The following is a 57,499-nucleotide window of genomic DNA, read 5'->3' as shown; positions in this document are numbered from 1 at the left end:
GGCGCCGAAGACCACCGCCACTGGCGCGGAGGGCGCGTCCGCGACGGTACGGATCCTGGGGTTGGCCGAGGCGGTCATCCAGGTCGCGGGCAGCAGGGCCAGCACGCAGCCGAGGACGACGGCCTGCACGGCCCGGCGCTGTCCGCGCCGGGTCCGGGGAACGCGGATGCGGGTGCGGATGGTGCGGAGGGGGTGAGTGGTGTGGGTGTGGATGCGTATCTTGGCCAGCGCCTGTCCTGTGCGCATTTGTCCGTCCCCGCCCCTGTGCGTCCGTCGATCGCCGATCACTTCTGTCCTGCTTACGACGCGTAGCGGCCCGTCCTGGTTGCGGTGGAGCGGTCCGGGGAAGGGCTGGCGGGTGTTGTCGCGGGGGCGGCCGGTCCGGCTCATCCGTTCGCCCCCGTTACTGTGGATGATCCCCTTCGCAACACAGAGCGCAACACAGAGCGCAACACAGAGCAGGTGTCATCCAGCGTGCCCAGCCCCACTCCCACTCCCATAGCCACGCCCGGCCCCCTCCCCAAGGCCGAGCTGCATCTGCACATCGAGGGCACCCTGGAGCCCGAGCTGGCCTTCGCGCTCGCCGGGCGCAATGGCGTCGAGCTGCCGTACGCCTCCGAGGACGAGCTGCGCGCCGCGTACTCCTTCAGCGACCTCCAGTCGTTCCTGAACCTCTACTACGCGCTGATGGCGGTGCTCCGCACCCAGGACGACTTCGCGGAACTCGCCGACGCCTATCTCGCCCGCGCGCGGCAGCAGGGCGTCCGGCACGCGGAGATCTTCTTCGACCCGCAGGCGCACACCGCGCGCGGCGTCCCCATCGGCACGGTGATCGGCGGGCTGTCCCGCGCGCTGGACGCCGCCGAGGAGACGTACGGCATCACCACCCGCCTGATCATGTGCTTCCTGCGGGACGAGAGCGCCGAGTCCGCCGTGGAGACCTTCGAGGCCGCGCGCCCGTACCTGGACCGGATCACGGCCGTCGGGCTGGACTCGGCCGAGGTCGGGCACCCGCCGTCGAAGTTCCGCGAGGTGTACGCGCTGGCGCGGGAGGCCGGGCTGAAGTGCGTCGCGCACGCGGGGGAGGAAGGCCCGCCCTCGTACGTGTGGGAGGCGCTGGACATCCTCGGCGTGGACCGGATCGATCACGGCGTGCGCTGCCTGGAGGACGAGGCGCTGGTGGCGCGGCTGGTCGCGGAGCAGATGCCGCTGACTCTGTGCCCGCTGTCGAACGTACGGCTGCGCGTCTACGACCGGCTCCAGGACCACCCGCTGCCGTCGATGCTCGACGCCGGGCTGCTCGTCACGGTCAACTCCGACGACCCGGCCTACTTCGGCGGTTACGTCGACGACAACTTCACAGCTGTACGGGACGCGCTCGGGCTGGACGACGCGGCCCTGCGGACCCTGGCCCGCAACTCCTTCCGCGCCGCGTTCCTGGACGAGGCGACGCGCGAGGTGTATCTGAAGGAAGTCGACGCGCACTGACGCGCAGGACGCGCACTGAGGTGATCAGCCGCGTTCCAGCCGCACCGCGCACACCTTGAATTCCGGCATCCGCGACGTCGGGTCCAGCGCCGGGTTGGTGAGGGTGTTGGCGCGGCCCTCGCCGGCCCAGTGGAACGGCATGAAGACCGTGTCCGCCCGGATCGCACGGCTGATCCGGGCCGGCGCGACGGCCCGGCCGCGCCGCGAGACCACCGCGACCCGGTCCCCCTCCGCCACCCCGATCCGCTCCGCGAGCTGCGGGTGCAGCTGGACGAAGGGGCCCGGCGCGGCCTCGTTCAGCTCGTCGACCCTGCGGGTCTGGGCGCCGGACTGGTACTGGGCCAGCACCCGGCCCGTCGTCAGCAGCACCGGGTACCGCTCATCCGTCTCCTCGGCGGCGGGCCGGTGGGTTACGGCGGTGAAGCGGGCCCGGCCGTCGGCGGTCGCGAAACGGTCGAGGAAGAGCCGGGGAGTGCCGGGGTGAGGGGGAGCGGGGTCGGGCGTGCGGGGGTGGACATCCGGTTCGGATCGCGCCCCCTCCGGGACTTCCCGCGCCCCCGGCGCGCCCCGAACCTCCCGCGCCCCCGGCGCACCCCCCACCTCCGGGCACGGCCAGAAGACGCCGTCCTCCGCCACGATCCGCCCGTAACTGATCCCCGAGTAATCCGCAGGGCCGCCCGCCGAAGCCCGTCGCAGCTCCTCGAAGACCTCCTCCGGGTCCGTCGGGAACCCCTTCTCGCAGCCGAGCCGCGTCGCCAGGCCGTGCAGCACCTCCAGATCCGTGCGGACCCCGGGCGGCGGGTCGATCGCCTTGCGGCGCAGGATCACCCGGCCCTCCAGGTTCGTCGTCGTGCCGGTCTCCTCGGCCCACTGGGTCACGGGCAGTACGACATCGGCCAGCGCGGCGGTCTCCGAGAGGACCACGTCCGCGACCGCCAGGAAGTCCAGCGACCGCAGCTTGTCCTCGATGCGCCCCGCGTTCGGCGCCGAGACGACCGGGTTGGAACCCATCACCAGCAGGGCGCGCAGGTCACCGCCGAGCGCGTCCAGCAACTCGTACGCGCTGCGCCCCGGCCCGGGAAGTTCGTCGGGGTCGACGCCCCACACGCCCGCGACATGCGCCCGCGCCGCCGGGTCGGTCAGCTTGCGGTAGCCGGGGAGCTGGTCGGCCTTCTGGCCGTGCTCGCGGCCCCCCTGGCCGTTGCCCTGTCCGGTGAGGCAGCCGTAGCCGGACAGCGGTCGGCCCGCCCGGCCGGTGGCCAGGCACAGGTTGATCCAGGCGCTGACCGTGTCCGTGCCCTTGGACTGCTGCTCGGGGCCGCGCGCGGTGAGCACCATGGAGCTCTCCGCGTCGCAGAACATGCGCACGGCGTCGCGCAGCTGCGGCACCGGGACGCCGGTGATCCGCTCCACCAGCTCCGGCCAGTGCGCCATCGCGGCCGACCGCGCCGCCGACCAGCCGCTCGTACGGGCCGCGATGAAGTCCTCGTCCACCCGCCCCTCGGCCACCACCAGGTGCAGCAGGCCCAGCGCGAGCGCGAGATCGGTGCCGGGCCGGGGCGCGAGGTGCAGATCGGCCTGCTCGGCGGTGCGGGTGCGGCGCGGGTCGATGACGATCAGCGTGCCGCCGTTCTCCCGGAGTTCGGTGAGGTAGCGCAGCGCGGGCGGCATCGTCTCCGCGAGGTTCGAGCCGACGAGGATCACACAGCCCGTACGCCCCACGTCGGCGAGCGGGAACGGCAGCCCGCGGTCCAGCCCGAAGGCCCGCTGATGCGCCGCCGCCGCCGATGACATGCAGAAGCGGCCGTTGTAGTCGATCTGCGAGGTGCGCAGCGCGACCCGGGCGAACTTCCCCAGCGCGTACGCCTTCTCGTTGGTCAGCCCGCCGCCGCCGAACACCGCGACCGCGTCCCGGCCGTGCGCCCGGCCCGTCCCCGCCAGCCCCTCGGCGACGCGGTCGAGGGCCTCCTCCCAGGTGGCCGTCTCCAGCCGGCCGGAGCCAGGGCGTCGGACCAGCGGCTCGGTCAGGCGCACCCGGGAGGAGAGTACGGCGGGCGCGGTGCGGCCCTTGCCGCAGAGCGCGCCCCGGTTGACGGGGAACGCGGGCCGCTCCACGACCTCGACCCCGTACGGGCCGCCAGGCCGCAGCCCCATGCCGCACTGGAGCGCGCAGTAGGGGCAGTGCGTCTCGACGGTGGCGGGATCGGTGGCCGCCGCCGCGTCCGATGCGGTGGCAGGGGCGGTGGCAGGGGTGGGAGCGGTCGCCGGAGTGTGCATGCCGTCCAGCGTGCGTCGGCCGTGTTACGGCCCGCCGGTTACCCGGTTACGCCTGCCGCTCGGGCACCTCAGCGCGGGAGGTAGGGGGCGGTGAGGTGAGGTGGGGAGGTGAGATGAGATGTGACCAAGCGCCATTCGAGCCGCGTCAGTCTGCCAGTGGAGCTTCGCTCTGTCAGTGCCGCCGCAGTGCCCTGTCAGCGCTCCGGCAGCGCCCAGCCGGCGCTCCGGGAGTGCCCCGCCGCACTCTCACAGCGGCCGATCGCGCCCGTGAACCGGCGGAAACCAGTTGTCACGTCTGCGCAACGGGACCGCAACCCGGACCGGAGAGACTCACTCCATGACGGCGTCGATACCTCAGCCGGCTCAGCCACCTCAGCCGGTGAACCCAGGTAAGGCAAGCAGGCCGGGAACGGCTCCCCTCGACAGTGCGGCGCAGCTCATGACCGAGATCACGGCACAACTCAGCGACCGGCTCAGCCACCTCACGCTGCGCGGCGCACCGCGTACGCCGCAGGCCCAGCGCGTGCCCCAGCCGGCGCGCACCGCGTCACAGGGGCGTACCGCGCAATCAGCGCGCCCCCAGCACCAGCCGTCGCGCGCCGTGTCCGCCGCGCACACCCCGCGCGTCGCCGGCTCCCGAGCCCCCACCCCGCGCGCCTCCACCTCCCGCGCCTCCCGCGCCGCGCAACCCCCGACCCCGCCCCCCACCCTCGTCGCGGTGGCGCACGGCAGCCGCGACCCCGAGGCGCTGCGCACCGTGCGCGCCCTGCTGGACCGGGTCCGCGCGCTCCGCCCGGACCTGCCCGTACGGCTCGGCCACATCGAGCTGAACGAACCGCTGCTGCCCGATACCCTCGCGGCGCTGCGCGGTGAAGCCGTACTGGTCCCGCTGCTGCTCGGCCGCGGCTGTCACGTCAAGCGCGACCTCCCGGCGGCCCTCGCCGCCGCCTCGCATCTGCGGGCCCGTATCGCCGCCCCGCTCGGCCCGCACCCGCTGCTCGCCGAGGCCCTGCACGCCCGCCTCACGGAAGCGGGCCTGAGCGCGGGCATCGGCGCGGACATGGGCGCGGACACGAGCACGCGCGCCCTCGGACGCGCCGCGCACGCCGGGCAGGGCGCAGCGCACGCCGTCGTGCTCGCCGCCGCAGGCTCCCGCGACCCCGACTCGGCCGCCGATACGGAACGTACGGCCGCGCTGCTCAGCGCCAGGCTGGGCGGGCTGCCGGTGCTGCCCGGCTACGCCGCGGCGGGCGGGCCGAGCGTCGTCGCCGCGGTGGCCGCGCTCGAAGCCCGCGGCTGCGAGCGCCGGCTGATCGCGCTGGCCTCCTACTTCGCAGCCCCGGGCCGCTTCGCGGGCCAGAGCGCGGCGGCGGCGCCGGGGATCGCAGCGGCCCCGCTGGGCGCGCACCCCGCGATGGCCCGGCTGCTGCTCCACCGGTACGAGCAGGCGCTCGGCGGCACCGCCCCGGCCGCACTGTCGCACCGGGCGGTTACCGTCGGTGTATGAACGGCACCGCACACACCTCCGAGCCGCCCGTCTCCGGCGTGGCCGATTACGACGTGAGCGCCACCGAGCGCCGGGCGCCCGAGCCCGACAAACGACCGGGCCGCACCGCTTTCCAACGTGATCGCGCGAGGGTGCTGCACTCCGCCGCGCTGCGCAGGCTGGCAGGCAAGACGCAGGTGGTGACGCCGGGCACGACCGGGCATGCCTGGGACGCCAGCCCGCGCACCCGCCTGACGCACTCGCTCGAATGCGCCCAGGTCGGCCGGGAGCTGGGCGCGGCGCGCGGCTGCGACCCGGACCTGGTGGAGGTCGCCTGCCTCGCGCACGACCTGGGCCACCCGCCGTTCGGGCACAACGGCGAGCAGGTGCTCAACGAGGTCGCCGAGCCCTGCGGCGGGTTCGAGGGCAACGCGCAGTCGTTGCGGCTGCTCGCCCGGCTGGAGCCGAAGTCGTTCGTGACGGACGCGGCGACCGGGGATCAGGTCAGTTTCGGCCTCAATCTGACGCGCGCCGCGCTCGACGCCGCCACCAAATACCCCTGGGCGCGCGGCGGCCACCCCACCGACCCCAAGTCGCCGAAGTTCGGCGTCTACGAGGACGACCTGCCCGTCTTCGACTGGCTGCGGCAAGGCGTCCCCGGCGTCCCGGCGGGCCGGCGCTGCTTCGAGGCGCAGGTCATGGACTGGGCCGACGACGTCGCCTACTCCGTCCACGACGTCGAGGACGGGCTGCACGCCGGCCACCTCGACCCCAATCTGCTGCTCGCCGAACCCGAGCGGCGTGAGATCTTCGCCGTCGCCAGCGACCGCTACGCGCAGGGGGCCGAGGACGACGAGCTGGACGCGGCCCTCGAACGCCTCCTCGACCAGGAGTGGTGGCCGCACGGCTACGACGGCTCGGCCGTCGCCCAGGCCCGGCTGAAGAACGCGACGAGCCAGCTGATCGGCCGCTTCTGCCTGGCCGCCGAGTCGGCGACCCGTGCCGCGTTCGGCGGTGGCCCGCTGACCCGGTACGGGGCCGAACTGGTCGTCCCGTACGAGACTCGGCTGGAATGCGCTGTCCTCAAGTCGGTCGCGGACCGCTATGTGATGCAGCGGGCCGAGCAGGGGCGGGTCAGGGCTGATCAGCGCATCGTGTTGCAGGAGTTGTCGGAGGCGCTGATCGCGCGCGCTCCCGAGGGCCTCGACCCGCAGTTCCGGTCGCTGTTCACGACGGCGTCGGACGAGTCGGGGCGGCTGCGCGCGATCGTCGACCAGATCGCTGCCCTCACGGACGCCTCGGCCCGCTCCCTGCACCAGCGCCTGACCGCCGCGCGGTGTTGACCGCGGTGACCGCGGTGACCGCGCGTGCCGTCGGCGCCCGCGGTCACCGCCCCCGGCTCGGTCCCCGGTAGCGCCCCCAGCGGGGTCACAGGCAGCGGCCGACGCCCGTCGGCACGCGCCCGCGCTGACCCGGACGAGGGACGACCCTCTTCCCGCATCACGCTCCGTGCGGGACGCTCCCTGTGGAGATCCGACCGGGGGACATGCCGGAGGGACAGTCGGACACCGCTGCGAACGCAGCCGCAAGCACCGCCGGGTGACCGCACACGCGATCGCACACGCGACCGGGGAACGGCCGGCCGGACGCCCGTCACCGACATCACGGCCAGTCAGCGGAGGGCGCACGGCCGGTAAAGCGGCACAGCAGTGGGCACAGCACAGGAAACAGCAACAGCGAACAGCGAACAGCGAACAGCAAGGAAGCGGCACGACGGGGGAGCACGCCGGAACACGGCACAGCAGGCCGCGACCGCAACACCGCACGACAGAGCGACACGGCAACACCGCAGCACGGCAGCGGCGCGACACCGCGACACCGCACGACAGAGCCGAGCATGTCAGGCGCAGCAGAAGGAGGCATCAAGTGGTCGACGCACACCAAACGTTCGTCATTGTCGGAGGAGGGCTCGCCGGCGCGAAAGCCGCGGAGACCCTTCGATCGGAGGGATTCACCGGCCGCGTCATCCTGATCAGCGACGAACGCGAGCATCCCTACGAGCGCCCCCCGCTCTCCAAGGGCTATCTCAACGGCAAGGACGAGCGCGACAGCGTCTTCGTCCACGAACCCGGCTGGTACGCGCAGGCCGACATCGAACTCCACCTCGGCCAGCCCGCCGTCCAGCTCGACCGCGCCGCCAAAGCGGTCAGCCTCGGCGACGGCACCCGCATCCACTACGACAAACTGCTGCTCGCCACCGGCGCCGAGCCCCGCCGGCTGGACATCCCCGGCACCGACCTCGCGGGCGTCCACCACCTGCGGCGGCTCGCCCACGCCGAGCGGCTGCGCGGCGTCCTGGCCTCCCTCGGCCGCGACAACGGCCACCTGGTCATCGCCGGAGCGGGCTGGATCGGCCTGGAAGTCGCCGCCGCAGCGCGTTCGTACGGCGCGGAGGTGACCGTCGTCGAACCCGAGCCGACGCCGCTGCACCGGGTGCTCGGCCCAGAGCTGGGCGGCCTCTTCGCCGACCTGCACCGCGAGCACGGCGTCCGCTTCCACTTCGGCGCCGGGTTCGAGGAGATCATCGGCCAGAACGGCATGGTGCTGGCCGTGCGCACCGACGACGGCGAGGAGCACCCGGCCCACGACGTACTGGCCGCCATCGGCGCCGCGCCGCGCACCGCCCTCGCCGAGGCCGCCGGCCTCGACCTGGCGGACCGTACGGACGGCACCCCCGGCGGCGGCATCGCCGTGGACGCCTCGCTGCGCACCAACGACCCGGACATCTACGCGGCCGGGGACGTGGCCGCCGCCGAGCACCCGCTGCTGGGCGGCGCCCGGCTGCGGGTCGAGCACTGGGCGAACGCGCTCAACGGCGGCCCGGCCGCGGCCCGCGCCATGCTGGGCAAGGAGGTGTCGTACGACCGCATCCCGTACTTCTTCTCCGACCAGTACGACGTGGGGCTCGAATACTCCGGCTACGCGCCCCCAGGCTCGTACGACCAGGTGGTCTGCCGGGGTGACGTCGGCAAGCGCGAGTTCATCGCCTTCTGGCTCAGCGAGGGACGGCTGCTCGCGGGCATGAACGTCAACGTCTGGGACGTCACCGAGCAGATCCAGCAGCTGATCCGCTCGCGCGTCGTGCTCGACCCGCACGACCTCGCCGATCCGGCCGTGCCGCTCCAGTCGCTGCTGGCGTAGCGTCGGCCGTATGGCGATTCCCACAGCAGTCGTGCCGGTGTCGGAGATCTTCGACCTGCGCTGGGAGGTGCTGCGCGCGGGTCTGCCGCGCGAGAGCGCCGTCTTCACGGAGGACTCCGACCTGGACACGTTCCATGTCGCCGCGTACGACGAGCGGGGGACGGTGGCGGCCTGCGTCACCTTCTTCCCCGACCCCTTCCCGGGACCGTTCGCTGTCCCCTTCCCCGGTCCCCCGCCGGGCGCCGGCGTCGTTCCAGGGCCAGGGCCCGGCCACCGCTTCCGCGGCCTGGCCAGCGCCCCGGAGGCGCGCGGGCTCGGCTTCGGGCACACCGTCCTCGAAGCGGGGCTGGAGGAGCTGGCCAAACGCGGCGTCGGGCTCGTCTGGTGCAACGGCAGGGTCTCCGCCGCGGCCTTCTACGCGCGCGAGGGCTTCACCGTGGTCGGAGACGAATTCGTGCTGGAGTCCGGGCCGCATTTGCGATTCGTGAAGGTTCTCGCGAGTGAGTGAGATCCCGGTGAGTGAGATCCCTGGCGAGTGAGATCCCCGAGGAGTGAGATCCCCCACCGCGAGCCCTCGCGGCGGCCCCGCGCCGGCCCCGCAACGGCCCCTCGCCCCGGAAACCGGCCGTTCGCTCGCCCGGTCGCCGGTCGGCGGCGGGAGATCCGGCCGAGGTTGTCCGACCCTGGCCGTAGACTTCCCGCGTGGCAGGCAGGATCAATGATGACGATGTGAAGACGGTCCGGGACGCGGTCCCGATCGACGCTGTCGTGTCCGAATATCTCCAGCTCCGCAACGGCGGCGGCGGCAACTTCAAGGGCCTCTGCCCCTTCCATGACGAGAAGAGCCCGTCCTTCCAGGTCAGCCCCAGCAAGGGCCTCTTCTACTGCTTCGGCTGCCAGGAGGGCGGCGACACGGTCGACTTCGTGATGAAGATCGACCACCTCTCTTTCTCCGAGACGATCGAGCGGCTCGCCTCCCAGGCCGGCATCACCCTCCGCTACGAGGAGGGCGGCTACAACCCCGGCCGCCAGCAGGGTGAGCGCACCCGCCTCGTCGAGGCCCACAAAGCCGCCGCGCAGTTCTACGTGGAACAGCTGGACAGCGCCGAGGCCGAGATCGGCAGGAAGTTCCTGGCCGAGCGCGGCTTCGACCAGGCCGCCGCAGCGCACTTCGGCGTCGGCTACTCCCCGGCCGGCTGGGATCACCTGATCCGCTTCCTGCGGGGCAAGGGGTTCAGCGACAAGGAGCTGCTGCTCTCCGGCGTCGCCCAGGAGGGCCGTCGCGGCCCCATCGACCGGTTCCGCGGCAGGCTGATGTGGCCGATCCGCGACATCACCGGCGATGTCATCGGCTTCGGCGCCCGCAAGCTCCGCGACGACGACAACGGCCCCAAGTACCTCAACACCCCCGAGACCCCGCTCTACAAGAAGTCGCAGGTCCTGTACGGCATCGACCTCGCCAAGAAGGACATCGCGAAGGCCAGCCGCGCCGTCGTCGTCGAGGGCTACACCGACGTCATGGCCTGCCACCTCGCCGGGGTCACCACCGCCATCGCCACCTGCGGCACCGCCTTCGCCCTCGACCACATCAAGATCCTGCGCCGGCTGCTGATGGACAACTCCAGCTCGCAGGTCGTCTTCACCTTCGACGGCGACGCGGCCGGGCAGCGCGCCGCGCTCCGCGCCTTCGAGGACGACCAGAAGTTCGCGGCCCGCACTACCATCGCCATCAGCCCCAGCGGCATGGACCCCTGCGACCTGCGGCTGGCCGAGGGCGACGAGGCGGTGCGCAATCTGGTGGAGCGCTCCTCGCCGCTCTTCGAGTTCGCGATCCGCAGCGTCATCGCCAAGCACAACCTCGACACCGCCGAGGGCCGGGCGGCCGCCCTGGAAGAGGCCGCTCCGATCGTCGCCGGGATCAAGGACAACACGATCCAGCGCGACTACGCGGTGCAGGTCGCGGGCATGCTCGGCATCCTCGACGTGGAGTTCGCCGTCAAGCGGGTCGACCAGCTCGCCCGCCGGCACCGGGAGAACGGCAAGCGCGGCGGCTCCTCCGCGGGCCGCATGAATCCGGGGCAGGGCCAGGGACCGCGGCAGACGCCGGTGCAGCCGCTCGGCCCGCCGCCCCCGAGCGGCCCCCGGCTCGACCTGCGCAGCCCGGCCCACCGCGTCGAGCGCGAGCTGCTCAAGCTCGCCCTCCAGCACCCGCATCTGGTCTCCCCTGCCTTCGATGCCTACGGCGAGGACGAGTTCACCGCCCCGCCGTACGCAGCCGTGCGCCGCGCGATCGAGGAGGCGGGCGGGGCGACCGAGGCCCCCGACGACTACATCGCCCAGGTCCGGGACTCCGCGCCCAACGACAGCGTCCGCAGCCTGGTCACCGAGCTGACGGTCGAGCCGATCCACCGCCGGACCGTCGACGAGGTGTACGCGGGCGTGCAGTTGGTCTCCGTGCGCTTGCGGGCGGTCGAGCGCCGGGTCGCCGAGGTACAGGCGAGCATGCTCAGGATCGGCTCGCAGCCGGAAGCGGGTGAGATCGCTGCCGTGCAGAGCGAACTGTGGGCGCTCCAGCAGTACGGACGCTCGCTCCTCGAAGGCGGCGCGGGGGCGCTCTGACAGCAGCGCGCCCCCAGGATCGTTCCGGCAGCCCCCGGAACTGTGGGCGCTCCAGCAGTACGGGATGTTCGCTCCTCGAAGGCGGCGCGGGGGCGCTCTGGCCGCGCCCCGCGCCCTTGGCCCCGCTCCGGCCGCCCGGCGGTTTTTCGGTGCGGCTGCCCGTACACGGTCGTGCGCCGCCCGCTCGGCACCCGTCCACCCGCTGTCCCGCCGGCGGACCGGCCGCTGTCCGCAGCCGCCTGTCCGGCACCGCCTGACGCCCGTACGGAACCCCGCCCCCGGTCTGCCGCCTGCCCCGCGACCGCCGCGCCGCCCATCCCGCGCATTCACCCCAGCCGCCGCACCTGCACCGCCCTGCCGCAGCGCGGCCCCCGCGCGGTCACCGAAGCGGGCCCTGGCATATGCGTCAGGTAGTCGTCCGGTCACGGACAGGCCCAGAAAGTGCCCGCACGCCCCTCGTGGCGGGCGTGTGTCGTACCCCACACTGGTTTCCGGTGCCTGAGTCCTCGGAGCGCGGCGGGTCTGGTCGGTTGGGGCCGGATTCCCCCGTCGGTCCGCTCCACAAAGTACGGAACGGACGGCGGCTCGGCCGCAACCGCTCCGCTGCCGCGCGTCGTCCCCGAACCGGCAGCGATCACCCTGGAGGTCGCCCCCGTGCAGACCCGGACCCTGACCGGAACGGCCCTCACGATGCCGCCCCAGACCCGCTCCACGCGCCATCCGGAGCCCGGGGCCACGACGGCTGATCCGCCCGCCGCCGAGGCATCCACCGATGTCGCGACCAGCGGCCCCGCCCCGGCGGGGCCCTCGAAGGCGAAGCGTGCGAAACCCGCGAAGCGTGCGAAGAAACCGGCGGGGGAGGAGCCCTCGGGAGACCTCCCGGATGCGGACGAGCCTCCCGAGGGCGCCGCCACGGACCGATCGGGCCGCTCCGAGCAGCCCGGGGGACCGACCCTCGCGGACCGACCTGACGCTTCCGGCCGTGCTGACGCTTCCGACCGACCGGTTGCTTCCGACGGCTCCGCCCGCCCCGGCCCCTCGGACGCGCCCGACCAGGCCGACCGGGACGACCAGGACGAGCGAGCCGACCGGGCCGAGCGCTCGGCCCGGGCCGCCGCCCGCGCCGACAACAGCGGGCCGTCCTCCGACCTGTTCCGCCAGTACCTGCGCGAGATCGGCCGTATCCCGCTGCTCACCGCCGCCGAGGAGGTCGACCTCGCGCGCCGCGTCGAGGCGGGCCTGTTCGCCGAGGAGAAGCTCGCCAGGTCCCACGACCTGGACTCCCAACTCGCCCTTGATCTCGATAAGTTGGTGGTCCTCGGCCGGATGGCCAAGCGCCGGCTGATCGAGGCCAACCTGCGCCTCGTCGTCTCGGTGGCCAAGCGCTACGTCGGCCGCGGCCTGACCATGCTCGACCTGGTCCAGGAGGGCAACCTCGGCCTCATCCGCGCCGTGGAGAAGTTCGACTACGCCCGCGGCTACAAGTTCTCGACGTACGCGACCTGGTGGATCCGCCAGGCCATGTCACGGGCGCTGGCCGACCAGGCCCGCACGATCCGGGTCCCGGTGCATGTCGTCGAACTGATCAACCGGGTGGTCCGCGTCCAGCGCCGGATGCTCCAGGAGCGCGGCTACGAACCCACCCCCGAGGAGGTCGCGGCCCACCTCGACCTCACCCAGGAGCGGGTCAGCGAAGTGCTGCGCCTCGCCCAGGAACCGGTGTCGCTGCACGCGCCCGTCGGCGAGGAGGACGACGTCGCGCTCGGCGACCTCATCGAGGACGGCGACGCGACCTCACCCGTCGAATCCGCCGCCTTCCTGCTGCTGCGCGAGCACCTGGAGGCGGTGCTCTCCACCCTCGGCGAGCGCGAGCGCAAGGTGGTCCAGCTCCGCTACGGCCTCGCCGACGGCCGCCCGCGCACGCTGGAGGAGATCGGCCGGATCTTCGGCGTCACCCGCGAACGCATCCGCCAGATCGAGTCCAAGACCCTCAACAAGCTGCGCGACCACGCCTTCGCCGACCAGCTGCGCGGCTACCTCGACTGAGGCCGACGCCGCCTGCCCGGAAGAGCCGCCTGCCCGGAAAGACCGCCGCGCCCGCCGCCACCCGTCGATCAGCTGTGCTGGAACGCGATCAGCTGTGCTGGAACGCGCCAGGGTGGATCTCCTCGCGCACCGCCACGTACTGCTGGCGCACCGCCTGCCCCACCGCCAAGTCCTCACCCGGCTCGAAGACCTGGCTGGCCGCCGAGGGCCAGCGTGGCGGCTCGTGCGGCGACAGCGAGCCGCGGAACGCGCCCAGCGACCACGCGGCCTGCCGGGCCGCGCCCAGCGCCGCGTAGTCCGCGGGCTGCGGCACCACGACCTGCGTCCCGAAGAGCGCGGGTGCGATCGCCTGGACGGCGGGCAGTTCGGCCGCGGCTCCCAGCAAAAACACCCGCCGTACGGAGACCCCGCGTCCGCGCAGCACGTCCAGCGCGTCCGCGAGCCCGCACAGCATCCCCTCGAACGCGGCCCGCGCCAGGTGCTCCGGCTTCATGCTCTCGCGCCGCAGCCCGGACAGCGTGCCCGCGGTGTGCGGCAGTTGCGGGGTCCGCTCGCCCTCCAGGTAGGGCAGCAGGACGAGCCCGTACGAGCCGGGCGACGAGGCCAGCGCGAGCTCGGACAGCCCGTCGAGGCCCGTGCTCAGCAGATCCGCCGTGCCGCGCAGCGCCCGAACCGCGTTGAGCGTGTGCACGACCGGCAGATGCATCCCGGTGGCGTCCGCGAAGGAGGTGATCGTGCCGGACGGGTCGGTGAGCGCCTCGTGATGCACCCCGAAGACGGACCCGCTCGCCCCCAGCGACACCACCGCGTCACCCGGGCCGACCCCCAGCCCGAAGGCCGCCGCCATGGTCTCGCCGGTGCCCGCGGAGATCAGCAGGCCCTCCGGCGTGTGCCCGGCCGGCTCGGCGGGCGCGAGGACGTCGGGCAGCGCCACCCGGTGCCCGAGCGCCAGCTCGACCAGGTCCGATCGGTACGCGCCACTCGCCGGCGACCAGAAACCGGTGCCGGAGGCGCCGCCCCGGTCGGTGGTCCGCCGGGCGGGCCGCCCCAGCAGCTGCCACACCAGCCAGTCGTGCGGCTGAAGGATTCCGGCGATGCGCCGGGCGGTGTCGGGTTCGTTGCGGGCCAGCCAGCGCAGCTTGGCCACCGGCTGCGAGGCCTGCGGTACGCACCCGACGGCCTCGGCCCACGCAGTGCGACCGCCCAGGCCGTCGATGAGGTCGGCCGCAGCGGCCTGCGCCCGCTTGTCGTTGCCGAGGATCGCGGGGCGTACCAGCTCGCCGTCCGCGTCGAGCGCCAGCAGACCGTTCTGCTGCGCCGAGACCCCGATGGCCTGGACGCCTTCCAGCAGCCCCCCGGCAGCCGCCTCGCCGAGGGATACCAGCCAGGCCTGCGGGTCGATTTCGGTACGCCTGCCGCCCGCCGGAGCGCCGCCTTCGGACGGATGCGCGGCGTACCCCTGCCTGATGACGGCGCCCGTGTCCGCGTCACAGACCACGATGCGTGTGAATTCGGACGAACTGTCCAATCCGGCGACTATCCCCATGCGGCGATAATGCCCTACCGGGGACCTGACCACGACGCCAGCCGGTCCGGGCCCGCGGCCGACGGGCCAGGACCGGCCGTGGATGCTAGGTGTTGCTCGTGCCCCACTCGTCCTCGGTCGGCCCGCGCTGCTCACGCAGCGAGCGGACCCGCTCCGTGAGCGAGTCCGGCATCCGGTCGCCGACCTTGGTGGAGACGGTGTCGAAGGCCTTGACGGCGGCCTGCCGGCCACTCTGCGCGGCGGACTCGGCGGTGTTGCGGACGGCGGGATTCTGAGCGACCCGCTGAGCGGTCTTCCTGATCTGCTCGTAGCGCTCCCGCCCTGCCCGCGAACCGAGCACGTACCCGACAACTACTCCGGTCATGAACGTCAGCCGGTAACGCATCGCTCCACCCTTCCCTCGCTTCGGACCGCTGGGGTTGTGCTGCCCCGCCTACCCCCGTGGATCGGAGATCACCCACAGGGCATACCGATTGGCGGAGCACCCCCCTGCTTGCGCTAATGTATGTGTCGCAGCGAAAACGCGCCGTCCGGGCCATCCGGAGGAGGCGTTTTCGAGGCACACAGAGCAATCCCCTGTAGCTCAATTGGCAGAGCAGCCGGCTGTTAACCGGCAGGTTACTGGTTCGAGTCCAGTCGGGGGAGCGCAGTCCCCTGTAGCTCAATTGGCAGAGCATTCGGCTGTTAACCGGAGGGTTACTGGTTCGAGTCCAGTCGGGGGAGCAGCGGAAAAAGGACCCCGGGCGGGGTCCTTTTTCGTATGTCCTGGAACCACCCGCCGGGTGATCGAAGTCCTCCACCCGAAGGGTCTGCCACCCGTACGGGCGGCAGATCGTATGAGCAGCTATGCTGCGGCAGTCGGCGCGTACATATGTGCGCGCCGCGCCGTTACGGGGCGGTAGCTCAGCCGGTTAGAGCAGCGGACTCATAATCCGTCGGTCGTGGGTTCGAGTCCCACCCGCCCCACCGCTGGCTCTCGGTGCAGAATCGTTCTGACCAGGGTTTTAGCTGGTCGGGGGCAGTGGCGGGGCGATCTTGGCGGCCCCAGTTCGATCATGATTTCATGATCGGCAGGACACATTCGGGACGCAGGTCAGACGGCGGGACGCCCGTCCTGCTTCGGGGTTTCGTCGTACTGCCGGTAGGCGATCTCGATGATCTGCGCGGAACCGTGAGCCGGTGAGGCTGACTCCGGCCAGGGCGGAGCGCACAGCGCCCCGACACGCCTTCCCGGTGCGGCAGTTGTAACGCACGCGCTGATGCCCTTGAACCGATAGATGTCGTGGTCGCTGTTTTGGTACCGCGCACAGATCCGTCCGGGCGGCTGTGCGCCCGGACGCTGCCGCCTGCCCGGCTGATGATCTATCTTCCGGTCAGAGCCGGACACGACCTGAGTACGCCGACACGACGCGAACAAGTCAGTCAGTTCTTCGCGGTGATGTTCAGCACGCCGGGGGCGTCGAGGTTGTCGATCTGGTCGGTGTCGGCGTCGGTGGTCGTGGCGGGGGCGATCAGAGCCTGGCTGTAGATGTGGCCCCTAGGCGCGCCCGCGACCATGGACACGGGCACGGGCAGCTTGCCCACGCTGTCGACGGACAGTGGCTGCACGTCGCAGGTGATGACCTCGGGGATCAGCGGGTCCTTGTCCTGCAGTTGGTAGGCGCAGCCCTGCGGCAGTCGGGTGAGGTTGGTGTAGAAGGGTGTGACGAAGGTGAGTCGGGCAGCCTGCCGCATCGGCTTCGGGCCCTGGTTCCCGTAGGTGAAGGTCACGGTGCTGTCCGGGCCGATCGGGCCGGCCTTCGGGTTCGCCAGCGTCGGCACATCGTGGCTGAGCCAGAGGTTCACCTTGTTGGCGCCTGGCGCCAGCGCCGGGGACGGCGGAGCGACATCGGCGAACGTGATGATCGCATTGCCGGTCAGGTCCGGGTCGGTCTGGCCGCCGAGCGGCGCGACCATCGCCGAGCCCTGGTCCGGGCCGACGAATCGGGCCCGCTTGGTGACCGACAGGGGCATATCGAGTGTGGCCTTGCCGCCTGCCGGGATCTTCTTGTTGAGCTTGCAGCTGACCACCTCAGGGATGGTGGGATCCGGCTTGGTCAGCCGCATGGTGCAGCCGGCCGGCAGCGGCGCGGAGTGGTTGATGTTGATGTAGAACGGCGTGACGTAGGTGACCTGCACCTTCCCGGCAACCGCGTTGGGACCCCGGTTGCGGATGGTCAGCCGTTGGGCTCCGGTGTGTCCGGGCGCCAGGCTCGGGCTGTCCGCGCTCAGGCTGAGGTCGACCGTCCGGCCGGGGGCGGCGCTTGCGGGCGCCGTCGGCCAGGCGGCTGTGGCGGGCAGGGCGACGGCGATGGCCCCAGCGGTCATGAGCCAGCTACGAGAACAACGGGCGAGCACCATCTCATTGCCTTCTTTCCCAAGGCGTGTCGTGGGTCGACCACGAGGTTCGAGCCGCCCAGGCGCATCCAGAGCTGGCAGCTCCCACCGAAGTCCCCTCGTGCGCCGACGAGACCATTAAGCAGCATAGGGATAGGAAAACTAGTACTTAGTGGCAATTCTTAGACATTGCGTCATAAAATCACTTATTCGGGTGACCGGTGCGTGCGCCCTGGCCCTGCACTCCCAAAGCTGTGGTGAAACGACAAGCAGCTCTGTGTAATGCCTTGGTGTGGGGTGGGAATCGTCAGGAAACCGGCCCCATGCCCAGGGCAGGATCAAAGGAAAGCCCCGGAATGTCTGCAGTCGCGTGCACGGCCGAGGGCTTCCGGATGGCGGATGCACCGGTGGCCGAGCGCGGTGTGCTGGCCGCGCCCGCCCAGCGGTGGGATATCGCGGTGCGGCAGGCCGAGGTGATCGGCGCTGCTCGCGGAGAAGGACGAGGGAGGCGACGCTGGAAGAGATCGCAACGGCGCTGCCGGGTGACTGCGGTGGCGGTCAGGCTGACGCCGGCGGTGCGGGCCATCCGGGTGACGCCTCGGATGGATCAGGCCGCCCGATCTGATCTGTCGCAACACGCTCTAGCGGCAGGGCCTGCCTTCGCTGAGAACGCATCAAGCCCGGAAGCCGTGGCGGCCCTCGTTTTAGCCCCAGGCCAAGATCCAGTGGACGCGGCGCGTCCGAAATATTGCGCATGCCGGATGAGCTGCGTATCGCGTGAGTGTGATCGCGAACGGGCGACTATCGCCCGCAGTCGGCGGAGCTCGCGGGTCTCGGATGCGTCCGGCGATCCCGTGCATGTGTCGATCTTGCTCGAAGGGTTCCGCGCGGTGAATGTTGGTGATGTATCTTGGTTATGTACATCATGGACTCGGGATGTGGTGGTCAATATGTCCGTTACCCAGGTCGACCTCGATGACGAGGCGCTGGCTGAGGCGATGCGCTTGATGGGCGCGTCCACGAAGAAGGAGACCGTCAACGCGGCCCTGCGGGACTACGTTGCCCGTATCAAGAGGCTTGAGGCGGCGGAGAAGCTGGCCGCGCGGGGCGAGCGAGGCGAGTTCGAGGCTGCGGCGGCCGCGCATGACGCTGCAAAGCGCGCGCGGCGGGCGGCTTTCGAATGATCACGTATCTCCTCGACACGTCGGCTCTGTGGCACCTGTTCCGTACGCCTGGGGCCTTGCGGCCATGGGAAGGGCACATCGCCGCCGGCGTGTTCCATGTCTGTGAGCCCACGAGGGCGGAGTTCCTCTACTCGGCCACCAGCCCGGCTCACCGGGACGAGCTCGCCGAGGAGTTGGATGCCCTGTGTGAGCTCTCGCCAGTCCCGAAGAACGCGTGGCGCTGGGTCGACACCGCTCAGTACAAACTCACTCAACGCGGGCAGCACCGCGCCGCCGGCGCTATCGATCTCCTGGTGTGCGCGACAGCGATGCACCACGGGCACACCGTGCTTCACGTGGACAACGACTTTGTTGCCGTGGCGGCGGTACTCAAGGAAGTGCAGCAGCGGGACGTACGCGTCTGACAGGGGCGCGACCCGACAGTCCGTCCGCCGTCCTGAGGCGTGGGGCACCCCGCCGGGACGCCGCGCCTACAGCACCCGGGCGAAGACCCGCGCGCCGGAGTGGAAGTGGGTGGTCACGCCGGGGTGGCCGTTGTCGCCCTCGCGTACGGACCAGATCTCCACCCGCATGATCTCCGCGTTGCGCGACGCCCCGAGCAGCTCGGCGAGCCAGCGTTCAGCCGGTGTCCCGCCGTCCGAGACGGCCTCCGGCGAGATCGGTTCGCCCTCGACGGGGAGTTCCGTCTGGTCGTAGTTGTCACCGTTGGCGCTCTGTGCGACGAACTGGAACCGCGCCTCTGCCCCGGCCGGCTTCACGGTGAGACCGGCCGTGTGCTTGTTGTCGCCAGCCTCCCGCAGCGTCATCGCGCTACCCGCCTCCGGACTCTGTTCGGCCAGGTCAAGGGCGAAGGGCAGGAATCTTGTGGGGCGCATGGGCGTGGTTCCTCTCGTGGCGGCCGGGTCAGTCCAGGAGCCCGGACTGACAGTCCACGTCGGTGAGGGGGTCCGGCGGGGGCGCGTGGCGGCCGTCGGCTCAGGGGGTTGGCGGCGGGGTCTCGCTGAGGAGCCAGCGGCAGTCCCGGGCGAGCTGGTGGATCTGGAGCTGCGCGGAGAGCAGGCCGGGGCCGAGGCCCTGGTCGACCTGGCGGCGGATGCCGTCGAGGCGGGCGCGGCGCCGGTACCACTCTGTGCCGCCGTGCCACAGGCGGTCGACCTTCGCGTCGACGTCGGGGAGGAGCAGGTGGATGTGGCCGCGCAGCAGTTGTTCCAGCTGGGCGAGTTCTTCGATGCGGAGGGGGGCGCTGCGTTCGGCGAGGCCGTGGCCGATGGATTTCTGGATGGTGTCCCGGTCGAGGGTGAGGCGTTGGTCGGTGGCGGTGGTGCCGGCGGCAGCGCCCGTGCTGGTGGTCATCGTCGTGGCTCCTGCGGGATCTGCGTGGGTGCGGCGTCGACCGGGTTCCGGTGGGGGCCGGGGAGCGGCGGTCGGCGTCGCGTCGTGCGGATCACGCTAGATACGCGGGCGCCGGTGGCCCAGGGGCGGGGCGTCCGGGTACGCGTGGGGGGTAGGGCGCGGTGTCCTACCCCATCCCGCTACCCCGCCACGCCGAGGCGGTCGGCGAGTGCGATGACCGGGGCGTCCCTTCGGGAGGCGTGGCCGCGCAGTTCCTCTACGAGCCGTCGCGATGTCGAGTGGTACCGCATCCACTCCGGCGCGTCCCGCTCCGCGGCCAGCAGGGCGCGCGTCGCGAAGCTGTTGTTCCCGAGCTCGTTGTAGGCCAGGGCGCGGTCCACCTGGAAGCGGGCACGCCAGGTCGGGGGCAGTGAGGCCAGGTCGGGGACGGCGCGGGCGGCGATGATCGCCTCGTCGTTTTTCGCCATCTCCACCAGGAAGTTGACCTTCGCGATCCCGGCGTTGGTCGGGCCGAACGGTGTGGAGTACACCAACCGGTCCTCGCCCATCCCGGCCGCCGCAGCCGTCGCCAGCTTCAGCAGGTCCTTCACCGCTGCCTGCTTCTCCTGCCGCACGGCGGCGGTGGCTGCCCGGAGCAGGAGGACTCCCCACAGGGCGAGTTCGTCGGGCGAGGACCGGAACCCCGGTTCGATTTTCTCCGCGCGGGCGAGCGCGACCCGTTCGGCGTCCGCCAGGCGGCCCTGCTTGGTGAGGACCCAGCTCAGGGTGGAGGCGGCCAGCGACTCCAGGTTCGGGTCGTCGCACTGCCGGATCGCCGCGATCGAGCGTTCCATCGCGGTGAACGCGGCGTCCTCCTTGCCGAGCGCGGTGAGCGTGGTGGCCGCGACCTGGTAGGCGACGGCGAGCACGGAGTTCGCGGCGGCGGCGTCGCTGCCGCTGTGAGCGTGCGCCGCGATGCGGGCGTCCCGGATGAGCTGGGGCAGCAGGGCCCCGATCTCGCCGACGCGTCCCTCTCGCCGGATCGCGCTGGTGGAGTGCAGGGAGGCGCGCAGTCGGGTGATGCTCGGCGGATCTTCCACGTCGGTCTCTCCGCCGAGCAGGTCGGTGACCGGGGACACGGCCTGGCGCAGCGCCAGGACCGAGGGCAGGTCGTTCGAGGCGCTGGGCGTCTCGAAGGTGGAGGGCTGGCCGACGAGGTGGGACGGTTCGGTGTCCAGCGCTCTGGCCAGGGCGTTGATGGTGGACAGCCGGGCGGTCAGCCGCCTGCCCTGCTCCAGCTTGCGCACGACGTCCACGGAGAGGTGGGCCCGCCCGGCCAGCTGCTCCTGCGTCATGCTCCGTCTCAGGCGCAGCCGTGCGATGCGGTCGCCCATGCCTGTCCCGGATGCGCTGTTCATGACTACCCCCGCCGGAAGGTCGTGCTGTCACGGTACGCCCGTGGAGCGGGGCGGCGGCAAGCCCGGACGGGTGAACGGACGGGTGAACGGGCGGGGCGGGCCAAAGGCGTCACGGGTCGGGCCACGGGCGTCAACTGCCCGGTACGGGGCCCGCGCCCGTCTCCGGCCTCGCCGGAACCCGTTCCGCGCGCAAGTCGACCGCCACGCTGCGCATGAGGTCGTCGTTCGCGTCATACACGTGGGATTCTCCGGTGCCGGTGAACGCGCTCCCGTGCCGGACGGCGTCCTGGCTGATCTCGATCCGGCCGGTGTAGGTCCCGTCGGTGTCGATCATCGGCTCCGATATCCGGAAGGAGAACTTCCGGTGGCCGTCGTCGGTCCAGGTGCCCGCGCCTCCCGTTCCGGAGAGCAGCAGCACGGCGCCGTTCGGGGTGAAGTGCGCCGTGCTCGCGTCGGTTCTCGCACCGATCCGGATCTGCAAGGTCCAGGTTCCGACGGGTGCACGGAGGGCCGTTCCGCCCGCTGTGCCGGCCACCGCGCCGCACGCCCGCGCGACCGCTCCCGTATCCACCGCTCTCCTCCGCGCGTCCGCGCGGCACCGCTCAGCCCTCCGCGCCGCCCACGTCCATGCCGCCGTCGATGGTGATGATCTGGCCGGTGACCAGCGCGGCGGACGGGTCGGCCAGGCGGGTGATCCACGGGGTGATGTCCTCGACGTCGGCGACCCGGCCCAGCGGTACGGACGCCGAGACTCCGGCGAAGAGGCCCTCGACCTGCTCCGGCGCGAGGCCGTTCGCGGCGTACGCCTCGGTGCGGACGAAGCCGGGGGCCACGGCGTTGACGCGGATGCCGCGGCCGGACAGCTCGGCCGCCCAGCTCTTGGTGAAGCTGTGCACGGCCGCCTTGCTCGCCGAGTACACGGAGCTGCCGGGGCCCGGATTGTGGCCGCCGCGGCTGGACACCAGCACGATGGAGCCGCCGGGGGAGCGGAACCGCGGCAGCAGGTGCTTGGTGAGCAGCAGCGGGCCCAGCACATTGGTGTCCAGGACCTCCCGTACCGCGTCGGTGTCCAGGGCGGCCAGCGGGCTGAACCGGAAGACGCCGGCGTTGTGCACCAGGACGTCCAGCGAGCCGCCGCGCTCGCGGACCGCCTCGGCGACGGCCTCGGCGCCCGCTTCGGTGGTCACGTCGGCGGTCACCGGCACGACGGCCGGGCTCAGCTCCGCGACCTCCGCCAGGCGCTCCTTGCGGCGGCCCGTAATGATCACTGAGCTGGCGCCGAGTGCTGCGAAGGCCAGGGCGGCGGCGCGGCCGATGCCCGTGCCGCCTCCCGTGACGACGACGGTCTGGTCCGCGAACGGCTGGTCCGGCATGGTGAGTTCCCCAAGAATGGTCGGCGGTCCGGGAGGACCGGGTGTGGTCGAGCCGGCATGTGGTCGTGGTGGCGCGCGGGCTTTCGGTCACAGTGCGGGGCCGTGCTCGGGTGCGGCTCGAATTCCGTACGGGGCGGGGTGCGCGAGCCTGTCGCGCGGCGGACACCGCTCTGTGCGGTGGAGGCTCCTGGCGCCGGGGCCTCCACCGCACAGGGCGGTGTCAGTCGATGCCTCGCCAGATGTGCTGCTCGGCGAGGTCCTCGTCCTCCCAGGGGAGCCGGAGCCTCGGCGCCGTCCCCTCGTCTGCGGTCGCCGCGACCGTCGCGAGAGCCGTCTGGGCCCCGAATCCCGGGAACTCAGCGAAGGTCACGATGTCCTCGGCGTCCTCGACGGGGTTGTGCTCCCGTACGCGCTCTTTGACAGGGGTGCTCATCACCATCTCCTCCCTGCCGGATCAGGCATGGCAGTCCGGCAGACCTCCGTGGTACTCGGCCATCTCCTGGAACGGTCCGAGTACGTCGATCCGCGAGCCGTGCGGCAGGCCGCGCAGCTCCGCGTAGGCCCGGTGCAGGTTGCCCACCAGGCGTTCGGGGTCGAGCCAGCCGGCGAACTCCCCGAGGTCGGCCCGGCGGGCCGCCTCCAGTGGGGAGAGCCCGTCCCGCTCGCCCTCTTCCGCCAGCCGGCGGATCAGGCGCAGATACGCCTCGGTCCCGGCCAGCAGTTCGGGTCCGCCCACCGGGCCGTGCCCGGGGACGACGATGCGCGGGCCGAGCGCCCGCAGCCGGTCCAGCGCCCGCAGTGAGCCCTCGATGGAGCCCATCAGGACGAACGGGGTGACGCCCGACCAGACCACGTCACCGGTGAACAGCACACCTCGGTCCGGTACCCAGGCCACCACGTCGTTGGCGGTGTGCGCGGGGCCGATGTGCAGCAGTTCGACGGCCAACTCGCCCGCGTGGAGCGTGAGTTCGTCGCGGAATGTGAGGGTGGGCAGGGTCAGCGGGGTCTCGCCCCACTCCACGGCCGGCCACAGTCCGCGCATGCTCAGCCCCGCCTCGGCGGTGTCCGCGCGGGTGCCCTCGTGCGCGACGATGGTCGCCCGCGGCGCGAACTGGCCGTTGCCGAAGGTGTGGTCGCCGTGGAAGTGGGTGTTGACGACCAGGTCCGGGCCGCCGGGGACGATCCGTTCGACCTCTTCGCGCAGCCTGCGGGTACGGCTCTCGGTCGCGGCCGTGTCGATGAGCACGGCCCCGCCCGCACCGGCCACCAGGCCGGCGTTGTTGAGGCACCAGCCGCCGTGCGGCTGGACGAACGCGTACACGCCGTCGGCGACCCGGTCGAGCGACGGGGCGGCGGGCAGCGATGAAGAGGGCGGCGATGGAGCGTCCGACGGGGGCGCCGGGGGCGGCGCCGCCGTAGCGGTCATGGGCGTGGTCATGCGGTCTCCGTACGGTTCGGGGGCGGCCGGGGCAGCCGGGGGGCGGCTCAGCTGAGCGCCGCGTACCGGCCTCGGTGGAAGAGCAGCGGGCGGTCGTCCGGGGCGGCGGAGTGCAGCGCGACCACCCGGCCGATCAGCAGCACGTGGTCGCCCGCCTCGTGCTCGGCGTGCAGCCGGCACTCGAAGGCGGCCGTCGCGGAGGGGAGCAGGGCATTGCCGGAGACCCCTTCGACCGCGCCCATGAGCCGCATCGCCCGTACGCCCTCGGCCCGGTCGGGCCGGGCGAACTCCTTGGACAGCTCACGGTCCGCCTCGGCCAGTACGTTCACCGCGAAGCTGCCGGAGCGGGCCACCCGGGGGCGCATCCTCCCGTCCTTCTTCACCGAGACGAGCAACAGCAAGGGGTCGAGCGAGACCGACGTCAGGCTGTTGAGCGTCATCACGATCAACTCGTCCCCGGTCCCCTGGGTCAGCAGCGTGACCCCGGTGGGGAAGACGCCCATCGCCGCCCGGAAGGAGGCGATGCCGGGCTCGGGCTCGGCCAGCAGGGTGGTGCCTGTGTTCGTCATGGTCCCGGCTCCGTCTCTCGTGGCCGCATCTCTCGTGGCCGATCAGTAATTGCCGAGCCCGCCACAGACGTTGAGCGCCTGAGCGGTGATCGACGCGGCGGTGTCGGAGGCGAGGTAGCCGACCAGGCCGGCGACTTCCTCGGGGGTCGAGTAGCGGCCCAGCGGGATCTTCGCCTCGAACTTCTCCAGTACGGCGGCCTCGGTGATGCCCCAGTGAGCCGCGTAGCCCTCGCGGACCCGCTGCGCCATGGGGGTCTCGACGTAACCGGGGCAGACCGCGTTGACCGTCACGCCGGTCTTGCCCAGCTCATTGCCGACGGCCTTGGTGAAGCCGATGACGCCGTGCTTCGAGGCCGAGTAGGGGGCGGCGAAGACGACGCCCTGCTTGCCGCCGGTCGAGGCGATGTTGATGACCCGTCCCCAGGCGTTCTCCAGCATTCCGCCGGAGCTCAGCACCTCCTTGGTGACGCGGAAGACGCTGTTGAGATTGGTCTCGATCACATCGAGCCAGAGGGCCTCCTCCAGCTTCGCGGTCTCCCCGCCGCCGCCCCGGCCGGCATTGTTGACCAGGATGTCGACGCGGCCGTACTCTCGCACCGCCGCGGCGACCGCTTCGCGCACCTGGTCGGTCGAAGAGACGTCGCAGGCCGTTCCGCTCGCCTCCAGGCCTTCTTCGCGGAGCCGCTTGACCAGGGTCCCTACGTTCTCCTCGTTGCGTGCCACCCCGAATACGGCGACACCCTGCCGGGCCAGCAGCTCGGTCACGGCGAGGCCGATCCCGCTGGTGGCGCCGGTGACGAAAGCGACCCTTCGTACTGCGTCCCCTTGTGCCGAGTCCTTTCGTACCGCGTCTGTCATCGCGCTCTCCCGTTTCGTCGGTTCCCGCAAGGGCTTTGGGCAAGGGCTTTGGGTAGCGACGACCGTGACCCCCGTACCTTGCGCGATTCTCGGTTCCGGCTCGAACCGGACCGGAGCGCGGGCGTTCGAGCCGCGCTCGACACCAGGTTGAGCGCGGCCCGCGAGGGTGGTGCCGTCCGATGTGCGCAGCAGCAGCGAGGAGGGCCCATGCCCGAGCAGTCGATCCCGGATGTACGGAAGTCGGTGACCGTGGCGGCCACGCCCGAGCATTGCTTCGAGGTCTTCACCCAACGGCCCGGCGACTGGTGGCCGGCGTCCCACATCCTCGTCAAGAAGGAGCGGGCGGGGCTGGCGTTCGAGCCGGGCGTGGGCGGGCGCTACTACGAGTGGGACGTGGAGGGGACCGAGATCGCGTGGGGCCGGGTCCTGGAGTGGGAGCCGGGCAAGCGGCTCGTCATGACCTGGCGGATCGACGGCCACTGGCAGTCGATCCCCGATGACGAGCGGGCCAGCGAAATCGAGGTGGACTTCACGGCCGTCGACGAGAACACCACGAGGGTGGAGTTGGCGCATGTGAAGCTGCACAAGCACGGCGAGGGGGCGTTCGGCATCTTCAAGGCGCTGGAGGGGGCGAGCCCGGGGGAGACGCTGGAGCGCTTCGCGAAGGCGATTTGACTTGGCTTGAGTTGAGTTGAGCCGGGCGGGGATCTCTGGGCCTGCGGGCCTGCGGGCCTGCGGGCCACACGGCACCGTCGAGCCTCAGCTCAGCTCAGCTCTGACTCAGCTCAGCCCCAGCCCGAGGCCCGGACCGCGAGAGTGCGGTCCGGGCCTCGGGCTGTCACGGACGGCCGGACCGCCGGAAGACCGGAAGACCGGGCGGCCGCCGGGGCCGCTCAACCCCCGCCGGCAGGCCCGCCCGCGCGATCCAGCGGCGGCCCAGCCGCCTTCGAGCCCTCATCGGCAGGCTGGCCCATCAGAGCAGAGACGCCCGCCAGCACAGGAGGTCACGAGGATGCCTGCCGACACAGGGCTCGACACGGAACTGACGGCAGCCGCGGAGAAGGTACGTATCCTCGCGGCCCAGCACGCGGCCGAGGCCGACACGACCCGCAAGCTCACCCCCGACGTCGTCGAGGCGGTCCGCGAGGCCGGTTTCGCCCGGCACTTCGTCGGGTCCCGATGGGGCGGCACGGAGGGTTCGTTCGCCGAGCTGAGCCGCGCCGTCATGACGGTCGGCGAGGGCTGCCCCGCCACCGCGTGGTGCGCCTCGCTCAGCGCGTACTCGGCCCGCTTCACCTCGCACCTGCCCGAAGAGGGACACCGCGCGATCTGGGGCGCCGGCCCCGACGTGATCATCGCGACCGCGCTGATGCCGGTCGGCCGGTTCGCCGAGGCGGACGGCGGCTGGCGGCTCAGCGGGCAGTGGAGCTACGTCAGCGGCATCGACTTCGCCGACTGGGCGCTGCTCTGCGCGGTGCTGCCCGGCGGCGACGGCCCGCCGCGGATGCGCTTCTTCGCGCTGCCCTCCGGTTCGTACACGGTGCGCGAGACCTGGGACAGCATCGGCATGCGGGCCACCGCGAGCCACACCGTGGTGGTGGAGGACGCCTTCGTACCCGGCCATCTCTCCTTCGACCGCGCCGACATGATGACGGGCCGCAGCGCGGAGTCCGGCCTCGCGTCCCACAATGTGCCCTTCCAGGCCGTGGGCGGGCTGACCTTCATCGCCCCCGTCGTCGGCGCGGCCGTCGGCGCGCTCAACGCGTGCGCGGCCACCGTCACCGGCCGGCGGCGGACGCCGGGCAACGAGACCAAGCTGGTGCGCGCCTCGGGGCGGATCGACTCGGCCCGGCATCTGGTCGAGCAGAACGCCGAGGTGATCGACGGCAGGTCCTTCACCCCCGAACTCATGGCGCGCAACGAGCGCAACGCGACCTTCGCGGCGGAGATGGTCTGCGAAGCGGTGGAACTCCTGATGCGCGCGGCCGGCACCAGCGGCCTCGGCGAGGGGCAGCCCTTGCAGCGCTTCTGGCGGGACATCACGTCGGCGACCAGCCATGTCGCGCTCCAGTACGACACCGCCGCCCGGAAGAACTACTCGGCGGTGCTGCTCGGCCCCGAGGCCGCCTGAGAGCGCGCTGTCCCGAAGCGTGCCCCGGGGCGTGAGAGCGAGCTGTCCCGAGAGGCGACAGCTCGCCGCCCCGCGCCCGCGCTGCCCGGCCACCGCGCCGCCGGGTCTCCAGCGCCGGAATCTGTTTTTACGCCGCGTGACCGTATCCACTGTGGAGGTGTCATCTTGCCCGCTCCCCAAGACTCAGACGTTTATCCTTTCGCCGGCTCCAGTTACCGGGGCCCCGCGCCGCAGTACCGCGGCCTGCGTGCCGAGGAGCCCGTCAAACGGGTCCGTACCGCCGGCGGCGTGGACGCCTGGCTGATCTCGCGCTACGCCGACGTCCGGGCCGCGATGGCCGACCCCCGGCTCAGCCGTGCGCAGGCCTGCGGGCCGGACGCGCCCCGGGTCGGCGGCACGATGCACACCACCCCGGAAATGATCATTTCCATGGACGCGCCCGAACACGCCCGGCTGCGCAAGCTGGTGGCCGGGGCGTTCACCTCCCGCCGGGTCGAGCTGATGCGGCCCCGCGTGCAGCAGGTCGTCGATGAGCTGCTGGACGAGATGGAGGAGAAGGGCGCCCCGTCCGACCTGGTGCCGCAGCTCGCGCTGCCGCTGCCGCTGACGGTCATCGGCGAGCTGCTCGGCGTACCGCCGGAGGACCTGCGGAAGTTCGAGGTCTGGGCGCGCGCGTTCGCCACGGTCGACGACCGGGCGGGCGGCGAGGAGTCGCTCAACGGTCTCGCGCGGCTGAGCGAGTACATCGTCGGCCTCATCGCCGACAAGCGCGCCGAACCCACCGACGACATGCTCTCGGCGCTCATCCAGGCCCGCGACGACGACGACCGGCTCAGCGAGCCGGAGTTGGTCACCTTCGGCTTCACGCTCATCGGCGCCGGTTTCGACACCACCGCCAACCAGCTGGCCAACTCGCTGCTGGCACTGGTCGCGCACCACCGCGACCAGTGGCAGCTGCTGGCCGAGGACCCGTCGCGGATACCGACGGCCGTCGAGGAACTGCTGCGGCACGTCAACCTCTTCGCCACCGACACCTCGGGCTTCCCCCGGATCGCCGCCGAGGATATGGAGATCGCCGGCGTGAAGATCGCGGCCGGCGACGCGGTGCTGATCTCGCTGGCCTCGGCCAACCGGGACGAGACGGTCTTCCCCGACCCGGACCGGCTGGACCTGGCCCGCACGCCGAATCCGCACATCTCGTTCGGCCACGGCATCCACTACTGCCTCGGCAAGCAGCTCGGCCGGATGGAGATGGAGATCGCGCTCGAAGGGCTGGTCCGGCGCTTTCCCGACTTGCGGCTGGCTGTGCCGGAGGGGGAGTTGCCCTGGCATGCGGGGGAAATCAACCACACGGTTACGTCTTTGCCGGTCACCTGGGGCGCTGAGCCGGCTGGGTTCTGATGCCCGGTGTCGCACGTTGGTCGCGGGACTGTCCTCAAACGCCTGGGGGCACCTCCCGGCCGAAGTCTGGGGGAGGGCTGAAAATTCAGCCCGTTGGGGGCACCTCCCGGACGAAGCCTGGGGGAGATTGAGGACACCCGTCCGCCGGGGGCGCGGATCCGGTCAACCACTGCGGTCACCGTGCTCGCGAACAGCTTCCGGCCCGGACACCGTACGAGGTGTCCGGGCCGGAAGCTGTTCTGCGGGCCGCGCGGAGCGCACCCCGTTCAGACCGGGTTCGGCTCCTTCGTCCGCTGCGCGGACTCCCTCGGGTGGGTCTTGAGGTCGAAGCCGGGACGGGCGACGTCGTGGGGGGAGAGGTCCGTGCCGGAGGCGAGCAGGCGGCGGGCGATGCCATGGTCGGCGGGGCGGTTGACCGATTCGACGCCGATCAGCCGGCCCGCGCGGAAGCAGAAGACCGAGAAGCGGCCGCCGTCCGGGTCGCCGGTGAGGACCGTCTCGTCGTGGTCGCCGGTGAGGCCGGCGATCTGGAGCTTCATCGCGTACTGCTCGGACCAGAACCAGGGCACGTCCGTGTACGGCTCGGCCTCGCCGAGGACGGCCGCCGCTACGCAGCGGGCCTGGCCCGAGGCGTTCTGGACCGACTCCAGCCGGATGTGCCGCCCGGCCCGCGGGCTGGGGAAGCGGGCGCAGTCGCCGATCGCGTGGATGGCGGGGTCGCTGGTGCGCAGGTGCTGGTCGACGATGACGCCGTCGCCGACGAGCAGTCCGGCGTCGACGGCGAGGTCGGCGTTGGGCAGCACGCCGACGCCGATCACGACCAGGTCGGCCGGGAGGCGCTCGCCGCCGTCGAGTTCCACCACCCGTACGTGCCCGGTGCCGTCGCCGTGCAGGGCGGTCACCTCGCGGCGCAGCAGGATGCGGGCGCCCTGCCGGCGGTGCTCGGCGGTGAGCCGGGCGGACATCTCGGGGGTGACGGCGCGGGCGATGGCGCGCGGCAGCGCCTCGACGACGGTGACCTCGTGGCCGAGCTTGCGCGCTGTGGCGGCGAGTTCCAGGCCGATGAAGCCCGCGCCGATCACCACGAGCGCCAGCGACCGGCCGCGGGCGAAGCGCTCGCGCAGCTCCTCGGCGTCGTCGAGGCCGCGCAGGGTCAGTACACCCGACAGTTCCGCGCCGGGGACCGGCAGGGTGCGCGGCCGGGCGCCGGTCGTCAGCACCAGGTGCTCGTACGGGAGCCGGCGGCCGGAGGCGAGCAGGACGCTCTGCGCGTCCCGGTCGATCTTCTCGGCGCGGTCGCCGCGCACCAGATCGATGTCGAGGGCGGAGAAGTACGAGTGCGAGCGCAGCTCGATGTCCTCGCCGGAGACCGCGCCCGAGAGGTAGCCCTTCGACAGCGGCGGCCGCTGGTAGGGCATCGCCGTCTCGTCGGAGACCAGGGTGATCGGGCCGCTGTAGCCGCGGGCGCGCAGGGCGGCGGTGGTGTCGGTGCCGCCCTGTCCCGCGCCGACGACGACGACGCCCGGGCCGGGCCCCGCGGTGGATGTGCGGGCAACTCCCGAGGCGGCCATCAGCTCTGGGCCTCCGGGAGGTGCACGACCAGGCCGTCGATCGCGTCCGTGACCGGCAGCTGGCAGCTGAGCCGGCTGGAGTCGCGCCGGGGGCAGGCCGTGCCGTACAGCACGTCGTCCTCGGACTCGTGCATCTCGGGCAGCGGCAGGGTGTTGGCCTCGTCGATGTAGACGTGGCAGGTCCCGCACTGGGCGGAGCCGCCGCACTGGGCCTCGATGCCGTCGATGTTGTTGATCTTCGCCCCGCGCATGACGGTGTTGGGCGCCGTCACGTCGACGATGGTCTCGGTGCCGTTCGGATGCCGGTAGGTGATCTTGGCCATGGCGCTCTCCTCGGGGAATGTCGGCCGGCCGTACAGCGATACGGATCGGAACTGTGCCAACGCGGTCTGGGGGCGTGCTGGAGAGGCTCTCGAAGACGCGGGGCGGCAGCGGTGGCCGCGCGGCCACCACCGCGGCGGCTCGACCGGTCCACCAGCGGCCGTCGACCCCGCCGGAGCAGCGTCCCGGACATGACCGTTCAGACGCTGCGGACCTCCTCCGCTCCCGCGCAGTCCGGCAACCGGCTCGGTCTCGTGCTGGCCGCCTGCTGCCTGGGCCAGTTCATGATCGTGCTCGACGCCTCGGTGGTGAACGTGGCGCTGCCCGCCATCGCCGGCGATCTGCACTTCGACCGGCACCATCTGCAGTGGGTCAACAACGCCTACACCATCACCGTGTGCGGCTTCCTGCTGCTCGGCGGACGGCTCGCCGACCTCTTCGGGCAGCGCAGGGTGTTCCTGGCCGGCGCCGTCCTGTTCACCCTCGCCAGCACCGTCGGGGGCGCCGCGAACGACCCGGTCACGCTGGTGTCGGCGCGCGCCTTCCAGGGGCTCGGCGCGGCGATCATGGCCCCCGCGACGCTCACCGTGCTGGGCACTTCCTTCACCCGGCCCGCCGCGCGGGCGAGGGCGTTCGGGCTGTGGAGCGCGGTGTCCGGGGCCGCCGGGGCCATCGGCGTACTCGTCGGCGGCGCGATCACCGAGTGGTTCTCCTGGCGCTGGATTCTGCTGGTCAACGTCCCCATCGGGATCGTGCTGATCGCCGCAGTGTGCTGGGTGGTCCCCGAGACCCAGGGCCGGGACCGCAGCCGCAAGCTCGACCTGCCGGGCGCGGTCACCGTCACCCTCGGGCTGATGGCCACCGTGTACGGGGTCGCCGAGTCGCACACCTACGGCTGGGACTCGGCGCGGGTGCTCACCGCGATGGTGGCCGGTCCGGCGCTGCTGGCGTTCTTCCTGGTGTACCAGGCGAAGTTCGCCCAGCAGCCGCTGGTGCCGCTGAGCATCTTCCGCAACCGCTCGGTCAGCGCCGCCAACCTGGTCGTCTTCTTCGCCATCGCCGCCCTGTACAGCACCTTCTACTTCTTCACGCTGATCCTCCAACAGGTCCTCGGCTACAGCCCGTTGGAGACCGGCCTGTGCTATCTGCCGGTGTCGCTGGGCATCGCGATCGGCGGCTGGGGCATCTCCTCGGTGGTCCCGCGCACCGGCCCCCGGCCGATCCTGCTCGGCGGGCTCGCGCTGTCCTGCGCCGGACTGCTCTGGCTCTCCCGCGCCGACGAGGCATCCACTTTCACCGCCGACCTGCTCGGCCCCTCGCTGCTGCTGGGCTTCGGCATGGGCGCCGTACTCAACGCGACGACCAACGCGGCCACCTCGGGACTGCCCGCGCGGCAGGCCGGGCTGGCGTCCGGCCTGCTCAACACCACCCGCCAACTGGGCAGCGCCGTCGGCCTGGTGTCCCTCGCGGGCCTGTCCGCCGCCCGTATCGACAGCGAACTCGCCGACGGGAAGCCGGGCGGCGAAGCCACCCGGCACGCGCTCGCCTCCGGCTACGGCCTGGCGCTGAGCGGCGCGGCGCTGTTCACCGTGGCGGGCATGCTCGCCGCCCTGTGGCTGCCGGTCCGGAAGGCGTCCAGCCGCTCTCAAGGCGGCGACGAGACGCTTGCACCCTGACGAGAATGGAGGTCTCCGGTGGCAACCAACCGGCCCGCAGAGACAGTGCCCGCAGAGACAGTGCCCGCAGAGACATCGGCCGCAGAGACAGCGCCCGTGACGACTGCTCCCGTTAAGACAGCGCCCGTAGAGACACCGTCCGCCGCGCTGCGCGAGTTCTACGCCCAGCAGCCGCGGTGGACGCCCGGCGCCGCGGACGGCGCGGGCGGCGACGCCCCGTCCGAGTACGCGAGCATCGAGGTCCCGAGGGACTACCGCGACCCCGGCGGCGAACGGCTCACCATCGCGATCAGCCGCCGCCGGGCCGCCGACCCCGGCAGGCGGCGCGGCATCCTGCTGTCCGTCAACGGCGGCCCCGGCGGCGACTGGGGCCTGGGCCGCGAGCTGCCCGCGAAGTACACCGGCACCTCCGTGCACCAGGCGTACGACCTCATCGGCTTCGACCCGCGCGGCACCGGCGAATCCACCCTGCTGCACGCCGAAGTCGCCATCCCCAAGGCCCCGTTCGACTCCCGGCCGCCGGACTCCGCGTTCGGGACGCTGGCCGAGGACATGCGGCAGCGGGAACTCGCCTGCGAGCGGGCCGGCGGCGAGCTGCGGCGGCACATCAGCACCCCCAACACCGCCCGCGACATGGATGTGATCCGCGCCGTCCTCGGCGAGGAGAAGCTCAGCTTCGTGGGCTACGCCTACGGGGCGTACGTCGGAGTGGTCTACGGCACCCTGTTCCCCGCCCGGCTGGACCGCAGCGTGCTCGACTCCTGCGTGCACCCGGACTGGACCTGGCGCGAGCAGTTCCTCTGGCAGGGCGACGCGGTCCAGCGCAACGTCGACCACTGGGCCCGCTGGACCGCCCGGCGCGACGGCCACTTCGGCCTCGGCGGCAGCGCCGCGCAGGTGCTCGCCGTGGTCGAGGACGTCATTTCCCGGCTGGAGGAGCAGTCCGACAGCCCCGCGCTGCGGACCCTGTTCGACGGCGCGGTCGGCAACCGCGCGGCCCATCGCGGCCAGTGGGCGGAGCTCGGCGCCATCGTGGCCGGGCTGCGCGAGGACCCCGCGCGCGCCCGTGAGCTGCTGTCCGAACAGGGCACCTGGCGGCCCGCGGACAACGAGGGCGACCTGCGCGTCGGCGTGCTGGAGGCCATCACTCTGGAGCACGCGTGGCCGGCCGACCCGGAGGTCTACTACCAGGACATGCGGGACTTCCGTAAGCGCTTCCCGTACGGGTACGGCGTGCTGCGCGCCCAGCCGTGGGTGGGCGCCTTCCGCACCTTCGAGGCCGCCGAGGAACCGGTCCGCCCGGCGCGCGACGGCTACCCGGTCGGCCTCGTCGTACAGGCCGACGGCGACCCGATGGACCACTACGCGGGCGGCGTCGCGATGGCGGAGCTGCTGGGCCACCACCTGATCACGGTGGAGGACTCCGGCGACCACGAGGTGTACGCGCTCGTCGGCAACCCGCATGTCGACGCGTACGTCAACCGCTACCTGGCCGAGGGCGAACTGCCGGAGCCGCGGGTGTCCGTGCCCGGCACGGCGGCGCGGCCGGATGTTCCGGCCGACGCGGACGAGGGCTGACTGGCGGGGCCCGCGCTGCCTTGCCCTGGCGGGGTGGGGTGGGGCGGGGCGGGCGCGGTCAGGTCGGCTCTCCGGGCCGGATCGGATTGGACCGGGCCCGACCGGGCCGGGCTGGCCTGGACCAGGCCGGGCCGGGCTGGCCTGCCGTCGGTCCATCGAGAAGTCGAGAAAGGTACCGCTGATGCGCGCATGTGCGGAACACACCGAAGCGGCGGGCCGACCGTCGCCGCCCGCACCCCGGCCGGGACGGGTGAGCCGGCGATGACGGGCGAGCGGGTGACGGGTCCGCTCGACGGACTCAAAGTGCTCGAACTCGCCGCGATCGGCCCCGCGCCCTTCGCCTGCATGATGCTCGCCGACCTCGGCGCGGACGTGCTGCGCGTCGACCGGGCCGACGGCCGCCGCTCGTTCGAGGGCTGGCACCGGGTGCTGGACCGAGGCCGACGGACCGTACGGCTGGACCTCAAGGACCCGGCCGGCGCGGCCGAACTGCTGCGCCTGGCAGCGGAATCCGACGTCCTGGTCGAGGGTTTCCGGCCGGGCGTCGCGGAGCGGCTGGGCATCGGGCCGCAGGAGTTCCGGGAGCGCAACCCGGCCCTCGTCTACGCCCGGATGACGGGCTGGGGCCAGGAGGGACCGCTCGCGCAGAGTCCGGGCCACGACATCAACTACCTCGCCCTCACCGGGGCGTTGGACGCGATCGGGGCGGCGGACGGCCCCCCGGTGCCACCGCTGAACCTGCTCGGCGACTTCGGCGGCGGCGGCATGCTCCTCGTCTCCGGCGTGCTGGCCGCGCTCTTCGAGCGGCAGCGCTCCGGCCTCGGCCAGGTCGTCGACGCCGCGATCGTGGACGGCGCGGGCGCGATGCTCGGCATGCTCACGGCGATGACCGACGCCGGCGACTGGCAGCCCCGGCGCGGCGCGAACCTGCTGGACGGCGGCGCGCCGTTCTACCGCTGTTACGTCTGTGCGGACGGCCGCCATGTCGCGGTCGGCGCGCTGGAAGAGGCGTTCTACGCCGCGCTGTTGGACGGTCTCGGGCTCGACCCGGCCGCGCTGCCGGACCGCGGCGAGCCCGCGAATTGGCCGGCGCTGCGGGCGGTATTCGCGGAGCGGTTCGCTGGGCGCGACCGGGATGTGTGGGCGGAGGTGTTCGCGTCCACCGACGCGTGCGTCTCGCCCGTGCTGAGCCTCGCGGAGGCGGCGGGGCATCCGCATCACCGGGCGCGGGGGAGCGGGCCTGCGGTGCCCGCTCCGCGGTTTAGTCGTATGCCGGTGCGGGTGCCGGTGCGGTGAGCGCAACGTTTGACCGGTTGCGGCCGGTGGACGGGTGTCCTCAATCTCCCCCGGCCGAAGGCTGGGGGAGAGCTGAATTTTCAGCCGTCCGGCGACCCGCAGCGTATTTCCGACCCGGCCGGCAGTCAGGCCGACCCACCCTCCAGCGACCCTCCAGACCATCGCCGGACCGTGGCCGCAGACCCGTACGACCGGAACGAACGGAACGACTGAGCGAGGGAGGGACGATGGCCGAGCAGCGCTTTCAGCTCTATGACACGACCCTGCGCGACGGCACGCAGCAGGAAGGCCTGGTGCTGACGGTCGAGGACAAGCTCGCCGTCGCGCGGCACCTGGACGCGTTCGGTGTGGGGTTCAGTGAGGGGGGCTGGCCCGGTGCGGTGCCCAAGGACACCGAGTTCTTCCGCCGCGCGCGCAGCGAACTGCATCTGGCCAACGCGCAGTTGGCGGCCTTCGGGGCGACCCGCAGGCCGGGCGCGCTGGTCGCCGTCGACCCGCAGGTACGGGCGCTGCTGGAGGCGGAGACGCCGGTGGTGACGCTGGTGGCCAAGAGCCACACCCGGCATGTGGAACTCGCGCTGCGCACCACGCTGGCCGAGAACCTCGCCATGATCGGCAGCACCGTACGGCACCTGGTGCACGCCGGGCGGCGGGTCTTCGTGGACGCCGAGCACTACTTCGACGGCTTCCGGGCCAACCGCGAATACGCGCTGGAAGTGGTCCGCACCGCCGCCGAGGCCGGGGCGGAGACCGTCGTGCTGTGCGACACCAACGGCGGCTCGCTGCCGGACGAGGTCGGCGCCGTCGTCGCGGACACCCTGGGCGCGACCGGCGCGCGGCTCGGCATCCACTGCCACGACGACTCCGGCTGCGCCGTCGCCAACACGCTGGCCGCGGTGGACGCCGGGGCCAGCCACGCGCAGGCCACCGCGCACGGCTACGGCGAGCGGTGCGGCAACGCCAACCTGTTCACCGTCGCCGCGAACCTGCTGCTCAAGCGCGGCCTGGAGGTGGTCCCAGCGCGCCGGCTGCGGGAGGTGGCCGCGACCGGGCGGGCCGTCAGCGAGCTGACCGGGGCGTACGCCGTCCCGGCCGCGCCGTACATCGGGGCGTCCGCCTTCGCGCACAAGGCCGGGCTGCACGCCTCCGCGCTGCGCGTGGACCCCGACCTCTACCAGCACATCGACCCGGCCCGGGTGGGCAACGCGATGCGCACCCTGGTCTCCGACATGGGCGGGCGCTCCTCCATCGAGCTCCAGGCGCGCGAGCTGGGCTACCAGGTCTCGGCCGGCTCGGAGCCGGTGGCGCGGGCCGCCGCCAAGGTCAAGGAGCTGGAGAGCCGCGGCTACAGCTTCGAGTCCGCCGACGCCTCCTTCGCGCTGCTGCTGCTGGAGGAGCTGGCCGGCGGCCGGCTCAGCCGCCCCTTCGACGTCGAGAGCTGGCGGGTGGGGGTGGAGCGGGGCCCCGGCGGCGCGGTCCGTACCGAGGGTTCGGTGCGGCTGCGGGTCGACGGGGCGCCGGTCGGCGCGACCGGCGTCGGCAACGGGCCGGTCAACGCCCTGGACCGGGCGCTGCACCAGGCGCTCGACCCGTACTTCCCCGAACTGGCCGCGCTGGAGCTGGTCGACTACCAGGTACGGGTGCTCAGCGGCAGCGCGGGCAGCGCCGCCGCCGCCCGGGTGCTCATCACCTTCAGCGACGGGCACCGCCGCTGGGGCACGGTCGGCGTCGACGAGAACACCGTCGCAGCCTCCTGGCTGGCGCTGCTGGACGCGGTGTTCTACGTGCTGCTGACCGAGCGCGGGGCCGACCACCGCAGCGTGGCCGTACCGGTGCCCGCGGCAGCGGCGGCGGGCTGACGCCCCGACGATAAGACTGGAGTGGCTGTGCGAGTGGAAGACATCTACATACGGGGGACCGGAGTCCGGCTTCCCTCGTCGTTACTGGTCTCCGACGCTGTCGCCGCCGGGGCCTGCCCGCCCCGGCTGGCCACGGCCACGGACATGGTCGCGGTCGCGTACTCGCCCGACGAGTCCGCCGCCGAAATGGCCGCCCAGGCAGCCCGGTTCGCGCTGGAGCGGGCCGACAGCGCCCCCGAGGACATCGACCTCATCCTGCACGCGGACACCTACCACCAGGGCCAGGACCTGTGGCCCGTCGCTTCGTTCATCCAGCGCGAGGCGGTCGGCAACAGCTGCCCGGCCATCGAGATCCGGCAGATGTCCAACGGGGGCATGGCGGCTCTGGAGCTCGCGCAGTCCTACCTCACCGCCGCGCCGAGCCGCTGCGATGCGCTGATCACCACCGCCGACCGGTTCTGCGAGCCCGGCATCGACCGCTGGCTCACCGACCCGGGCACCCCGTACGCCGACGGGGCCACCGCGCTCGTGCTCTCCCGGCGCGGCGGCTACGCCAGGCTCCGTTCGCTGGCGCTGCTCGCGGACTCCGAGCTGGAGCCGCTGCACCGGGGCGACGAGCCGTTCGGACCGGCGCCCTTCACCCACCGCATCCCGGTCGACTTCGAGGCCGCCAAGAAGTCATTCGTCTCGCGGGTCGGCATCTCGTACGCGATCACCCGCGCGCACGCGGGCCAACAGGCCGTGCTGAAAGAGGCGCTGGCCGACGCGGAGATGGAACTCGGCGACGCGGACTGGGTGGTGCTGCCGCACTTCGGGCGGCGCCGGCTGCGCTCCATCTACTACCAGCCGTTCGGCATCGACCCCGCCAGGACCACCTGGGAGTGGAGCCGCACGGTCGGACACCTCGGGGCCGGCGACCAGTTCGCGAGCCTCGATCAGCTGGTGGTCTCGGGCCGGGCCGCGCCGGGCGACCGCTGCGTGCTCATCGGGGTGGGGGCCGGGTACAGCTGGGGCTGTGCCGTGGTGGAGATCCTGGAGAGGCCCGACTGGGCCTGACCCGAGGGCCTGACCCGAGGGCCTGTCGCGGGCTTGCGGCTGGGCTCGCGGGGCTCCCTGATCCAGCCGCGAACCCAGTCGCAAGCCCGGAACAGGCTTTCTCCGGCGGTCGAGCCGGACTCAAGCGCTTTCTGCCAGCCTGCATTTCATCCGCCGTGCGAGCGGCGGCACCCGAAGGGAAGGTCCGCCGTGGCGCCGAACGCTACGTCCACTGTCGCCGGGACTCATGTCACGGAGCACTCCATCACCGTCGACGCCTCGGCCGAGACCCTCTACGGTCTCGTCGCCGATGTGTCCGCGTGGCCGCAGATCTTCGGCCCCACCATCCACGTCGAAGTGCTGGAGGACGTGCCCGGGGACGGCGCCGGCGAGCAGCTGCTGCGGATCTGGGCCACCGCCAACGACCAGGTGAAGTCCTGGACTTCGCGCCGCACCCTGGACCGCGCCGCCCGCACGGTGGTCTTCCGGCAGGTGGTGTCCGCCGCCCCGGTGGCCTCGATGGGCGGCGAGTGGCGCATCGAGCCGGTCGAGGACGGCGGCAGCCGGGTCGTGCTGCTGCACGACTACCGCGCGGTCGGCGACGACCCCGAGGCCCTCGCCCTGATCGAGCGGGCCGTCGACCGCAACAGCCACGCCGAGCTGACGGCGCTGAAGAACGCGGCCGAGCAGGGCGCCGAGCGCGACGAACTCCACTTCACCTTCAGCGACTCGGTGGACATAGCCGGCTCCGCCGAGGACGTCTTCGGCTTCCTCGACCGCGCGGACCTGTGGCCCGAGCGGCTGCCGCACGTCGCGCGGCTGGACCTCACCGAGGCCCCGGCCGAGGACGGCTCGACCGTCCAGCGGATGGACATGGACACCAGCGGCCCGGACGGTTCCACCCACAACACCACTTCGGTGCGGGTGTGCTTCCCCGACCGGGCCGTCATCGTCTACAAGCAGTTGCGGGTGCCGGTGGCCATGAGCGGACACACCGGCCGCTGGGAGATCGAAACCCACGGCGACGGGGTAAGGGCCACCTCATGGCACACCGTCACACTCGACCCCGAGGGCGTCCTGAACGCGCTCGGCCCGGACACCACCCTCGCCGAGGCGCGCGCAAAGGTCCGGCACGCCCTGGGCACGAACAGCTCCACCACCCTGCGTCATGCCAAACAATTCACGGAGGCACCACATGCCCGACCGTGACCCCGGTCGCGATCTCAGCAGACCCGTCACCGTCGTCAACCGGTTCACGGTCAAGGGCGACCCGCAGAAGTTCGAACGCGAGTTCCGCGAGCACTCGCAGTTCCTGCGGCGGCAGAAGGACTTCGAATACCTGGTGACCGTGCAACTCGTCGACCAGCCCCAGGTCTACGCGCACCTCGCGCACTGGCGGAGCCTGGAGGGCTTCATCGAGGTCGTGCACGCTGAGACCTTCCTCAAGCATGTGCAGCGCCTCGGACCGATGGTGGACACCGAGGCCGACCAGACGATCAGCGTCCAGCGAGTGCTCGTGCAGAACGCGCTGGAGGGCTGCGAGAACGTGGTGCTGCTGCACAGCACCGTGCTCGGCAGCCGCCAGGAGTTCGAGAGCGGAATCCGCGACCTGACCCGGCACTTCGGCTCGCTGGGCGGTTTCGGCGGCCTCGACCTGCTGCGCTCGACCGTCCGGCCGCAGATGTACCTCGGCCTGATGTGGTGGGCCGACACCGCGGCCTGCGACCGGGCGCTGGCCAGCGAGGGCTTCCTCGAACGCCGCGACCAGCTCACCCAGGTCGCCCGGATCGACGTGGAGCGCACCCGGCACATCGCCTACGAGCGCGTCATCAACGACTGAGGCGCCGACGACTGATACGCACCGCCGACGACTGCCACCCACCGCCCACGGCCGCCCCGGCCACCATCGAGGCGGCCGTCCGGCCACCGGGCGACCGCCGACGGTCATCAAAGCGTCGCCATAGAGCCGCCACCAGGAACGGGCCGAGGACCCCAGGGGTTCTCGGCCCGTTCGCGTTCGCCGCGCGAGCGCCGTTCGAGGCGGCAGGCGCACGCTGCCCCTGTGGGCGAAGACATGCGATGGACCGTGACAAGCGGCGAGCCGGACGAGCTGGAACTGGCCGCCGTCACCGCCGTGCTGCTGGCGCGGCTGCGCCGGCTCGCGGAGGAGTCGGACGCGGAGCCGGACGCGGAAGCGGCCGGACCCGAAGAGCGTGCCAACTGGCGGACCGAGCCAGCGGGTTACCGCTCCGCCGTGACCTGGACCCGGCCCTGATGCGCCCGCCGTGGAGTCCGGGGATGGTCGAGCCCGGCACGAGGGACCGTTCGTACATTCCCGGACATGCGCCATATGAGGCCGATACCGCAGAGGTGACGGCCACTACGACACGCAAGGGGGAGGCGTTGAGCGGATACCGGAACGTCACCGAACTCATCCTGGACAGGGCGGCCCGATCGCCCGGCCGGGACGCACTCGTCCTGCTCACCGAGGACGGCGGCCGGGCCGAGACGGCCGTGCGCACGGTCTCCTACGAGGAGCTGGACCGCCGCGCCAAGGCCCTCGCGGGCTGGCTCCAGGAACACGGAGCCGCCGGCGAGCGGGTGCTCATCCTGCAGTCCTCCCGGCGGCTGTTCGCCATCAGCTTCCTGGCCTGCCTGTACGCGGGCGCCATCGCGATCCCGGTGCCCCCGGCGAGCGGCCGGCGCCACCACGAGGAACGGGTCGCGGGCATCGTCAAGGACGCCGCGGTGCGCATCGCGCTCACCGACTCCGCCGACGCCCCCGAGGTCTCCCAGCTGCTGGCCCGCACCGGATACGGCGCGGTCGCCTGCCTGCCCGCGGACGCGGTCCCCGAAGGGGCCGGCTGGACCCCGCCCGAGCTGGGGCCCGACTCCATCGCCTTCCTCCAGTACACCTCGGGCTCGACCCGCGACCCGCGCGGAGTCGTCGTCTCGCACGGCAATGTGCTGGCCAACCAGGAGGCGATCAGCCGCGCCCTGCACACCCGGCCGGGCGCCCGGCTCGGCGGCTGGCTGCCCTTCCACCACGACATGGGCCTCGTCGGCCAGCTGCTGCACCCGCTGTGGCTCGGCGGCACGGCCGTCCTGCTGACCCCGGCCGCGTTCGTGAAGAAGCCGGTGCGCTGGCTGGAGGCCGTCTCCCGGCACGGCATCACGGTGAGCAGCGCCCCCGACTTCGCCTACGACCTGTGCGTACGCCGGATCACCGACCAGCAGCTGGCCGGGCTCGACCTGTCCGGCTGGGAGACCGCGGTGAGCGGCGGCGAGCCGGTCCGCGCCGAGACGATGCGGGCCTTCGCCGAACGCTTCGCCCCCGCCGGGCTGCGCCCCGAGGCGCTCACCCCCTGTTACGGGCTCGCCGAGTCGACCCTGCTGGTGACGGCCGCGGCCGACCCCGCGCCGCCCGTGCACCGGACCGTGGACGCCGCGTCCCTGGAGCACAACCGGCTGCGCGAGCCGGTCCCCGGCCGGCCCGAGCGCGAGGTGGTCTCCTGCGGCACGGTGGCCGGCGGCGACCTGCGGATCGTCGACCCGGAGAGCTGCGAGACGCTGCCCGACGGCCGGATCGGCGAAGTGTGGGTGCGCGGCGGCAGCGTCGCCCGCGGCTACTGGAACCGGCCCCGCGAGAGTGCCGACGCCTTTGACTGCTGCACCCTGGAAGGCGAGCGCGGCTATCTGCGCACCGGCGACCTGGGCACCGTCGAGGACGGCCTGCTCTATGTCACGGGCCGGCTCAAGGACATGATCGTGGTGGCCGGCCGCAACCTCTACCCGCAGGACCTGGAACGCACCGTCCAGCAGGTCAGCGCCCTGTTCGGGGCGGGCACCGCCTTCGCGGTGCCCGGCGAGCGGGACCGGATCGTCGTCGTCCAGGAACTGCGCGCCCGCAGCCGCTACGACGTCGACCTGCCCGCGCTCACCGCCGCCGTCGGCAACCGGCTCGCCGAGGAGTTCGAGGTGCAGGCGGGCGGCGTGCTGCTGGTGCGGCCCGGCACGGTACGGCGCACCACCAGCGGAAAGGTGGAGCGCGCGGCGATGCGCGGCCTCTTCCTGCGCGGTGAGCTCAAGCCGCTGCACCAAGATCTCGTCCCCGAAGTACGACAACTCATGAAGGCCGGAGTTCACTGATGGCGCCCGAGGACCGCATCGACGCACTGGAACGCGCCTTCGGCCCGCTGGAGGACCCGGGCAACGCGCTCGGCCAGGAGGCCCTGCTCGCCGCCGACGCCGACGGCGACGTGCTCGCGGTGGCCGAGCGGGTCCTCGACACCTACGCGTTCAACGCCGAGTTCGTCCCGGAGGAACTCGGCGGCAGGCTCGCCCGGATGGACGTGCTCGGCCGGGTGCTGCGCCCGGTCTTCCGCCGGGACGCCTCGGTCGGCTTCGGCTACGGGCTCAACTGCTTCTTCGCGGCCACCCCGGTCTGGACGGCCGGCGGCCCCGCCCAGCGGGCCGCCGCGGCCCGGCTGCTGCTGGACGGCCGGCGCATCGCCGTCGTCCGGCACGAAGTGGCGCACGGCAACGACTTCGTCCGCGACGAGTTCACCGCCACGCCGGCCGACGACGGCTTCCTGCTCAACGGCAGCAAGGCGGTCATCGCCAACGCCTCGCGCGCCGCCGGGCTCGTCGTCTTCGCCAGGACCGCCCAGGAGGGCGGCGGGCGCAGCCACTCCGTGCTGCTGCTGGACCGCGCCGAACTGCCCGCCGAGCGGCTCCGCGATCTCGCCCGGCACGCCACCACCGGGATGCGCAGCGCCGAGTTCGGCGGCCTGGAGGCCGTCGACTGCCCGGTGCCGGGCGACGCCCTGGTCGGCGGACTCGGCGACGGCTACGAACTCTCGCTGCGCTCCTCGCTGGTGATCCGCGGCCTCATCCCGTCCATCGTCCTCGCCGGGGCGGACACCGCGCTGCGCACCGTGGCCCGGTTCGCGGTCCGCCGCCGGGACGACGGGCGCTCCTCGCTGGACGTCCAGCACGTCCGGGACGTGCTCACCGGGTCCTTCCTCGACCTGCTGCTGAGCGACTGCCTGGCGCTGGTCGCGACCCGCGCCCTGCACCTGCTGCCCCAGCAGATGAGCGCGTACGCGGCGGCGGCGGCCTATCTGGCACCGAAGATCATCGCCGAGTCGATGGACGAGATGTCGGCGGTCCTCGGCGAGGAGTCCTTCGCCGAGGACGGCGCGTACGCGATGTTCCAGAAGCAGCTGCGCGACCTGCCGGTCACCTCGCTGGGGCACGCCGGCAGCGCGGGCCGCCAGGTCAGCATCCTGCCGCAGCTGCCGTTCTTCGCCCGGCACGCGTGGTTCAGCGACCGGGAGGCCCCGGCCGAGCTGTTCCGGCTGCACGAGGGCCTGCCGCCGCTCGACCTCGGCCGGCCCGCGCTGCTCGGCGACAGCGACCCGCTCGCCGCGACGCTGGTCGCCGTCGGCGAGCAGCTGGAAGCGGGGAGCACGGCATTCGCGGGGAGCACGGCATCCGCAGCGGACACGGGGGCCACTGCGGCGAAGACCTCGGCGGCCGGGCCCGGCCCGGACCACCGCGACGACGCGCACGCCCCTGACGATCCGAACGGCCGGCACGACCCGAACGACCCGAACGACCCGAACGCAGCCCAGCAGGAGAACCTGGAGGCGCTGCGCCACCTCACCCGGAGCCTGGTCACCGAACTCGGCGAACTGCGCAAGGTGTTCGCCTCGATGGAACCCGGCGACCGCAAGGCCCTGGTCAGCCCGCACAGCTTCGCGCAGGCCGACCGGTACGCCCTGGTGCTGGCGGGCGCCGCCTGCCTGGGCGTATGGCGGGAGCAGCGAGCCGGTGACGACGCCTTCCTCGCCGACCCCGCCTGGCCCACCGCCGCCCTCTACCGGCTCTGCCGCCGACTGGGGCTGCCGCTGCCGGAGCGCCCGGTGGCCTGCGAACAGCGGGTCCTCGCCGAGGCGCTGGCACGGTTGCACGGGCGGCGCAGCTATGACCTGTACGGCTCGGCCCTGGCCTGACGACCAGCGCCGCAGAACCTCCCCGGAGCGCTGAAAAGGAGCGAGTGATGTCCGTACCTCCGCGTGAATCGCGCGAACTTGCCTATGCCGACTGGCTGACGGAGCGGTTGACCCGCTATCTCGGCCGGCCGGTGGACGAGACCGTGCCGTTCGCCGAGCAGGGGCTCGACTCGGTCGCCGCGCTCAGCCTCTACGGCGACATCGAGGAGGAGTTCGGCCCGCTGATCGACCCCACCGACATCTGGGAGTACCCGACCGTCCGCTCGCTCGCGTGGCAGTTCGCGCTGCGCGACCCGCGGCCGGGCGACGCGGGCCAGGTGCGCGCGGCCTTCGTCTTCACCGGTCAGGGCTCGCAGCACCCGGGCATGACCTCCGGGCTGTATCTGCACTCCACCGACTACCGCACCTTCCTGGACGAGGCCGCCGACGCGCTCCAGCCGTACACCGGGCTGTCCGTCGTGGACCTGATCCTCAGCGGTGACCTGCGCATCCACCAGACGGCGTTCACCCAGCCGGCGCTGTTCGCCGTCGAGTACGCCCTCGCCCGCACCCTGGAGGCTTCGGGCGTGCGCCCGGTCGCGGTGCTGGGGCACGGCATCGGCGAGTTCGCCGCCGCCGCCATCGCCGGCGCGCTGACGCTCGCCGACGCCGCCAAACTCGTAGCGCTGCGCGGCGCGTTCATGCAGTACCTGCCCTCCAACGGCGGCATGCTCGCGACCTGCGCCCCCTCCTACGAGGCCGCCGAACTCGCCGCCGGTGAACCCGGCGTGAGCATCAGCGCGATCAACGCGGCCAAGGCCACCGTGCTGTCCGGGGACCTCGCGGGCCTGGAGCGCATCCAGGACCGGCTTGCGCTGCGCGGCATCGCCAGCACCCCGCTGAAGGTGACGCACCCCTTCCACTCCCCGCTGATGGAGCCGGTGGTGCCCAAGTTCGAGGTGGTCGCGCGCCGGCTGCCCGGCGGCGCGCCGCGGCTGCCCTTCTACTCCACGGTGCACGGCCGGTTCACCAACGAGCCGCTCTACGCCCCGTACTGGACCCGGCAGATCACCGCCCCGGTGCGCTTCGCCGACGCCGCGCGGCAGTTGCTCGCCCAGCAGACGCCCAGCCACATCGTGGAGATCGGCCCGCGGGTGGTCCTCACCCCCTTCCTGCGTCGGCTGGGCGGCCGTTCGGGTCCGATCTGCCTCGCCATGTGCCGCGGGCCGGAGAGCAACGCGGTCGATCTGGCCGGAGTGCTCTCCGCGCTGGACGCCGGGCCGCTCAACACCGCGCTGGCGAGGACCTGAGGTGGCCGACGCCGCGGACACCGTTCCGCGTCCCCTGGAGACCGAAGGCCCGCGCGGCCCTTGGGACCGGGTGCGGGCGGAACTCTCCGACACCGGAACCGTGGTGATGTTCGGGCGGGTCCCGGCCTGGCGTCCGCACGCCGACGACGCCGCGCTGCTGCGCCCGCTGCTGGGGCGCGACTGGCCGCGCTACGAGTCGCTGTCGCAGCCCCGGATGCGGGAGCGGTTCGCCGCCTCCCGGCTGCTGGTCCGGCACGCCGTCGCCGCGGTGATCGATACCGCCGCCGAGCTGGTGGACCTCGCGTACCAGCCGGGCGGGCGCCCGTATGTGCGCGGCTGCGACCAGATCGACATCAGCCTGAGCCACACCGAGGAGATGATGGTCGTCGGGATCACCCGGAAGGGCCGGATCGGCGTCGACGTCGAACTCGCGGACCGCCGGATGGCCGGCACCGGCTCGGAGTCCCAGACCTGCACCCCGTACGAACGGGCGCGGCTCGACGCGTCGGACCCCGCCGCGCGCAATGACCTGCTGGTCCGGCTCTGGACGCTGAAAGAGGCCTACAGCAAGGCCCTCGGTCAGGGACTGCGCTTCCGCTTCACCGAGTTCGGCTTCGCGCTGGAGCCGCGCGGCGCGAACGGGGCCCGGCTGGTGCGGCCCGACGGCAGCCGCATCGGCGGCACCGAATGGCGGTTCGCCACGTTCGCGGTGGACGGGGGGCGGTACGTGGTGAGTACGGCGGTGTACGACGCGGGGTTCGGAGAGGTCGCGGACCTCTCCGTGCTCACCGCGTTGGATGAGGGGTTGCTGGACGCGTTGCTGGGGGTCGCGGACGGGGGGTAGCGGTGATCTTCACGCGCAGGCCGGTGGGTGGGTGTCCTCAAGATCCCCCAGACTTCGTCCGGGAGGTGCCCCCAACGGGCTGAAAATTCAGCCCGTCCGGCGCTTGAGGACACCGTTTGCGCCCAAGCCCCGATCCGGGCTCAGGGAATCCACCCCGCCTCGTCAGCAATCCGTACCGCGTCGATCCGGTTACGCGCGTTGAGCTTGGTGACTATCGCCGTGAGGTAGTTCCGGACCGTGCCCTTGGAGAGGTAGAGGCAGCCGGCGATCTCGGCCGCGTCGGCGCCCTGCGCGGCGAGCCGGAGCACCTCGATCTCGCGCGGTGAGAGCGGGTTCTCCGGGGAGTCCCAGGCGGACAGGGCGAGTTGCGGGTCGATGACGCGCTGCCCCGAGGCGACGGACCGTACGGCGTGCGCCAGCCGGTCCGGTGGGGCGTCCTTCAGCAGGAAGCCGGTGACCTGCGCGGCCAGCGCCCGCCGCAGGATGCCGGGGCGGCCGAGGCTGGTCAGGATCAGGGTCCGGCACGCGGGCAACTGCTCACGCAACTCGGCGGCGGCGGTGAGGCCGTCGATGCCGGGCAGGTCCACATCGATGACGGCCACGTCGGGCCGGGTCTCCAGTGCGGCCTTCACGATGGCGTCGCCGCGGTCGACGGACGCCACGACTTCGAAGTCCGGCTCCAGTTGCAACAGGGCGACCAGCGCCCCGCGGATCATGTGCACATCCTCGGCCAGCAGGATCTTCACGTACAGCAACAGTCCCCCCGGACCTACCTGATGCTTGATGGCCATGCGTCGGACCCGCATGGTCAGGCCGCGGGTCTCGCGGCCGTTTCGTCCTGCTGCACCGCCGTGGATGCCGGCCGCAGGGGGGCTTCCACCGTGAGCTGGAAGCGGCCGTCGTCCCGTATTCGAGTCTGTACCCGCCCCCCCACCGCGTCGAGCCGCGTGTGGAGATTACCGATGCCGCTGCCGCTGTGGGGGGCCGGGGCCCGCGGTTGTTCGGCGACACCATCGTTGACCAGGCAGAGGCGTACCGTTTCCGCTCCGACTGTGGCTGTAATGGTACAGACCTGTACCTTGCTGTGTCTCAGGATGTTGGTGATCCCTTCCCGCAGGGCCGTGGCGAGAACGGTGTCGATGACCGGATGCAACCGGCCGCAGGAGATGACCACCGTCGCCCGGATGTCCGCGGCCGTCAAGATGGAGCAGGCTGATTCGGCTTCCTCCTGCAGTGACATGTCCCGGTAGCCGCTGGCCACGAGCCGCACGTCGGACAGGGCCTGCCGGGAGACGTCCAGGATTTCGGCCACCTCCTCGCGCGCCCGGTCCGGCCTGGTCGCCACCAGGCGATACGTCAGCTCACACTTGAGCGTGATCGCGGAGAGGCTGTAGCCCAGCAGGTCGTGCAGGTCGCGGGCGAAGCGCATCCGTTCCTGGGTCACCGCCATCCGCGCCATCTCGCCCCGGGTGGCGTGCACTTCATGGACGAGGTCGGTCAGCCGGGTCAGGCCGTAGATGACCAGGCCGGTCATCGCCGTGGTGACCGGGATGTAGATGAGGCTGATGACGCCGAGCCCCAGGAACAGGCTGTAGGCGATGAGGCTGGCTTCGACCAGTGCGAACAGCGCCCAGGCCCAGTTGGAGCGCACCATCAGCAGAATCGATCCGGCAAGCGGCCCCGCCATGCTGCCCCAGGTGATCCCGAAGGCCAGGAACGGCAGGTAGGTGAGGATGGTCTGGATGCCGAGCGTGATGACCTTTCGCCGCATCGGCCACTGCCGGGCTCGCGGCGAGCAGTGCAGGAACTGCACCACGAATATGGTGACGACACAGAACAGGCACAGCTCGATCTTGGCGCTGGTGGCAGCCGCCGAGAGCACGTTCAGCAGGGCGATGACGGCAAAGCTGCAGATGACGACCGTGGTGATCGCCCAGGCGAGCCGCGGGGCGGGAATGGCGTGATCGGGCAGGGCGTCCCACGCCCCCGAGAGCCGCGGCTCCGGCGGGGGGGAAAATCGCCCGCCCGGAGCCTCTCCAGTCGCCTCTTCCGGGAAAATCTCTTCCGCGTTGGCGAAACGGCCTGACATCGCTCACCTCCCTGGCACGCGTCCAAGAGTCGAAGTTGGACCTGAATATAGGCCCAATCGAGCCGTGTCGGACCCGCTTGCGTGCATCGAGGGAGGAACTTGGTTCATGCGAACATTGGGATGGGATTCAACTCGTGGTACGGCGTGCGACGGTCCCGCAGACCGAGCTGGACCGGCACGTCGAAGAGCCTTCCGGGCGCGAAGCGGGCCCAGTAGTGCCGCAGTCCCGGCACGATCACCTTGACCACGGGAAGCTCCGCGTCAGGACGTGTCTGGTCGAGGACCAGCAACTCCATTCCGCGTTCGCGGACCAGGGCTTCGGCTGTCTCGACATCCTGGCGAAGGTCAGCTTGAGGGACGTAGCCGTAACTGTCCGGTATGCGGCCGGATTCGGCTGGATCCGCCAGGAGATATGGCTGATTGGTGACCGTCGCGCCGGTCCACCAGGACAGCAGAGTGGGCTCCATGACGGCATATCCCGTTCCGTCCGCCTTTGCCTCGGCGACCGGAGAGAGCAGCTGTCCCATTTCGGTGATGGCACGGCGCAGCGCGAGTTCGGGGTCGAAGTGCGCTCCGAAGCCGAATGCGATGTCCTCGGCCGGCTTGTCGGTCCGGCGGGAGAGCGCCGCCATGACCGGGACGCCGAAGTCGGACGTGAGGTCGAGGACCCACAGTTCCCGGTTCATCCGGCCGTACGCCGCGCGCAGTTCCGCGAGCCACGGCTGGTCGAAGGCGTCCAGGTCGACGGCCGGCCGGCGGGTGCGGTTGTACCACCACAGGGCGACCGCGTCCCGTTCGACGAGTTCCAGGAAGCCCTGCACCACGGCGTCCTCCAAGCTGGTCCCCGCGGCGTTGCCGTTGGAGTCCGCCCAGGGCAGGCCGCCGGCCGCGCCGACGGTCCGGGGGGTGTAGTAGAGCATCGAGGTGGGCAACAGCCGATGGCTCCGCGAGGTCAGCGACCAGACGGGCGTCCAGTCGGTCGGGCGCCGCTGGTCGAACGGGGCGCAGATCTGCTGGAAGGCCGGATGGATGGCGTTCCAGCGCGCCCGGTCGCGGAACTGGCGCTCGTCGAAAAGCTGGCAGGAGTTGGGGTGCAGCGCCTGGTCGCCGAGGCCTCGCAGCGAGTCGTGAACGGTGGGCTCGTCCCCCTGCCGAGTCCCGCAGTAGCGCTCCACGGCCTCGCACAGCGCGCCGACCTCAGCCTCGAGGGCAGTGACGCCCTTGCCTCCGCTCAGCCCTCGCAGACCGCTGCGCACTCCCGCCAGAGAGCTGTCCCGCATGGCCAGATTCGGTCCGGATACAGAGCAGTTGATGCCTGCGGGCGCGCCCGGCGCGGGCCGTATCTCGGTGACGATCCCGGTCACGGGACCGATCAGATGGCGGTAGCGCGAGAGCACCTCCTCGGTGCGCAGCGTGCGGTGATTGCCGCCGGTATGCGCGGCCTTGGGGCGGGACACCGGGACGAAGGGACGCCGTACCCGCTCCGCGACCAGCTCCGGGTCGCCGCACTCGGGGCACTGCGGACGCCGGGACACCGGGTGGTGGCGGGCGCGCAGGTTGAAGGTGTCCACCACGTACACGGCCTGTTGCCCCGGGTGCCGCATCCCGGCCACCCACTTGGCGGTCTCCAGGACCGCTGCCTGGAGACCCATCGCGCGGCCGGCCGCGAGTGACGCCTCGGGCACCGGTAGCGGCCGGTCGGTCCGCAGGGCCCGCTGGACGGGGCCCTCGGCCGCTCGGTGTCCGCGCAGCCGCTGCGCCAGGCAGGACCAGCACGGCCCCTTCGCGGGCGTGAAGACCGGTCCCACCCAGGTTTCCGCGCCGTAGGGCTTGGCCAGCAGCCACGGCCGGCCCGCCGCCCGGCAGCCGGCGTCCAACTCCGCCAGTTCCGGGGCCAGATAGTCGTCACAGAGCACGAGGAGGAAGTCTGCGGCGCCGTCGGGGGCGGCGGGCCCGCCACCGGCCCCGGAGACGGTCAGCCCGGCGGCGCGGCAGGCCGCGTGAGCCGCCTCGGGGTCCGCGCGGCCCACGGTCAGCACGGACACCGAGGTGCGGGCGATGCTCTCCTCCGCCGCGCAGCTCTCCAGACCGGCCAGATCCCAGTACGCCTGGACGGCGCTGTCCACCCGGCCGCCGCGCGCCGCGGCGCGATAGCCGATCAGTTTCGCCTCGGCGAGGCGGCCGACCGCGCGGCCCGCTTCGGCCATCGGCATGGTGGCCGAAGCCTCCTTGAGCACCGTCGACAGGGTGCGCGTGCCGTCCAGCAGTGGCGCCAGAGCCTCGATGTGCGGACCGTGCAGTGCCGTGACGCCACCCGCGGACAGCAGGTACACGGCTTCTCCGGCGACCGCCTCGGCTCGCAGATGCTGCTTGAACCCCACCAGCGGGTCCTTCGGGGAGGGCCCGAGGGTCATGCGGACGCCACGCCCGAGCGGGTGTCGGGGCCGGGCTCGGGGATGTAGGTCCAGGTCGGCGACGCGAGGCCGGCCGGCGCGGGGCGATAGAGGTCTTCGATGACCAGCGAGGCGCCCATGTACAGCGGCTCGGCCGCCGACAGCCCGAACTCCGCGAGTATCGCGGCCTGTTCGTCGCCCGCCGGCGCGCTCATGTAGTGGGATTCCGCCGCCGACATGCCGAACTCCGCGAGCACCGACACAGGGTCGGTGGCGTACCGCTGCGCCAGCTCGGGCTCCAGCCCGGTCCGAGCGGCCAGCTCGGCGAATCGGTGGTCCTCGGTAGCGGTGCGGATGGCCGTGGCATCGGGCGTGGACGCGCTGGTTCCCATAAGAATCCCCCTCATGTGACGGACGCTGCGGTGGAACAGGTTCTGGGCAAGGATTCTGCGGTGAGCGACCACCGGTCGCACAGTGCCGCACTCACCATCACGGCATGACATTTTCATGATTGCGTTCATGAGCCGCTCACTGTGCCCGGCCTCCCTCCCCGTGCGACCGTCACTCAATGCTCCGAGAAGAACCGCCGGGCGGATGACCGACGGGTACGGCTCGAAAGGGGGAGCTCACCATGGAGATCAAAGTTCTGGGACCGCTCACGGCAGTGGAGCGCGGAGTTTCGGTGGTGCCCAGCGCCGCCAAGCCGCGACAGATCCTCGCCCTGCTCGCCCTGCAGGCCGATCACGTCGTGACGGTGCCGACGCTGATGGAGGAGATCTGGGGCGAGGACGTTCCGCGCAGCGCCGCCACCACCCTTCAGACGTACATCCTCCAGCTCCGCCGCAAGATCGCGGTGGCGCTCGACGGAGACCCGCTGCGCGCGGCCAAGGACGTCCTGGTCACCCAGCACGGCGGCTACCTCCTGCAGATACAGCCGGGCCAGGTGGACGTGGACGAGTTCGGGCAGCTGGCCGCCTCCGGCCGGGCCGCGTTCGACGCCGGCGACGACCGTGCCGCCTCCGAACTGCTGGGCCGCGCGCTCAACATGTGGCAGGGGCCGGCGCTGGTGGACGTACGGGTCGGCGGTGTCCTCGAACTGGAGGTACTGCGGATGGACGAGGACCGGATGGCCGCCCTGGAGCGGCGCATCGACGCCGACCTGCGGCTGGGCCGGCACACCGAGATCGTGCCGGAGCTGCGGGTGCTGGTCGCCCGGCACCCGATGCACGAGAACTACTGCGCCCAGCTGATGACCGCGCTGCACCGGTCGGGCAACGCCTGGCGGGCCCTGGAGTCCTACCAGCGGCTGCGCGGCACGCTCATCGACGAGCTGGGCATGGAGCCCTCGCCGAAACTGCAACGGCTGCACCAGGCCGTGCTCTCCGGCGACCCGCGGCTGGATGTGACGGCCGGCGCCGTCGGCTGACCGGGGTGGCGCGGAGGCGCCCGGGCCGGGCGCCTCCAGCCGACCTCTAGGCACCGTTCCTACCTTCGGCCGATGACGATCCTCGATGATCTGGCTCCGGCCGCGACGGCCCCCACGGCCCTCCCGGCCCCCACGGCCCCGACCCCCGTCCCCGACCTGCGCCGGGCCCGCGCCGAACTGCGCCGGCTCAAGGAGGAAGTGGGCCGCGGCCCCGACCCCGACGCCACCCGGCGGCAGCACGCCAAGGGCAAGCTCACCGCACACGAACGACTGGAACTCCTCTTCGACGAGGGCTCGTTCACCGAGATCGAACCGCTGCGCCGGCACCGCGCCGTCGGATTCGGCCTGGAGGACAAGAAGCCGCACGGCGACGGAGTGGTGATCGGCTGGGGCACCGTGCACGGCCGCACCGTCTTCTCCTACGCGCACGACTTCCGGGCCTTCGCGGGCGCGCTGGGCGAGGCCCACGCCGCCAAGGTGCACAAGGTGATGGACCTCGCGGAGGCGGCCGGCGCGCCGCTGGTCTCGCTCAACGACGGCGCGGGCGCGCGGATTCAGGAGGGCGTCTCGGCGCTGGCCGGTTACGGCGGCATCTTCCAGCGCAACACCAAGGCGTCGGGTGTCATCCCGCAGATCTCGGTGATGCTCGGCCCGTGCGCGGGCGGCGCGGCCTACTCCCCGGCGCTGACCGACTTCGTCTTCATGGTCCGCGAGACCTCGCAGATGTTCATCACCGGGCCCGACGTGGTCCAGGCGGTCACCGGCGAGAAGATCAGCCAGAACGGGCTCGGCGGCGCGGACGTGCACTCCGAGATCTCCGGCGTCTCGCACTTCGCCTACGACGACGAGCAGACCTGCCTCGAAGAGGTCCGCTATCTCCTCTCGATGCTCCCGCAGAACAACCGGGAGCTGCCGCCCGTCGCCCGCGGGGACGACCCCGCCGACCGGCGCACCGAGGAGCTGACCGACCTCGTCCCGGCCGACCCCGGGCGCGCGTACGACATCCGCGCGGTGATCGGCCGGATCGTGGACGACGGCGATCTCTTCGAGGTGCACGAGGCATGGGCGCGCAATGTGGTCTGCGCGCTCGCGCGGCTCGACGGGCAGGTGGTGGGCATCGTCGCCAACCAGCCCAACGCGCTGGCCGGCGTGCTCGACATCCACGCCTCGGAGAAGGCCGCCCGGTTCGTCTCCACCTGCGACTCCTTCAACATCCCGCTGGTCACCCTCGTCGACGTGCCCGGCTTCCTGCCCGGCGTCGACCAGGAGCACGGCGGCATCATCCGGCACGGCGCGAAGCTGCTCTACGCGTACTGCAACGCGACCGTGCCGCGCATCTCCATCGTGCTGCGCAAGGCGTACGGCGGCGCGTACATCGTCATGGACTCCCGCTCCATCGGCGCCGACCTGGCCTTCGCCTGGCCCACCAACGAGATCGCGGTGATGGGCGCGGAGGGCGCGGCCAACGTCGTCTTCCGGCGTGAGATCGCCGCCTCCGAGGACCCGGAGGCCACCCGCGCCCGGCTCGTCGCGGAGTACCGGGCCGAGCTCATGCACCCGTACTACGCGGCGGAGCGCGGGCTCGTCGACGACGTCATCGAGCCGGGAGAGACCCGCTCCGTGCTGATCCGTTCGCTCGCCATGCTGCGTGGGAAGCATGCCGGGATCCCGGCTCGCAAGCACGGCAACGTGCCGCTCTGAGCGGGCGTCCGACCGGCTCTTCCGGCGCCGTCCAGGATGGCGCGAGCGCCTGTCGAGGCCCCGGCCCAACCATGAACCCACCGGATACGACGGCCCGTCACAAACGGGCCCTCGCCCGGGCCCGGCACCGGGGCGGAAGAGGACAGGACCCCTGTACCGCCCCGGCCGCCGAACCTCACAGAAGCGTCATGGACGAAGGGATCGGCAGTGGCCCGCACAGTTCCAACCGGCGGGTGCCGGCAACGGCACCCGGCTCCGACGAAGGCGAGGTAGCGGCGATGCGCAGAGTCGTGATCACAGGTCTGGGCGTCGTCGCCCCCGGCGGCGTCGGCGTCAAGGAGTACTGGGAGCTGCTGACCGCGGGACGCACCGCGACCCGCACCATCTCCTTCTACGACGCCTCACCGTTCCGTTCCAGGGTCGCCGCCGAGTGCGACTTCGACCCGAAGGCCGCCGGACTCAGCCCGCAGGAGATCCGCAGGCTCGACCGGGCCGCCCAGTTCGCCGTCGTCTCCACCCGCGAGGCGATCACCGACAGCGGCCTCGACCTCAGCGCCCTCGATCCCGGCCGGATCGGCACCTCGCTCGGCAGCGCGGTGGGCTGCACGACCAGCCTGGAGCGCGAATACGCGGTCGTCAGCGACGGCGGCCGGAAGTGGAACGTCGACCACGAGTACGCGGTGCCCGAGCTGTACCGGCACTTCGTCCCCAGCTCGATGGCGGCCGAAGTCGGCTGGGCGGCCGGCGCCGAGGGCCCCGCGGCCGTCGTCTCCACCGGCTGCACCTCAGGACTGGACTCGCTCGGCCACGCCGTCGAGCTGATCCGCGAGGGCACCGCTGACGTCATGATCGCGGGCGCCACGGAAGCGCCGATCTCGCCGATCACCTCGGCCTGCTTCGACGCCATCCACGCGACGACCCCGCGCAACGACACCCCTCAGACCGCCTGCCGGCCCTTCGACCGCACCCGCAGCGGGCTGGTGCTCGGCGAGGGCGCGGCCATCCTCATCCTGGAGGAGCTGGAGAGCGCCAAGAAGCGCGGCGCGCACATCTACGCGGAGATCGCGGGCTTCGCCGCCCGCTGCAACGCGTACCACATGACCGGACTCAAGCCGGACGGACTGGAGATGGCCCAGGCCATCGACGCCGCCCTGGACGAGGCCCGGCTCGACCCCACGGCGCTCGACTACATCAACGCGCACGGCTCAGGAACCAAGATGAACGACCGGCACGAGACCGGCGCCTTCAAGCGGAGCCTCGGCGACCACGCCTACAACACCCCGATCAGCTCCATCAAGTCCATGATCGGCCACTCGCTCGGCGCCATCGGCTCGCTGGAGATCGCGGCCTGCGCGCTGGCGATGGAACACGGCATCCTGCCGCCCACCGCCAACCTCCACGAGCCCGACCCCGAGCTCGACCTCGACTACATCCCGCTGGTCGCCCGTGAGAAGCGGACCGACGCGGTACTCAGCGTCGGCAGCGGCTTCGGCGGCTTCCAGAGCGCCCTGGTGCTCGCCCGGCCGGAGAGGAACCTCGCATGAGTCCCACCACTGTGGTGACCGGACTGGGCGTCACCGCGCCCAACGGCCTGGGCACCGAGGATTTCTGGAAGGCCACCCTGGCCGGCGAGAGCGGCCTCGCCCGGGTGACCCGCTTCGACCCGGAGCAGTATCCCTCGACCGTGGCAGGCGAGGTCCCCGGCTACACCGCCGAGGACCACATCCCCAGCCGGCTGATGCCGCAGACCGACCACATGACCCGGCTCGCGCTCACCGCGGCCGACTGGGCCATCAAGGACGCCGGCGTCGAGCCCGGCCAACTGCCCGAGTACGGCATGGGCGTGGTCACCTCGGCCTCCGGCGGGGCCGTCGAGTTCGGCCAGCACGAGCTGCAGAACCTCTGGAGCAAGGGCAAGGAGTACGTCAGCGCCTACCAGTCCTTCGCCTGGTTCTACGCGGTCAACACCGGCCAGATCTCCATCCGGCACAAGATGCGCGGCCCCAGCGGGGTGCTGCTCACCGAACAGGCCGGCGGGATCGACGCGGTGGGCCACGCCCGCCGGCACATCCGCAAGGGCGTGCCGCTCGTCGTCTCCGGCGGCGTCGACGCGGCCCTCTGCCCCTGGGGCTGGGTGCCGCAGATCGCCTCCGGGCTGATGAGCACCGAGAGCGACCCCGACCGCGCCTTCCTGCCCTTCGGGACGGGGGCGAGCGGATACGTGCCGGGCGAGGGCGGTGCGATCCTGGTCGTCGAGGACGCGGACTCCGCGCGGCAGCGCGGCGCCACCCAGATCTACGGCGAGGTCGCCGGTTACGCGGCGACCCTCGACCCGCCGCCGCGACTGGTCGCCGGGCCGCCGGCGGCCGGCTCGGGACCGCCGGACCGGCTGGGGCGCGCCGCCGAGAACGCCATCGCCGACGCCGGGCTGACCCCGGCCGACATCGACGTCGTCTTCGCGGACGCGTCCGGGGTACCCGAGCTGGACCGGGCCGAGGCCCGGGTGCTGGCAGACCTCTTCGGCCCGCACGGCGTCCCGGTCACCGCACCCAAGACGATGACCGGCCGGCTGCTCGCGGGCGGCGCCGCGCTCGACGTCGCCACCGCGCTGCTGTCGCTGCGCGACGGCGTCATCCCGCCGACCGTCAACGTCCCCGAAGCGGCCCCCGAGTACCGCATCGACCTGGTCACCGGGGCCCCGCGGGAGGCGGCCCTGCGCACCGCGCTGGTGCTCGCCCGCGGCCACGGCGGCTTCAACGCGGCCCTGGTACTGCGCCGCGCCGCCTGATCCCGGGCGCTGACCCCGGCCATTGACCCCGGCCGCTCCACCGGAGAGCCCGCCGGCCACCGGCCCCGCACCCAAGAGCCCCCGGCCCCGGAGCCCCCCAAGAACCCCCCCGCCCAGATCCAGCCGAACCAGCAGATCAGAGAGAGGACCACACCATGCCCACTACCACGACCACGACGACCGCGGTGACCCTGGCGGACCTGACCCGGATGCTGCGCGAGAGCGCGGGCGAGGAGGAGGGGGTCGACCTGGACGGCGACGTCCTGGACACCCCTTTCATCGAGCTCGGCTACGACTCGCTCGCGCTGCTCCAGGTCATCGGCCAGATCCAGCGCGAGTACAGCCTGTCGATACCGGACGACGCGGTTGTCGACGCGGAGACCCCGGGCGCGCTGCTGGCCCTCATCAACGCCGGCGGGCCCACCCCCGCCTGAGCCGGCGCCCCGGCCGCCCCGCCGCCACCCAACGGCGGGGCGGCCGCCCCGGACTCACCCCCGGGGCAAGGCCGGTCATGGGACCGGCCGCCACCAAGCGGCCCGCACCATGACCGGCCCACCGCACCACCACGGAACAGCCGCACGGAACGCTCCACGGAGCGGCTCCACCGAGTAGCTCCACGGAACAGCCGCACGGAACGCTCCACGGAACAGCTCCACGTAACAACCCCATCGCATCGCTGCACCTCTGCACCGCCGCACCGAAACCGCCCACTCACTCACTCACACGACCGCCCGCCCGCCCCGAACGCCCCCACGCTCAGCCACCCCCACCGAAAGAACCGCCCGAACCGGAAGAACGAACGTCCCTCGGAAGGAGGGCACGCGATGTCGCTCGCCGCCCCCACCGCTGTGACCCGCAGGCTCGTGGTCAGTC

Annotated in this window: 49 protein-coding genes and 3 tRNA genes (1 of these 52 cut by a window edge); 32 read left to right on the top strand and 20 right to left on the bottom strand. The window is 72.1% G+C overall.

All coding sequences use genetic code 11. The features are described from left to right. Positions 1-246 carry the 5' end (the start) of a SanA/YdcF family protein gene (locus tag QMK28_RS15595; protein WP_326438224.1) on the bottom strand. 495 nt of this gene lie to the left of the window's left edge, so only the first 246 of its 741 coding nucleotides appear in the window; its start codon is at positions 244-246; its stop codon lies off the left edge, out of view. A gap of 228 nt (positions 247-474) precedes the next feature. On the opposite strand from QMK28_RS15595, the gene QMK28_RS15590 reads away from it, so the two are divergent. Continuing rightward, positions 475-1,488, top strand: a complete 1,014-nt coding sequence (locus QMK28_RS15590) for an adenosine deaminase (RefSeq protein WP_326438222.1) — start codon at positions 475-477, stop codon at positions 1,486-1,488. 24 nt (positions 1,489-1,512) lie between these two features. On the opposite strand, the gene QMK28_RS15585 is transcribed toward QMK28_RS15590, so the two are convergent. Next, entirely contained in the window at positions 1,513-3,765 is a 2,253-nt protein-coding gene (locus QMK28_RS15585; RefSeq protein WP_326438220.1) for a molybdopterin oxidoreductase family protein, read from the bottom strand. Between the two features lie 337 nt (positions 3,766-4,102). On the opposite strand from QMK28_RS15585, the gene QMK28_RS15580 reads away from it, so the two are divergent. The 6 genes from QMK28_RS15580 (at position 4,103) to QMK28_RS15555 (ending at position 13,117) form a co-directional block, all read left to right on the top strand. Then, on the top strand, positions 4,103-5,272 hold the full coding sequence (locus tag QMK28_RS15580) for a sirohydrochlorin chelatase (RefSeq protein ID WP_443050734.1): 1,170 nt from the start codon (positions 4,103-4,105) through the stop codon (positions 5,270-5,272). Then, positions 5,269-6,594 carry a deoxyguanosinetriphosphate triphosphohydrolase gene (locus tag QMK28_RS15575; protein WP_326438216.1) on the top strand — a complete coding sequence of 442 codons (1,326 nt, stop codon included), beginning with the start codon at positions 5,269-5,271 and terminating at the stop codon, positions 6,592-6,594. Before QMK28_RS15580 ends, QMK28_RS15575 begins: the two co-directional genes overlap by 4 nt. A 583-nt stretch (positions 6,595-7,177) precedes the next feature. Beyond that, positions 7,178-8,452: an NAD(P)/FAD-dependent oxidoreductase gene (locus QMK28_RS15570; protein ID WP_326438214.1), complete on the top strand. Its 1,275-nt coding sequence runs from the start codon at positions 7,178-7,180 to the stop codon at positions 8,450-8,452. Between the two features lie 10 nt (positions 8,453-8,462). Beyond that, on the top strand, positions 8,463-8,960 hold the full coding sequence (locus QMK28_RS15565) for a GNAT family N-acetyltransferase (RefSeq protein ID WP_326438212.1): 498 nt from the start codon (positions 8,463-8,465) through the stop codon (positions 8,958-8,960). A 194-nt stretch (positions 8,961-9,154) separates the two neighbouring features. After that, positions 9,155-11,071, top strand: a complete 1,917-nt coding sequence (dnaG, locus tag QMK28_RS15560; RefSeq protein ID WP_326438210.1) for a DNA primase — start codon at positions 9,155-9,157, stop codon at positions 11,069-11,071. A 654-nt stretch (positions 11,072-11,725) separates the two neighbouring features. Further along, positions 11,726-13,117: an RNA polymerase sigma factor gene (locus tag QMK28_RS15555; RefSeq protein WP_326438208.1), complete on the top strand. Its 1,392-nt coding sequence runs from the start codon at positions 11,726-11,728 to the stop codon at positions 13,115-13,117. An 88-nt stretch (positions 13,118-13,205) separates the two neighbouring features. Here QMK28_RS15555 and QMK28_RS15550 read toward each other — a convergent pair whose 3' ends face one another. Both QMK28_RS15550 and QMK28_RS15545 read right to left on the bottom strand, forming a co-directional pair. Beyond that, on the bottom strand, positions 13,206-14,663 hold the full coding sequence (locus tag QMK28_RS15550; protein ID WP_326438206.1) for an FGGY family carbohydrate kinase: 1,458 nt from the start codon (positions 14,661-14,663) through the stop codon (positions 13,206-13,208). A gap of 85 nt (positions 14,664-14,748) precedes the next feature. Continuing rightward, positions 14,749-15,048 carry a YtxH domain-containing protein gene (locus QMK28_RS15545; protein ID WP_326438204.1) on the bottom strand — a complete coding sequence of 100 codons (300 nt, stop codon included), beginning with the start codon at positions 15,046-15,048 and terminating at the stop codon, positions 14,749-14,751. Positions 15,049-15,235: 187 nt separating this feature from the next. Here QMK28_RS15545 and QMK28_RS15540 point away from each other — a divergent pair. From QMK28_RS15540 to QMK28_RS15530, 3 genes are all read left to right on the top strand, one after another. Then, positions 15,236-15,308 (top strand) — tRNA-Asn (locus QMK28_RS15540). Between the two features lie 5 nt (positions 15,309-15,313). Next, positions 15,314-15,386, top strand: a tRNA-Asn gene (locus tag QMK28_RS15535). Between the two features lie 169 nt (positions 15,387-15,555). Further along, positions 15,556-15,629 (top strand) — tRNA-Ile (locus QMK28_RS15530). Positions 15,630-16,085: 456 nt separating this feature from the next. Here the strand turns inward: QMK28_RS15530 and QMK28_RS15525 are convergent. After that, positions 16,086-17,030: a hypothetical protein gene (locus QMK28_RS15525; protein WP_326438203.1), complete on the bottom strand. Its 945-nt coding sequence runs from the start codon at positions 17,028-17,030 to the stop codon at positions 16,086-16,088. Between the two features lie 959 nt (positions 17,031-17,989). Here QMK28_RS15525 and QMK28_RS15520 point away from each other — a divergent pair. After that, positions 17,990-18,223, top strand: coding sequence for a type II toxin-antitoxin system VapB family antitoxin (locus QMK28_RS15520; protein WP_326438237.1), 234 nt, complete (start codon positions 17,990-17,992; stop codon positions 18,221-18,223). After that, entirely contained in the window at positions 18,220-18,627 is a 408-nt protein-coding gene (locus tag QMK28_RS15515) for a PIN domain nuclease (RefSeq protein WP_326438201.1), read from the top strand. The genes QMK28_RS15520 and QMK28_RS15515 overlap by 4 nt, the downstream gene beginning before the upstream one ends. 66 nt (positions 18,628-18,693) lie before the next feature. On the opposite strand, the gene QMK28_RS15510 is transcribed toward QMK28_RS15515, so the two are convergent. The 9 genes from QMK28_RS15510 to QMK28_RS15470 form a co-directional block, all read right to left on the bottom strand. After that, positions 18,694-19,098, bottom strand: coding sequence for a hypothetical protein (locus QMK28_RS15510; protein ID WP_326438199.1), 405 nt, complete (start codon positions 19,096-19,098; stop codon positions 18,694-18,696). A 100-nt stretch (positions 19,099-19,198) separates the two neighbouring features. Continuing rightward, positions 19,199-19,576 carry a DUF6415 family natural product biosynthesis protein gene (locus QMK28_RS15505; protein ID WP_326438197.1) on the bottom strand — a complete coding sequence of 126 codons (378 nt, stop codon included), beginning with the start codon at positions 19,574-19,576 and terminating at the stop codon, positions 19,199-19,201. Between the two features lie 179 nt (positions 19,577-19,755). Further along, positions 19,756-20,973 (bottom strand): helix-turn-helix domain-containing protein, encoded by a 1,218-nt coding sequence (locus QMK28_RS15500; RefSeq protein ID WP_326438195.1) that lies wholly within the window; start codon positions 20,971-20,973, stop codon positions 19,756-19,758. Positions 20,974-21,103: 130 nt separating this feature from the next. After that, a complete protein-coding gene (locus QMK28_RS15495; RefSeq protein ID WP_326438193.1) occupies positions 21,104-21,544 on the bottom strand; it encodes a hypothetical protein in 441 nt (146 codons plus the stop codon). A 31-nt stretch (positions 21,545-21,575) separates the two neighbouring features. Beyond that, complete coding sequence (locus QMK28_RS15490) at positions 21,576-22,346, bottom strand: SDR family NAD(P)-dependent oxidoreductase (RefSeq protein WP_326438191.1); 771 nt, start codon at positions 22,344-22,346, stop codon at positions 21,576-21,578. Between the two features lie 220 nt (positions 22,347-22,566). After that, positions 22,567-22,779: a hypothetical protein gene (locus QMK28_RS15485; RefSeq protein ID WP_326438189.1), complete on the bottom strand. Its 213-nt coding sequence runs from the start codon at positions 22,777-22,779 to the stop codon at positions 22,567-22,569. A gap of 21 nt (positions 22,780-22,800) precedes the next feature. Beyond that, complete coding sequence (locus tag QMK28_RS15480) at positions 22,801-23,784, bottom strand: MBL fold metallo-hydrolase (protein ID WP_326438187.1); 984 nt, start codon at positions 23,782-23,784, stop codon at positions 22,801-22,803. A gap of 47 nt (positions 23,785-23,831) precedes the next feature. Next, positions 23,832-24,353, bottom strand: a complete 522-nt coding sequence (locus QMK28_RS15475) for a flavin reductase family protein (protein WP_326438184.1) — start codon at positions 24,351-24,353, stop codon at positions 23,832-23,834. Between the two features lie 42 nt (positions 24,354-24,395). Next, a complete protein-coding gene (locus QMK28_RS15470; RefSeq protein ID WP_326438182.1) occupies positions 24,396-25,211 on the bottom strand; it encodes an SDR family NAD(P)-dependent oxidoreductase in 816 nt (271 codons plus the stop codon). Positions 25,212-25,418: 207 nt separating this feature from the next. On the opposite strand from QMK28_RS15470, the gene QMK28_RS15465 reads away from it, so the two are divergent. The 3 genes from QMK28_RS15465 (at position 25,419) to QMK28_RS15455 (ending at position 28,743) form a co-directional block, all read left to right on the top strand. Next, positions 25,419-25,886, top strand: coding sequence for an SRPBCC family protein (locus QMK28_RS15465; RefSeq protein WP_326438180.1), 468 nt, complete (start codon positions 25,419-25,421; stop codon positions 25,884-25,886). A gap of 337 nt (positions 25,887-26,223) precedes the next feature. Beyond that, positions 26,224-27,342, top strand: a complete 1,119-nt coding sequence (locus QMK28_RS15460) for an acyl-CoA dehydrogenase family protein (RefSeq protein WP_326438178.1) — start codon at positions 26,224-26,226, stop codon at positions 27,340-27,342. 288 nt (positions 27,343-27,630) lie between these two features. Then, positions 27,631-28,743, top strand: a complete 1,113-nt coding sequence (locus QMK28_RS15455) for a cytochrome P450 (protein ID WP_326438176.1) — start codon at positions 27,631-27,633, stop codon at positions 28,741-28,743. A gap of 266 nt (positions 28,744-29,009) precedes the next feature. On the opposite strand, the gene QMK28_RS15450 is transcribed toward QMK28_RS15455, so the two are convergent. Then, positions 29,010-30,314, bottom strand: a complete 1,305-nt coding sequence (locus tag QMK28_RS15450; protein WP_326438174.1) for an NAD(P)/FAD-dependent oxidoreductase — start codon at positions 30,312-30,314, stop codon at positions 29,010-29,012. Next, positions 30,314-30,637: a 2Fe-2S iron-sulfur cluster-binding protein gene (locus QMK28_RS15445; RefSeq protein WP_326438172.1), complete on the bottom strand. Its 324-nt coding sequence runs from the start codon at positions 30,635-30,637 to the stop codon at positions 30,314-30,316. The genes QMK28_RS15450 and QMK28_RS15445 overlap by 1 nt, the downstream gene beginning before the upstream one ends. 189 nt (positions 30,638-30,826) lie before the next feature. Here QMK28_RS15445 and QMK28_RS15440 point away from each other — a divergent pair, with 189 nt between their 5' ends. The 12 genes from QMK28_RS15440 (at position 30,827) to QMK28_RS15385 (ending at position 46,229) form a co-directional block, all read left to right on the top strand. Next, positions 30,827-32,311, top strand: a complete 1,485-nt coding sequence (locus QMK28_RS15440; protein WP_326438170.1) for an MFS transporter — start codon at positions 30,827-30,829, stop codon at positions 32,309-32,311. Between the two features lie 96 nt (positions 32,312-32,407). Then, a complete protein-coding gene (locus tag QMK28_RS15435) occupies positions 32,408-33,889 on the top strand; it encodes an alpha/beta fold hydrolase (RefSeq protein ID WP_326438168.1) in 1,482 nt (493 codons plus the stop codon). 189 nt (positions 33,890-34,078) lie between these two features. Next, positions 34,079-35,185, top strand: coding sequence for a CaiB/BaiF CoA transferase family protein (locus QMK28_RS15430; RefSeq protein ID WP_326438166.1), 1,107 nt, complete (start codon positions 34,079-34,081; stop codon positions 35,183-35,185). Positions 35,186-35,412: 227 nt separating this feature from the next. Next, positions 35,413-37,044, top strand: a complete 1,632-nt coding sequence (gene cimA / locus QMK28_RS15425; protein ID WP_326438164.1) for a citramalate synthase — start codon at positions 35,413-35,415, stop codon at positions 37,042-37,044. 27 nt (positions 37,045-37,071) lie between these two features. After that, complete coding sequence (locus QMK28_RS15420) at positions 37,072-38,100, top strand: ketoacyl-ACP synthase III family protein (protein ID WP_326438161.1); 1,029 nt, start codon at positions 37,072-37,074, stop codon at positions 38,098-38,100. A gap of 189 nt (positions 38,101-38,289) precedes the next feature. Beyond that, positions 38,290-39,288, top strand: coding sequence for an aromatase/cyclase (locus QMK28_RS15415; protein WP_326438159.1), 999 nt, complete (start codon positions 38,290-38,292; stop codon positions 39,286-39,288). Further along, entirely contained in the window at positions 39,275-39,919 is a 645-nt protein-coding gene (locus QMK28_RS15410; RefSeq protein WP_326438157.1) for an antibiotic biosynthesis monooxygenase family protein, read from the top strand. The genes QMK28_RS15415 and QMK28_RS15410 overlap by 14 nt, the downstream gene beginning before the upstream one ends. Before the next feature lie 222 nt (positions 39,920-40,141). After that, on the top strand, positions 40,142-40,354 hold the full coding sequence (locus tag QMK28_RS15405) for an acyl-CoA carboxylase epsilon subunit (protein ID WP_326438156.1): 213 nt from the start codon (positions 40,142-40,144) through the stop codon (positions 40,352-40,354). 128 nt (positions 40,355-40,482) lie between these two features. Continuing rightward, positions 40,483-42,228, top strand: a complete 1,746-nt coding sequence (locus QMK28_RS15400) for a fatty acyl-AMP ligase (protein ID WP_326438154.1) — start codon at positions 40,483-40,485, stop codon at positions 42,226-42,228. Further along, positions 42,228-44,096, top strand: coding sequence for an acyl-CoA dehydrogenase family protein (locus QMK28_RS15395; RefSeq protein WP_326438152.1), 1,869 nt, complete (start codon positions 42,228-42,230; stop codon positions 44,094-44,096). Before QMK28_RS15400 ends, QMK28_RS15395 begins: the two co-directional genes overlap by 1 nt. A gap of 47 nt (positions 44,097-44,143) precedes the next feature. Further along, entirely contained in the window at positions 44,144-45,385 is a 1,242-nt protein-coding gene (locus tag QMK28_RS15390) for an acyltransferase domain-containing protein (RefSeq protein ID WP_326438150.1), read from the top strand. A gap of 1 nt (position 45,386) precedes the next feature. Then, on the top strand, positions 45,387-46,229 hold the full coding sequence (locus tag QMK28_RS15385; protein ID WP_326438148.1) for a 4'-phosphopantetheinyl transferase family protein: 843 nt from the start codon (positions 45,387-45,389) through the stop codon (positions 46,227-46,229). 140 nt (positions 46,230-46,369) lie between these two features. Here the strand turns inward: QMK28_RS15385 and QMK28_RS15380 are convergent, their stop codons facing one another. The 4 genes from QMK28_RS15380 to QMK28_RS15365 form a co-directional block, all read right to left on the bottom strand. Then, a complete protein-coding gene (locus tag QMK28_RS15380) occupies positions 46,370-47,020 on the bottom strand; it encodes a response regulator transcription factor (protein ID WP_326438146.1) in 651 nt (216 codons plus the stop codon). Between the two features lie 17 nt (positions 47,021-47,037). Further along, positions 47,038-48,318 (bottom strand): sensor histidine kinase, encoded by a 1,281-nt coding sequence (locus tag QMK28_RS15375; RefSeq protein ID WP_326438144.1) that lies wholly within the window; start codon positions 48,316-48,318, stop codon positions 47,038-47,040. A 104-nt stretch (positions 48,319-48,422) separates the two neighbouring features. Next, positions 48,423-50,732 carry a TOMM precursor leader peptide-binding protein gene (locus tag QMK28_RS15370; protein WP_326438143.1) on the bottom strand — a complete coding sequence of 770 codons (2,310 nt, stop codon included), beginning with the start codon at positions 50,730-50,732 and terminating at the stop codon, positions 48,423-48,425. Continuing rightward, on the bottom strand, positions 50,729-51,103 hold the full coding sequence (locus tag QMK28_RS15365; RefSeq protein ID WP_326438142.1) for a hypothetical protein: 375 nt from the start codon (positions 51,101-51,103) through the stop codon (positions 50,729-50,731). The genes QMK28_RS15370 and QMK28_RS15365 overlap by 4 nt, the downstream gene beginning before the upstream one ends. Before the next feature lie 239 nt (positions 51,104-51,342). Here QMK28_RS15365 and QMK28_RS15360 point away from each other — a divergent pair, with 239 nt between their 5' ends. The 5 genes from QMK28_RS15360 to QMK28_RS15340 all read left to right on the top strand — a co-directional run bounded on the left by QMK28_RS15360 (position 51,343) and on the right by QMK28_RS15340 (position 57,060). After that, positions 51,343-52,137, top strand: a complete 795-nt coding sequence (locus QMK28_RS15360) for an AfsR/SARP family transcriptional regulator (protein WP_326438141.1) — start codon at positions 51,343-51,345, stop codon at positions 52,135-52,137. 72 nt (positions 52,138-52,209) lie between these two features. Next, positions 52,210-53,838 carry an acyl-CoA carboxylase subunit beta gene (locus QMK28_RS15355; protein ID WP_326438140.1) on the top strand — a complete coding sequence of 543 codons (1,629 nt, stop codon included), beginning with the start codon at positions 52,210-52,212 and terminating at the stop codon, positions 53,836-53,838. Positions 53,839-54,116: 278 nt separating this feature from the next. Further along, a complete protein-coding gene (locus QMK28_RS15350) occupies positions 54,117-55,382 on the top strand; it encodes a beta-ketoacyl-[acyl-carrier-protein] synthase family protein (protein ID WP_326438235.1) in 1,266 nt (421 codons plus the stop codon). Then, positions 55,379-56,626, top strand: a complete 1,248-nt coding sequence (locus tag QMK28_RS15345; protein ID WP_326438139.1) for a ketosynthase chain-length factor — start codon at positions 55,379-55,381, stop codon at positions 56,624-56,626. Before QMK28_RS15350 ends, QMK28_RS15345 begins: the two co-directional genes overlap by 4 nt. A gap of 155 nt (positions 56,627-56,781) precedes the next feature. Next, positions 56,782-57,060, top strand: a complete 279-nt coding sequence (locus QMK28_RS15340; RefSeq protein ID WP_326438138.1) for an acyl carrier protein — start codon at positions 56,782-56,784, stop codon at positions 57,058-57,060. The last annotated feature ends 439 nt before the right edge of the window (positions 57,061-57,499 follow it).

Source organism: Streptomyces sp. H27-D2, from assembly GCF_035828615.1.
GTDB lineage: Bacteria > Actinomycetota > Actinomycetes > Streptomycetales > Streptomycetaceae > Streptomyces.
This window is presented reverse-complemented; position numbering and strand designations above follow the sequence as displayed.

Bases quoted from the DNA above. Each gene is read 5' to 3' on its own strand.
- QMK28_RS15585 (WP_326438220.1), bottom strand. From the start codon at position 3,765: ATGCACACTCCGGCGACCGCTCCCACCCCTGCCACCGCCCCTGCCACC.
- QMK28_RS15580 (WP_443050734.1), top strand. From the start codon at position 4,103: ATGACGGCGTCGATACCTCAGCCGGCTCAGCCACCTCAGCCGGTGAAC.
- QMK28_RS15575 (WP_326438216.1), top strand. From the start codon at position 5,269: ATGAACGGCACCGCACACACCTCCGAGCCGCCCGTCTCCGGCGTGGCC.
- QMK28_RS15565 (WP_326438212.1), top strand. From the start codon at position 8,463: ATGGCGATTCCCACAGCAGTCGTGCCGGTGTCGGAGATCTTCGACCTG.
- QMK28_RS15550 (WP_326438206.1), bottom strand. From the start codon at position 14,663: ATGGGGATAGTCGCCGGATTGGACAGTTCGTCCGAATTCACACGCATC.
- QMK28_RS15545 (WP_326438204.1), bottom strand. From the start codon at position 15,048: ATGCGTTACCGGCTGACGTTCATGACCGGAGTAGTTGTCGGGTACGTG.
- QMK28_RS15525 (WP_326438203.1), bottom strand. From the start codon at position 17,030: ATGACCGCTGGGGCCATCGCCGTCGCCCTGCCCGCCACAGCCGCCTGG.
- QMK28_RS15520 (WP_326438237.1), top strand. From the start codon at position 17,990: ATGTCCGTTACCCAGGTCGACCTCGATGACGAGGCGCTGGCTGAGGCG.
- QMK28_RS15515 (WP_326438201.1), top strand. From the start codon at position 18,220: ATGATCACGTATCTCCTCGACACGTCGGCTCTGTGGCACCTGTTCCGT.
- QMK28_RS15510 (WP_326438199.1), bottom strand. From the start codon at position 19,098: ATGCGCCCCACAAGATTCCTGCCCTTCGCCCTTGACCTGGCCGAACAG.
- QMK28_RS15505 (WP_326438197.1), bottom strand. From the start codon at position 19,576: ATGACCACCAGCACGGGCGCTGCCGCCGGCACCACCGCCACCGACCAA.
- QMK28_RS15500 (WP_326438195.1), bottom strand. From the start codon at position 20,973: ATGAACAGCGCATCCGGGACAGGCATGGGCGACCGCATCGCACGGCTG.
- QMK28_RS15490 (WP_326438191.1), bottom strand. From the start codon at position 22,346: ATGCCGGACCAGCCGTTCGCGGACCAGACCGTCGTCGTCACGGGAGGC.
- QMK28_RS15485 (WP_326438189.1), bottom strand. From the start codon at position 22,779: ATGAGCACCCCTGTCAAAGAGCGCGTACGGGAGCACAACCCCGTCGAG.
- QMK28_RS15480 (WP_326438187.1), bottom strand. From the start codon at position 23,784: ATGACCACGCCCATGACCGCTACGGCGGCGCCGCCCCCGGCGCCCCCG.
- QMK28_RS15475 (WP_326438184.1), bottom strand. From the start codon at position 24,353: ATGACGAACACAGGCACCACCCTGCTGGCCGAGCCCGAGCCCGGCATC.
- QMK28_RS15470 (WP_326438182.1), bottom strand. From the start codon at position 25,211: ATGACAGACGCGGTACGAAAGGACTCGGCACAAGGGGACGCAGTACGA.
- QMK28_RS15465 (WP_326438180.1), top strand. From the start codon at position 25,419: ATGCCCGAGCAGTCGATCCCGGATGTACGGAAGTCGGTGACCGTGGCG.
- QMK28_RS15460 (WP_326438178.1), top strand. From the start codon at position 26,224: ATGCCTGCCGACACAGGGCTCGACACGGAACTGACGGCAGCCGCGGAG.
- QMK28_RS15450 (WP_326438174.1), bottom strand. From the start codon at position 30,314: ATGGCCGCCTCGGGAGTTGCCCGCACATCCACCGCGGGGCCCGGCCCG.
- QMK28_RS15445 (WP_326438172.1), bottom strand. From the start codon at position 30,637: ATGGCCAAGATCACCTACCGGCATCCGAACGGCACCGAGACCATCGTC.
- QMK28_RS15440 (WP_326438170.1), top strand. From the start codon at position 30,827: ATGACCGTTCAGACGCTGCGGACCTCCTCCGCTCCCGCGCAGTCCGGC.
- QMK28_RS15430 (WP_326438166.1), top strand. From the start codon at position 34,079: ATGTGCGGAACACACCGAAGCGGCGGGCCGACCGTCGCCGCCCGCACC.
- cimA (WP_326438164.1), top strand. From the start codon at position 35,413: ATGGCCGAGCAGCGCTTTCAGCTCTATGACACGACCCTGCGCGACGGC.
- QMK28_RS15410 (WP_326438157.1), top strand. From the start codon at position 39,275: ATGCCCGACCGTGACCCCGGTCGCGATCTCAGCAGACCCGTCACCGTC.
- QMK28_RS15395 (WP_326438152.1), top strand. From the start codon at position 42,228: ATGGCGCCCGAGGACCGCATCGACGCACTGGAACGCGCCTTCGGCCCG.
- QMK28_RS15390 (WP_326438150.1), top strand. From the start codon at position 44,144: ATGTCCGTACCTCCGCGTGAATCGCGCGAACTTGCCTATGCCGACTGG.
- QMK28_RS15380 (WP_326438146.1), bottom strand. From the start codon at position 47,020: ATGGCCATCAAGCATCAGGTAGGTCCGGGGGGACTGTTGCTGTACGTG.
- QMK28_RS15375 (WP_326438144.1), bottom strand. From the start codon at position 48,318: ATGTCAGGCCGTTTCGCCAACGCGGAAGAGATTTTCCCGGAAGAGGCG.
- QMK28_RS15370 (WP_326438143.1), bottom strand. From the start codon at position 50,732: ATGACCCTCGGGCCCTCCCCGAAGGACCCGCTGGTGGGGTTCAAGCAG.
- QMK28_RS15365 (WP_326438142.1), bottom strand. From the start codon at position 51,103: ATGGGAACCAGCGCGTCCACGCCCGATGCCACGGCCATCCGCACCGCT.
- QMK28_RS15360 (WP_326438141.1), top strand. From the start codon at position 51,343: ATGGAGATCAAAGTTCTGGGACCGCTCACGGCAGTGGAGCGCGGAGTT.
- QMK28_RS15355 (WP_326438140.1), top strand. From the start codon at position 52,210: ATGACGATCCTCGATGATCTGGCTCCGGCCGCGACGGCCCCCACGGCC.
- QMK28_RS15350 (WP_326438235.1), top strand. From the start codon at position 54,117: ATGCGCAGAGTCGTGATCACAGGTCTGGGCGTCGTCGCCCCCGGCGGC.
- QMK28_RS15345 (WP_326438139.1), top strand. From the start codon at position 55,379: ATGAGTCCCACCACTGTGGTGACCGGACTGGGCGTCACCGCGCCCAAC.
- QMK28_RS15340 (WP_326438138.1), top strand. From the start codon at position 56,782: ATGCCCACTACCACGACCACGACGACCGCGGTGACCCTGGCGGACCTG.